General features: G+C 66.8%; 48 protein-coding genes (1 of these 48 only partly in view). 18 read left to right on the top strand and 30 right to left on the bottom strand.

Annotation, left to right across the window (positions count from 1 at the left end; translation table 11 throughout):
- The 3 genes from V7082_RS06160 to V7082_RS06150 all read right to left on the bottom strand — a co-directional run.
- A protein-coding gene (locus V7082_RS06160; protein WP_334146813.1) for a Dyp-type peroxidase crosses the window boundary here: on the bottom strand, window positions 1-940 show its 5' portion. It extends 29 nt beyond the left edge of the window; only the first 940 of its 969 coding nucleotides appear in the window; its start codon is at window positions 938-940; its stop codon lies beyond the left edge, outside the window.
- A gap of 126 nt (window positions 941-1,066) precedes the next feature.
- Window positions 1,067-4,297, bottom strand: coding sequence for an efflux RND transporter permease subunit (locus V7082_RS06155; RefSeq protein WP_334146811.1), 3,231 nt, complete (start codon window positions 4,295-4,297; stop codon window positions 1,067-1,069).
- Complete coding sequence (locus V7082_RS06150; RefSeq protein ID WP_334146809.1) at window positions 4,294-5,307, bottom strand: efflux RND transporter periplasmic adaptor subunit; 1,014 nt, start codon at window positions 5,305-5,307, stop codon at window positions 4,294-4,296. The genes V7082_RS06155 and V7082_RS06150 overlap by 4 nt, the downstream gene beginning before the upstream one ends.
- Before the next feature lie 76 nt (window positions 5,308-5,383).
- Here V7082_RS06150 and V7082_RS06145 point away from each other — a divergent pair, with 76 nt between their 5' ends.
- Both V7082_RS06145 and V7082_RS06140 read left to right on the top strand, forming a co-directional pair.
- Window positions 5,384-5,710 (top strand): ArsR/SmtB family transcription factor, encoded by a 327-nt coding sequence (locus tag V7082_RS06145; RefSeq protein WP_334146807.1) that lies wholly within the window; start codon window positions 5,384-5,386, stop codon window positions 5,708-5,710.
- A complete protein-coding gene (locus V7082_RS06140; RefSeq protein ID WP_334146805.1) occupies window positions 5,707-5,910 on the top strand; it encodes a YgaP family membrane protein in 204 nt (67 codons plus the stop codon). Before V7082_RS06145 ends, V7082_RS06140 begins: the two co-directional genes overlap by 4 nt.
- Before the next feature lie 146 nt (window positions 5,911-6,056).
- Here the strand turns inward: V7082_RS06140 and V7082_RS06135 are convergent, their stop codons facing one another.
- From V7082_RS06135 to V7082_RS06105, 7 genes are all read right to left on the bottom strand, one after another.
- Window positions 6,057-8,270 (bottom strand): TonB-dependent receptor plug domain-containing protein, encoded by a 2,214-nt coding sequence (locus V7082_RS06135; RefSeq protein WP_334146803.1) that lies wholly within the window; start codon window positions 8,268-8,270, stop codon window positions 6,057-6,059.
- A 91-nt stretch (window positions 8,271-8,361) separates the two neighbouring features.
- Window positions 8,362-8,688: a hypothetical protein gene (locus V7082_RS06130; RefSeq protein WP_334146802.1), complete on the bottom strand. Its 327-nt coding sequence runs from the start codon at window positions 8,686-8,688 to the stop codon at window positions 8,362-8,364.
- A 67-nt stretch (window positions 8,689-8,755) separates the two neighbouring features.
- Window positions 8,756-9,427 (bottom strand): SDR family oxidoreductase, encoded by a 672-nt coding sequence (locus V7082_RS06125; RefSeq protein ID WP_334146800.1) that lies wholly within the window; start codon window positions 9,425-9,427, stop codon window positions 8,756-8,758.
- Window position 9,428: 1 nt separating this feature from the next.
- Window positions 9,429-9,959, bottom strand: a complete 531-nt coding sequence (gene hutX, locus V7082_RS06120) for a heme utilization cystosolic carrier protein HutX (protein ID WP_334146798.1) — start codon at window positions 9,957-9,959, stop codon at window positions 9,429-9,431.
- Window positions 9,956-11,359 (bottom strand): heme anaerobic degradation radical SAM methyltransferase ChuW/HutW, encoded by a 1,404-nt coding sequence (hutW, locus tag V7082_RS06115; protein ID WP_334146797.1) that lies wholly within the window; start codon window positions 11,357-11,359, stop codon window positions 9,956-9,958. The genes hutX and hutW overlap by 4 nt, the downstream gene beginning before the upstream one ends.
- Window positions 11,360-11,676: 317 nt before the next feature.
- Window positions 11,677-12,567: an energy transducer TonB family protein gene (locus V7082_RS06110; protein ID WP_334146795.1), complete on the bottom strand. Its 891-nt coding sequence runs from the start codon at window positions 12,565-12,567 to the stop codon at window positions 11,677-11,679.
- A gap of 178 nt (window positions 12,568-12,745) precedes the next feature.
- A complete protein-coding gene (locus tag V7082_RS06105; RefSeq protein ID WP_334146793.1) occupies window positions 12,746-13,087 on the bottom strand; it encodes an antibiotic biosynthesis monooxygenase family protein in 342 nt (113 codons plus the stop codon).
- Between the two features lie 403 nt (window positions 13,088-13,490).
- On the opposite strand from V7082_RS06105, the gene V7082_RS06100 reads away from it, so the two are divergent.
- From V7082_RS06100 to V7082_RS06085, 4 genes are all read left to right on the top strand, one after another.
- Entirely contained in the window at window positions 13,491-14,420 is a 930-nt protein-coding gene (locus tag V7082_RS06100) for a heme/hemin ABC transporter substrate-binding protein (protein ID WP_334146791.1), read from the top strand.
- Window positions 14,417-15,514: a FecCD family ABC transporter permease gene (locus V7082_RS06095; protein WP_442909761.1), complete on the top strand. Its 1,098-nt coding sequence runs from the start codon at window positions 14,417-14,419 to the stop codon at window positions 15,512-15,514. Before V7082_RS06100 ends, V7082_RS06095 begins: the two co-directional genes overlap by 4 nt.
- Window positions 15,507-16,337, top strand: coding sequence for a heme ABC transporter ATP-binding protein (locus V7082_RS06090; protein ID WP_334146787.1), 831 nt, complete (start codon window positions 15,507-15,509; stop codon window positions 16,335-16,337). The genes V7082_RS06095 and V7082_RS06090 overlap by 8 nt, the downstream gene beginning before the upstream one ends.
- Window positions 16,338-16,448: 111 nt before the next feature.
- Entirely contained in the window at window positions 16,449-17,195 is a 747-nt protein-coding gene (locus tag V7082_RS06085) for an SDR family NAD(P)-dependent oxidoreductase (RefSeq protein ID WP_334146786.1), read from the top strand.
- A gap of 69 nt (window positions 17,196-17,264) precedes the next feature.
- Here the strand turns inward: V7082_RS06085 and V7082_RS06080 are convergent, their stop codons facing one another.
- The 5 genes from V7082_RS06080 to V7082_RS06060 all read right to left on the bottom strand — a co-directional run bounded on the left by V7082_RS06080 (window position 17,265) and on the right by V7082_RS06060 (window position 24,317).
- Entirely contained in the window at window positions 17,265-18,152 is an 888-nt protein-coding gene (locus V7082_RS06080; RefSeq protein WP_334146784.1) for a universal stress protein, read from the bottom strand.
- A 15-nt stretch (window positions 18,153-18,167) separates the two neighbouring features.
- Window positions 18,168-19,469: an ABC transporter ATP-binding protein gene (locus V7082_RS06075; protein ID WP_334146783.1), complete on the bottom strand. Its 1,302-nt coding sequence runs from the start codon at window positions 19,467-19,469 to the stop codon at window positions 18,168-18,170.
- A gap of 12 nt (window positions 19,470-19,481) precedes the next feature.
- The gene (locus tag V7082_RS06070; RefSeq protein ID WP_334146781.1) at window positions 19,482-21,218 is read right to left on the bottom strand and encodes an ABC transporter permease; all 1,737 of its coding nucleotides are present in this window, start codon (window positions 21,216-21,218) and stop codon (window positions 19,482-19,484) included.
- Window positions 21,219-21,553: 335 nt separating this feature from the next.
- Window positions 21,554-22,891 carry a ferredoxin reductase family protein gene (locus tag V7082_RS06065; protein ID WP_334146779.1) on the bottom strand — a complete coding sequence of 446 codons (1,338 nt, stop codon included), beginning with the start codon at window positions 22,889-22,891 and terminating at the stop codon, window positions 21,554-21,556.
- 121 nt (window positions 22,892-23,012) lie between these two features.
- Entirely contained in the window at window positions 23,013-24,317 is a 1,305-nt protein-coding gene (locus V7082_RS06060) for an NTP/NDP exchange transporter (protein ID WP_334146777.1), read from the bottom strand.
- 124 nt (window positions 24,318-24,441) lie between these two features.
- Here V7082_RS06060 and V7082_RS06055 point away from each other — a divergent pair, with 124 nt between their 5' ends.
- Window positions 24,442-25,764, top strand: coding sequence for an amino acid ABC transporter substrate-binding protein (locus tag V7082_RS06055; RefSeq protein ID WP_334146776.1), 1,323 nt, complete (start codon window positions 24,442-24,444; stop codon window positions 25,762-25,764).
- A gap of 14 nt (window positions 25,765-25,778) precedes the next feature.
- The gene (locus V7082_RS06050; RefSeq protein ID WP_334146775.1) at window positions 25,779-27,032 is read left to right on the top strand and encodes a L,D-transpeptidase family protein; all 1,254 of its coding nucleotides are present in this window, start codon (window positions 25,779-25,781) and stop codon (window positions 27,030-27,032) included.
- A 94-nt stretch (window positions 27,033-27,126) separates the two neighbouring features.
- On the opposite strand, the gene V7082_RS06045 is transcribed toward V7082_RS06050, so the two are convergent.
- The 4 genes from V7082_RS06045 to V7082_RS06030 all read right to left on the bottom strand — a co-directional run bounded on the left by V7082_RS06045 (window position 27,127) and on the right by V7082_RS06030 (window position 31,264).
- On the bottom strand, window positions 27,127-27,915 hold the full coding sequence (locus tag V7082_RS06045) for a cobalamin-binding protein (protein ID WP_334146773.1): 789 nt from the start codon (window positions 27,913-27,915) through the stop codon (window positions 27,127-27,129).
- A gap of 8 nt (window positions 27,916-27,923) precedes the next feature.
- Window positions 27,924-28,493, bottom strand: coding sequence for a hypothetical protein (locus V7082_RS06040; RefSeq protein ID WP_334146771.1), 570 nt, complete (start codon window positions 28,491-28,493; stop codon window positions 27,924-27,926).
- Window positions 28,494-28,631: 138 nt separating this feature from the next.
- Window positions 28,632-30,095, bottom strand: coding sequence for a DUF4332 domain-containing protein (locus tag V7082_RS06035; RefSeq protein ID WP_334146769.1), 1,464 nt, complete (start codon window positions 30,093-30,095; stop codon window positions 28,632-28,634).
- A gap of 290 nt (window positions 30,096-30,385) precedes the next feature.
- Window positions 30,386-31,264: an alpha/beta fold hydrolase gene (locus V7082_RS06030; RefSeq protein WP_334146767.1), complete on the bottom strand. Its 879-nt coding sequence runs from the start codon at window positions 31,262-31,264 to the stop codon at window positions 30,386-30,388.
- A 54-nt stretch (window positions 31,265-31,318) separates the two neighbouring features.
- Between V7082_RS06030 and V7082_RS06025 the strand changes: the two genes are divergently transcribed.
- The gene (locus V7082_RS06025) at window positions 31,319-32,167 is read left to right on the top strand and encodes a fumarylacetoacetate hydrolase family protein (RefSeq protein ID WP_334146765.1); all 849 of its coding nucleotides are present in this window, start codon (window positions 31,319-31,321) and stop codon (window positions 32,165-32,167) included.
- Window positions 32,168-32,332: 165 nt separating this feature from the next.
- Window positions 32,333-35,956 (top strand): mechanosensitive ion channel domain-containing protein, encoded by a 3,624-nt coding sequence (locus V7082_RS06020; protein WP_334146763.1) that lies wholly within the window; start codon window positions 32,333-32,335, stop codon window positions 35,954-35,956.
- A 40-nt stretch (window positions 35,957-35,996) separates the two neighbouring features.
- On the opposite strand, the gene V7082_RS06015 is transcribed toward V7082_RS06020, so the two are convergent.
- The 4 genes from V7082_RS06015 to V7082_RS06000 all read right to left on the bottom strand — a co-directional run bounded on the left by V7082_RS06015 (window position 35,997) and on the right by V7082_RS06000 (window position 38,483).
- Entirely contained in the window at window positions 35,997-36,677 is a 681-nt protein-coding gene (locus tag V7082_RS06015) for an energy transducer TonB family protein (RefSeq protein WP_334146761.1), read from the bottom strand.
- Window positions 36,678-36,863: 186 nt separating this feature from the next.
- Window positions 36,864-37,310 (bottom strand): ExbD/TolR family protein, encoded by a 447-nt coding sequence (locus V7082_RS06010; RefSeq protein WP_334146759.1) that lies wholly within the window; start codon window positions 37,308-37,310, stop codon window positions 36,864-36,866.
- Window positions 37,310-38,011, bottom strand: coding sequence for a MotA/TolQ/ExbB proton channel family protein (locus V7082_RS06005; RefSeq protein ID WP_334146757.1), 702 nt, complete (start codon window positions 38,009-38,011; stop codon window positions 37,310-37,312). The genes V7082_RS06010 and V7082_RS06005 overlap by 1 nt, the downstream gene beginning before the upstream one ends.
- A gap of 34 nt (window positions 38,012-38,045) precedes the next feature.
- Entirely contained in the window at window positions 38,046-38,483 is a 438-nt protein-coding gene (locus tag V7082_RS06000) for a hypothetical protein (RefSeq protein WP_334146756.1), read from the bottom strand.
- A gap of 680 nt (window positions 38,484-39,163) precedes the next feature.
- On the opposite strand from V7082_RS06000, the gene V7082_RS05995 reads away from it, so the two are divergent.
- Window positions 39,164-41,599: a TonB-dependent receptor gene (locus V7082_RS05995; RefSeq protein ID WP_334146754.1), complete on the top strand. Its 2,436-nt coding sequence runs from the start codon at window positions 39,164-39,166 to the stop codon at window positions 41,597-41,599.
- Between the two features lie 329 nt (window positions 41,600-41,928).
- Window positions 41,929-42,897 carry a 2-hydroxyacid dehydrogenase gene (locus tag V7082_RS05990; RefSeq protein WP_334146752.1) on the top strand — a complete coding sequence of 323 codons (969 nt, stop codon included), beginning with the start codon at window positions 41,929-41,931 and terminating at the stop codon, window positions 42,895-42,897.
- Between the two features lie 79 nt (window positions 42,898-42,976).
- On the opposite strand, the gene V7082_RS05985 is transcribed toward V7082_RS05990, so the two are convergent.
- Window positions 42,977-43,402, bottom strand: coding sequence for a hypothetical protein (locus tag V7082_RS05985; RefSeq protein ID WP_334146750.1), 426 nt, complete (start codon window positions 43,400-43,402; stop codon window positions 42,977-42,979).
- 172 nt (window positions 43,403-43,574) lie between these two features.
- On the opposite strand from V7082_RS05985, the gene V7082_RS05980 reads away from it, so the two are divergent.
- Window positions 43,575-44,486, top strand: coding sequence for a patatin-like phospholipase family protein (locus V7082_RS05980; RefSeq protein WP_334146840.1), 912 nt, complete (start codon window positions 43,575-43,577; stop codon window positions 44,484-44,486).
- On the opposite strand, the gene V7082_RS05975 is transcribed toward V7082_RS05980, so the two are convergent.
- A complete protein-coding gene (locus V7082_RS05975; protein ID WP_334146748.1) occupies window positions 44,483-44,947 on the bottom strand; it encodes a nucleoside deaminase in 465 nt (154 codons plus the stop codon). The genes V7082_RS05980 and V7082_RS05975 overlap by 4 nt on opposite strands.
- A gap of 45 nt (window positions 44,948-44,992) precedes the next feature.
- Here V7082_RS05975 and V7082_RS05970 point away from each other — a divergent pair, with 45 nt between their 5' ends.
- Both V7082_RS05970 and rsmD read left to right on the top strand, forming a co-directional pair.
- A complete protein-coding gene (locus V7082_RS05970; RefSeq protein ID WP_334146746.1) occupies window positions 44,993-46,222 on the top strand; it encodes a pseudouridine synthase in 1,230 nt (409 codons plus the stop codon).
- Window positions 46,222-46,779 (top strand): 16S rRNA (guanine(966)-N(2))-methyltransferase RsmD, encoded by a 558-nt coding sequence (gene rsmD, locus V7082_RS05965; RefSeq protein WP_334146745.1) that lies wholly within the window; start codon window positions 46,222-46,224, stop codon window positions 46,777-46,779. The genes V7082_RS05970 and rsmD overlap by 1 nt, the downstream gene beginning before the upstream one ends.
- 190 nt (window positions 46,780-46,969) lie before the next feature.
- On the opposite strand, the gene mutL is transcribed toward rsmD, so the two are convergent.
- The 3 genes from mutL to V7082_RS05950 form a co-directional block, all read right to left on the bottom strand.
- Window positions 46,970-48,760 (bottom strand): DNA mismatch repair endonuclease MutL, encoded by a 1,791-nt coding sequence (mutL, locus tag V7082_RS05960; protein WP_334146743.1) that lies wholly within the window; start codon window positions 48,758-48,760, stop codon window positions 46,970-46,972.
- Between the two features lie 226 nt (window positions 48,761-48,986).
- Entirely contained in the window at window positions 48,987-49,382 is a 396-nt protein-coding gene (locus tag V7082_RS05955; protein ID WP_334146741.1) for a hypothetical protein, read from the bottom strand.
- An 80-nt stretch (window positions 49,383-49,462) separates the two neighbouring features.
- The gene (locus tag V7082_RS05950; protein WP_334146739.1) at window positions 49,463-50,302 is read right to left on the bottom strand and encodes a hypothetical protein; all 840 of its coding nucleotides are present in this window, start codon (window positions 50,300-50,302) and stop codon (window positions 49,463-49,465) included.
- Window positions 50,303-50,402: 100 nt separating this feature from the next.
- On the opposite strand from V7082_RS05950, the gene V7082_RS05945 reads away from it, so the two are divergent.
- Complete coding sequence (locus tag V7082_RS05945) at window positions 50,403-51,788, top strand: FAD-binding oxidoreductase (protein ID WP_334146737.1); 1,386 nt, start codon at window positions 50,403-50,405, stop codon at window positions 51,786-51,788.
- A 284-nt stretch (window positions 51,789-52,072) separates the two neighbouring features.
- Here the strand turns inward: V7082_RS05945 and V7082_RS05940 are convergent, their stop codons facing one another.
- Window positions 52,073-53,476, bottom strand: a complete 1,404-nt coding sequence (locus V7082_RS05940) for a thermonuclease family protein (RefSeq protein WP_334146736.1) — start codon at window positions 53,474-53,476, stop codon at window positions 52,073-52,075.
- A 212-nt stretch (window positions 53,477-53,688) separates the two neighbouring features.
- Here V7082_RS05940 and V7082_RS05935 point away from each other — a divergent pair, with 212 nt between their 5' ends.
- Together V7082_RS05935 and V7082_RS05930 are read left to right on the top strand one after the other, a co-directional pair.
- On the top strand, window positions 53,689-54,225 hold the full coding sequence (locus tag V7082_RS05935; RefSeq protein ID WP_334146735.1) for a tetratricopeptide repeat protein: 537 nt from the start codon (window positions 53,689-53,691) through the stop codon (window positions 54,223-54,225).
- 13 nt (window positions 54,226-54,238) lie between these two features.
- Window positions 54,239-54,853, top strand: a complete 615-nt coding sequence (locus V7082_RS05930; protein ID WP_334146734.1) for a tetratricopeptide repeat protein — start codon at window positions 54,239-54,241, stop codon at window positions 54,851-54,853.
- An 88-nt stretch (window positions 54,854-54,941) separates the two neighbouring features.
- Here V7082_RS05930 and V7082_RS05925 read toward each other — a convergent pair.
- Window positions 54,942-56,655: WD40 repeat domain-containing protein (locus V7082_RS05925; protein WP_334146733.1), on the bottom strand; the 1,714-nt coding region annotated here is incomplete at its 5' end.

Genomic DNA, 56,655 nt, shown 5'->3' with positions numbered 1-56,655 from the left:
CCAGCGTTGATCGCGAGGGGGCGAAGAAGGTCGTGCCGGTTTGTGCCGTGGAGAAGTCGAGAAGCCTATCGTAGGCGCCTTCCGGTTCACCAACGAACATGCGCTCCAGCATTTTCTCGATTACCCAAAGCCGCCGGGAATATCCTATGAAATATGTTCCGAACTCACGCCGCCCCGGGCTGCCGAACGGCATATTGTCTCGCAAGATATCATGCTCGACCCCCTGTGGGTCGACGATGGTTGCTAAGCTCTTGTGCGACTTCTGGTGTTCCGTCTCGTCGTCGAGCTCAATGTTGTCCACTTTGGTGCGGCCGATGATCTTCTCCTGCCGGTCAGCGCCAATTGCCTTCCATGCAGACATATCGTGCAGATATTTCTGGACCACGACGTAGCTGCCGCCGGCGAACTCTGGATCCTCGTCTCCGACCAATGCGGAATCCGGAATGTCCTGACCCACCGGGTTCGCGGTTCCGTCGACAAAACCGAGAAGATCCCTCGCGTCGAAATAACGGAACCCCGAAGTCTCATCGACGACGCGCACCGCGTCACCGAGTGCATCAAGCAGCAGCTTTTCCAGCTCAAAGCACAGATCGGCCCGCTCAGCCCGGATGTGGAACAAGAGGTCGCCCGGTGTGGAGGGTGCTTTATGGGCAGGGCCGTCAATCGGAGAGAAGGGCTTGAGGTCAGCCGGCCGGCTGGACGACTCGAGCCTGTTCCATAGAGCAGACCCGATCGCCGCGATGCAGGACAACTTGCCTTCCAGATCGCGAAAGCCGACGGTTTTGATAAGGTCATCAAGCCCGTCGAGCGCCGCGCGGACGCTCGCAATCGCGTCATCGCCATCCGCGACCGCAACGACCAGAAAGATGGCGGCGCGCGAAAGCGGGGCCTCAATGCTCTGGGCGTCGATGGGCACCCGATCCCAAGTATGTCCGGTCACATCCACTCCGCCGTTGCGATGCGGCGGTCTATCGTGCCGTCCGCTTCAAACGTTTCTATACCGGGAAGTGGACGATCTCCAAGCCACTTCACGGCATTTCCGGGCGGCTCCTCCTGTGGCGCGCACCTAGGCGGCTCCCATGTCGTGCGATGGCGGGTCGTCGCGCAATACGACGTAGATCGCCGGGATGACGAGCACTGTCAGCAAGGTCGAAGAGACCAGCCCGAACAGGAGCGAAATGGCGAGCCCCTGGAAGATCGGATCGGCGAGAATGACGGCGGCGCCGATCATGGCGGCGAGTGCCGTGAGCAGGATCGGCTTGAAGCGGATGGCGCCGGCCTCGAGCAGCACCTGACGCAGCGGCGCTCCTCCGGTGCGGCGTTCCTGAATGAAGTCGACCAGCAAGATCGAGTTGCGGACGATGATGCCGGCGAGCGCGATGAAGCCGATCATCGATGTCGCCGTGAAGGGGGCGGCGAACAGCCAATGCCCGATCATGATGCCGATCAACGTCAATGGTACGGGCGTCAGGATGACGAGCGGGAGCGTGAACGAGCGGAACTGCGCCACGACCAGCACGTAAATGCCGAGCAGCGCCACGGCGAACGCGGCACCCATGTCACGGAAGGTCACGTAGGTCACCTCCCACTCGCCGTCCCAGAGCAGGACGGGTGCGGCTTCGCTTTCGGGCTGACCATGCAGACGCACCTCCGGCTTCGCCAGCGTGCCCCACTCCTTGGCATCGATCAGCTTCTGAACGGCCAGCATGCCGTAGATCGGGGCCTCGTAGTCTCCGGCAAGCTCCGCCATCACCAACTCGGCCGGACGGCCGTTGTGGCGGAAAATGGCGGGGGACGAGTCCTCGCGTCCGATTTTGACGAGCTCGCCGAGCTCGACGATGCCGCGCTCGCCGGGAAGCGCGTTGGCCGGGACCGGCGTCGAGAGCGTCGCCTCCGTTATGGCGAGATCGGTCTTGGGGAGCCCAACCGCGATCTCGACGGGATGACGGCCGCCGCCTTTGTGCGAATAGCCGACGGTCGTGCCGCCGAGATAGGCGGCTATGGTGTCGTAGACGTCGCGCTCCTCGACCTTGTGAAATTCGAGATTGTCCTGATCGATGGCGATGCGCAGCCGCGGCGCGCCTTCGCGGAAGCTCACGTCGACGTCAACGATGAACGGCACCGAGCGGAAGAGGGCGGCGACCTCGTGGGCCAACGCGCGGCGCTGGTCCGCATCGGGTCCGTAGACCTCGACGAGGAGCGTGGCGATGACGGGCGGGCCGGGCGGCACTTCGACCACTTTGACGACCGTTCCGTCGGGGGCCGGCAGGCCTTCGAGCAGCCGGCGCGCATGGAGCGCGATTTCGTGGCTTGTCCGCGTGCGCTCCCTCTTCGGTGCGAGGTTGACCTGCAGGTCTCCCTGGTGCGGCGCGCTGCGCAGGTAATAGTGGCGCACGAGGCCGTTGAAGTTGAAGGGTGCCGCCGTGCCCGCATAGGCCTGGATGGAGGACAGCTCGTCGAGCCCGGCGAGACGGCCGGCCGCCGCCGCAAGCACGCGGTCCGTGTCCTCGAGGCTGGCGCCGGGCGGCAGATCGATCACCACCTGCAGCTCGGACTTGTCGTCGAACGGCAAAAGCTTCACCGTTACGGACTTCGTCGCGAACAGCACGAGCGACAGGAGCGTCGCCGCGCCGACGAGGAGGAGAAAGACGAGTGCCCTACGCCGCGTGGCGATGACAGGTCGCGCGACCGCCTTATAGCCGCGTCCGAGCCAGCCGCCGCCGGCCGCCTCCGCGTGTCCGCCGCCCGTGCCCTTGCCGCTGAAACGGACCATCAGCCAGGGCGTCACGATCACCGCAACAAAGAACGAGAGCACCATGGCCGCCGAGGCGTTGGCGGGGATCGGGCTCATGTAGGGGCCCATGAGGCCCGACACGAACAGCATCGGAAGCAGCGCCGCGACCACGGTCAGCGTCGCGAAGATGGTCGGGTTGCCGACTTCGGCCACGGCGTCGACGGCCGCGGAGATGCGGCTCCTCCCGTCGTGCATGGCCCAGTGGCGCGCGATGTTCTCGATGACGACGATCGCATCGTCGACCAGGATGCCAATCGAGAAGATGAGCGCGAACAGGCTGACGCGGTTGATGGTGTAGCCGAGAAGCCATGAGGCGAACAGCGTCAGCAGGATCGTTACGGGAATGACGATGAGCACGACCCCGCCCTCGCGCCAGCCGACAGCGAGGCCGACGAGCAGCACGATCGAGAGCGTGGCGAGACCGAGGTGGAAGAGCAGCTCGTTCGCCTTCTCGTCTGCGGTTTCTCCGTAGTTGCGGGTGACGGTGATTTCCACGTCGTCGGGGATGAGATTGCCCTTGAGGGCGGCCACACGCTCGACGATGCGCTCGGAGATTACCACCGCGTTGGCTCCGGCGCGCTTCGCCAGCGCCAGGGTGACGGCGGGTGCGCGGTGGAGGCTGCTGCCATCGTCCGCTTTGGTGACGTGCCAGGCGCGATGCTCGAGCGGCTTGGCGCCGACGACGACGTTGGCAACGTCGCGCACGTAGACGGGACGGCCGTCGCGCGTGGTGAGCAGGAGGAGGCCGATGTCGGGCACGCCCTGGAGCGTCTGTCCCGCGGCGACGGCGAGGCTCTCGCCCCGTTCGCGCACGCGTCCGGCGAGAAACGAGCGGTTGGCCTCCTTCACCTTGCCGACAAGCTGGGCGAGCGTGACGCCGTAGAGCGCGAGGCGTTCCGGCAGGGGTTCGATGCGGATCTGGTCGGGGCGGCCGCCGATGATGTAGCTCATTCCCACGTCCTCGAGCTTGGCGAGCTCGACCTGCAGGGTCTCGGCAATGTGATAAAGCGCGTTGTCCTCGACGTGCGCGGCGCCGGGTTTCGGGGCCAGCGTCAGCGTCACGATCGCGACGTCGTCGATCCCGCGCCCGATGATCAACGGCTCGGGAATGCCAACGGGGATACGGTCGTAATTGGCGCGCACCTTCTCGTGCACGCGGAGGATGGCGTCGTCCTGGGGCGTGCCGACGAAGAAGCGCGCCGTGACGAGCACGCGGTCGTCCTCGGTGTTCGAATAGACGTGCTCGACGCCGTTGATGGCCTTGACGATCGTCTCGAGCGGCTCGGTGACGAGCTTCACCGCGTCCTCGGCCTTGAGCCCGTCGGCAGTGACGAAGATGTCCACCATGGGGACCGAGATCTGCGGCTCCTCCTCGCGCGGCAGTACCACGAGCGCAATGATCCCGAGCACGAGGCTGACGAGCAGGATGAGCGGCGTGAGCGGTGACTGGATAAAGGCGCGGGTCAGGAAGCCGGAGACCCCGAGGCGGGGATCGGACGTCATGGCTGCACCAGCCCGTCACCGGTTGCGACGCCAGCGAGGATTTCGATGCCCTGTCGCCCGTCCGGCCCTTCGACCGCGCGCCCGGTCTGAACGACGGCATCGGCATATCCGCCGCCTTCGCGCGCAAGCCGCACGTAGTCGATGCCGAAACGGCGGAAGACATACGATTTTGGCACCACATAGGACTGGCGCTTGCCGGCCGAGATCCAAACCAGCACGCGCTCGCCTACGAAATACGCACCGAGGTCCGCGACTTCGGCATCCGCGATCACGCGACCGTTGTCCAATTCCGGATAGACCTGCACGATCCGCCCCTCGGTCGCCGGGCCCTCGGAGAGGCCAAGGCCGCGCGCGCCGAGGCGCACCGCATCGCCGACCGTCATGAATCGCGCGTAGCGCTCCGGCAGCTCGAGACGCAGGAGATAGCCGCCCGCCGCGATGGTCGCGATGCTCTCGCCGGCAAGCACGACGCTGCCCTGCGTGACGGGAACCTTGAGCACGCGGCCGGCCGTCGGCGCCAGCACCTCCCCTTCCTGGATCTCGGTCTCGGCGACCGCGCGCTCGGCTTCTGCCGCCTTGAGGTCGTTGATGGCCACATCATAGGCCGTCTGCGCCTGATCGAGGCGCGACTGGGGTGAAACGCGTTGCTCAAGAAGGGTCCTGGCGCGATCGAGCTCGAGCTTCGCCGTGTCCATGCGCGAGGTCGCAGCGACGATCCGGGCGTCGATGGCCTTCATCTTGAGAGAGATTTTCGGATCGGCGACGAGGGCGAGCACCTGTCCTTCCTGGACGGCGTCGCCTTCGTCGACCTTCAGGGACTCCACCGTGCCCGGCGTTCGCACGCGGGCGTAGATCAGATCCCGGCTGCGCACCGTGGCGTAGACAGACTTGAGATCATCGATCTCGGTGGTCTCAACCTTGAATGTCTTCGGATCGTCGGCGCGCGCCGCGACACCCATCATGGGGGCCAGCATGCAGAGCAGCGCAACCGTTCCGGCGCGTCGTCTCATTCCGTGTTCCCTTCTTCCATCCCGCATCGGGATTGGCCGCTTGACGGCGATATCAGTATAATCTAATTTAGTAAACATGAATATTAAAGAGCTCGTTTCGAACAGCGAGGAAGCGGCCGACCTTCTCAAGGCGCTCGCCAACCAGCATCGCCTGATGATCCTGTGCGAACTGCACAAGGGGGAGCGGTCGGTATCGGCGCTGGAGGCTGTTGTGCCGCTCAGCCAGTCGGCCCTCTCGCAGCATCTCGCCAAGCTCAGGGAGGGTGGCTTCGTCGCGACGCGACGCGAATCCCAGACGATCTACTACAGCCTGGCGGACAGTCGCGTCGTCCGCCTCATCGGCGTGTTGCACGAGCTGTTCTGTGCTCCCGCCGGGTCCAAGCACCGGAGGACGTCGAAATGACGATCGATCGCGCCGTTCTGGCTTTCGCAGGCTGCATGATTCTGGCGAGCCTCGCGCTCAGCCAGGTTCATAGCCCCTACTGGCTGCTGCTCACGGCCTTCGTGGGAGTGAACATGCTGCAAGCCTCGGCCACGGGCTTCTGCCCGGTGGCGATTGTGCTCAAACGTCTCGGCGTGCGCCCGGGCGTCGCGTTCTCCTGAGGTCGGCCGGGAGCGGGCTGCGCTTGGCGGGGGCTCGTCTTTTCTGCCGACCCCTGCGCCGCCCGATGCCGGCCTATTCCAAACGCACGCCCGCCACGGCCGTGATCACGGCGTGACGGGCGAAGCATGCTCGTTCAGGCCAAGCGTCAGAACCTCATGCGGGCAGTCAATTCGACGCTGCGGCCCACGCCCGGAAGTTCGTCGAACGACGAGCGATACTCCTCGTTGGTGAGATTGTTGAGGCTGATCGCGAATGTCGTCGACTCGTCGCGCGTGAGCGCTCCGCCGAAGGCAAAGTTGAGCGTCGCCCAGCTCGGGAGCGAGTCGGTTTCGACGGAGGCGCTCGTGGTATTCCAGGAGGATAGCTTCACGCCGCTTGCAGCCCGTACAAAAAGATCGGCCCACAGGGGGAACCCTCCGATCACCGTTTCGTGGCGCACGCCGAAGCGGCCGGAAAATTCCGGCGTATTGCTGTTGTAGGTATCGAACTCGTTGAGCTCGAGCTCGCGTTTCATCCATGCGCCATTCACGTAAGGCGTGAACGCGGTGCCGGGGATGGTGTATTCGGCCATGAGCTCGATGCCATAGGTCGTCGCCGCGTTGACGTTGTCGTAAATGTACTCCGCCGCGGTCGCGGTGGCGGGACATGCCGCGCCCGTGCCGCAGTGGATGGTGGCGATGTAGTCATCTGCCGTCGTGTAGAAGCCCGTCAGGTCCACGGCGAGACCGCTTGCGTTATACCGGGCGCCGATCTCGTAGCTCCGCGACGTCTCGGGATCGAGATCGGGATTTCCATATGTGAGCGTGCCGCGGCCGGCCGACGAATCCGTGAAGAGCTGCAAGAGCGTCGGCATGATATAGCCTTCCGCGTAGTGGGCTCTGAGCGTCGTATCCTGGATGCCCGTGTAGACCAGGCTGGCGGAGGTGACGATGTGGCCGTCGCTGTCCGTCCCGAGCTCTTTGCTGGCGTTGGTCGTGTAATCGAGCTCGGTCTCGACATAGTAGTAGCGGGCGCCGGTCACGAGCTTGAAGTCCTTGGCGAAGGACCATTCGTTCTGGGCGAAGGCGGACGCCGTCCGGATGAACGCATTGTCGACGCCCTCTGAGTAAGTGGTGCTTACGATGGGGGAGAGAGGGGGGGGCCGTGATATCGTCGCGACCTGCGTCGAGGTCTTCGCGGCATCCAGGCCGTCCGACAGGTAGTGAATACCCATGATTGTGTAGTGATCGGGATGGAACTGGAAATCGGCCTGCGCCGTGCCGCCGAAGTTTTCGATCTGATCGTCGGATGTCGACGTCACCCCCACCGTTGTGCTGGCCGTAGGCCTCATCACGACTTCGTTCAGGAACAGGCGATCGATCGTCTGATAGTAGGCGTCGACATGCACGTTGCGCAGAACGGGGCCAAGATCCTTGCCGTCGTAGTAGAGACCGACCTTCTGGCGGTCGCGCTGGGGCAGCTCAATTCTGAAATCGGTAACCGGATACTCGAGGGTCGTCGGATCAGTCCAGCTTTCGGTCGACAACCGGTTCTGCTCCGCCTTGAAGGCGAGGTAGTGGTTCTTCGCGGCACCGAAGGTATAGCCGAGATGCAGATAGAGATTGTCGGTGTCGAACGATGTCCCATCGAGCCTCCCGGTCGACGTGTATCGCCCTTCCGGAACCTTGCGGTCGCCGTGATCCTCGAGGCCGCCTGAGATCCGATAGTCCATATTGTCTATCGTTCCCGAAAGGGCACCCCATCCCTGATATCCCCGGGTTGCGGAATAATAGCTGCCACCCAGCTCGACCTCGACGGGCTTCTCGGATCCCCGTTTCGTAATGATGTTGATGACGCCGCCGATCGCCTTGGCGCCGTAGAGGACCGACGCAGGGCCGCGCACGACATCGATGCGCTCCACGTTGCTCGGATCAATCAGGATCGGCGTGCCGTACGTGCTATGGTCGGTGATCTCCTGCCCGTCGACGAGGATGGTGACGCGCGCCGAGGATTCACCGCGGATACGCAGGCGCTTCATGCCGGCGGCGGACGCGTCGACGACCTCGACGCCCGGGACGTCACGCAACATCTCGGCGATGCTCTCGGGCGCCTTGCGCTCGAGCTGCTGCTGATCGATGACGGTGACGGACGCCGGATTGTTCTGCACGGAGACCTCGGTCCGCGTGCCGATCACGGTGACCTCGTCGAGCCAGACGGTGCTGTTCTGGGCTCGAGACGGCACAGAGGCGAGCGACGCTGCCGACAGCATCAGGCTCACTGCGATGCCCTTCGTCAGGGGCCGGCATGGGGAGCGGCGCGGAAGCGGGCCTCGCGGATGCGCCCCGCCTTCAGCCCTGAGGCCCAGCTTCATCGTCTTCATGGTCGTGTCCTTCCCTGAAATACGCCACAACAAGGCCGTCTGTGAAAACGCGTTGCCGCGCCACAGTGCAATCCGCCGGCTTTCTCAGCCGTCAGTTCTGTTCCGAAAGCAGCTTCTGCGCAGATGACACGCAGAATCGAACGGGTTCGGGTGGAGCTCGAGCCGAAGCGCCTTGGCCGTCACAGGCTGCATCGGCGGCGCGCGGCGTCACCCACGCCTCGCGCTCGTCGAACGTCACGATGTACCGGTACGCGCCGGCGTTTTCTCCGCTGTGCGAGAACGGTTCGAAAGTCGCCTCGGAGCGCCGGCAGACGAGATCCTTGATCGGCAATTTCTGGCCCGCCAGAATCGTGCTAACGGCCTTCGCGCGGCGCTCGCATTCGTCGAGAGAGTCCGTATTCACGAACGCTGCCGACATGTCTCCGCTCTCGAGCATCGTCAATATGATCATGAGAAAACTGAGTTTCATTCCCGGCCTCGCTCGCTCATGCTGCCAGAGGAAAAGGCGCGATCGGATTGACGCTTTTCGCCTGGTCGGCATCGACCGCGGCGAAGGCCCGTCCGGCCGTCGTTTCGTCTCGAAGCGCGCGCACAACAAGGTCCGCCATGTCTGCGCGGTTGATGAAGCCATGCATCGCGGGGTCCGTCGTCAGGATCCCACGCCCGGTGGCCGGCTCCGACCGCAGGCCTCCCGGCCGGATGATCGTGCCTGAGGGAATCGTGCGCTTCAGATGCTCCTCGGCGCGGGTTTTCGCGTCCACGGCGGCGCCGAACGCTGCGATAGCGCGCTCGGACCGATAGGGCGCCATCTCTCCGCAGCCGATCGATGTCACGAGGACGAAGCGGACGATCTTGTGCACTCGGGCGCAGTCAATGACGTTGATGTTTCCATCCTCATCAACGTAACGGCCGGACGCGCCCCGTCCGCCCAAGGTCGACACCACATCGAGCTCTGCCAGAGACAGAGCGAAGGCCTGCTCCACGTCCGCAAAGGAGAATGCGTCCCCGCCGACAACGTGGACGCCTTGTGCGTCAAGATCGGCGCGCTGAGCTCCCGGCCGAAGCATGGCGAAAACCGGAACGCCCTCCTTCCGCAACTGCTGCGCGAGAAGCAAACCGACACCTCGGCTCGCCCCGAAGATCAGTACCGGCCTCATGTCAATGCATGCTCCCGGCCGCCGGGAAGCGGCCTTCCAGCTGAGAGAACTTTTCAACCTGATCGGCTTTGAGGCGCTTTGTCTCGTCACGGCCGACGAAGATCTTGAACATGGCTTCCCCATCGGCGTTGAAGAACTGCACTGACGCCGTGTCCTTGCCCATGAACGGGCGCCGCAGGAACACGATTGCCTTGCAATTGTCGGCTCGCAGATGTCCGCTCAACGCGCTGCCGCCGGACAGATTGTAGAAGCCGTGGCCCATGCTTCCCGTCGGGAGCGGGCCTTCGAACTCCAGGATGGCGTCCCTGGTATGCGAGATGATCGTGACGCTTCCCCATTGGGAGATGTCCTGCATGACATCGATGAAATGGGCGCCCGATATCCGCTTCCACATGGCAGCCGGAAGGCATTCGACGGTGTCCTGCAGCGACAGGCCGTGCTGGGAGGCGGTGCTCTCCAGGATGCCGCCGGGGTTTTCCGCAAGCTCCTTGCGGACGAGATCGTGGGGTTCTGTCGAGCGAGAATTGGTCATGATGGCTGCGATGCTCTCTGATGAAGTTCCGGGATGTGGTTCGCATCGGCTGAAACGCCAGGAACGGCGCCAGGGTCGATTTCGGACAGGATTGAGTCGAAAGCCGAGATGAGATTGCTGTACCAGAAGCGTCCTGCCGTCGTGAGCGATACGACGTGACCTGCAACCAATACGAGGCCCGCGGCGCGCCACTGCTCGATGAGCGGGGCAACGCGGGCTGCAAGCGTGTCGCCATGGGGGAGGGCGATACGTTCGAGATCCAGGCGCCCGACCTCGAGGCCGGCCGTGATCGCATTGCGCGCGGGTTGCAATGAATTCGACACGCGCATTCCGTCGAGCGGCTTTTTTCCGGCCGTGACGGCGTCACGATAGGTGTCGAGGTCTGCCGCGACGGAATAACTGTATCGGCCGAGCGTGCCGCCGGCTCCCGAGCCATAGGCAAGGCAATCGGCACCCTCCTTGATGCGCAGATTGTAGACGTTGCGCTCGCGCGGCGTTCGCGCCCAGTGGCTGTTGCTGATCTGAGCCCAGCCCTTGGCGGCGAGGAATTCGACACCGGCCCGGTACATGGCGCCGATGTCCTTGAGCGTTGCGGCAGCAGGAAACTTGCCCGCCCCGATGGCTTGCTGCAGGGGCGTTCCGGGAATGAGGTTGAGGCCGTAGAGATCGACGCCGTCGGGCGCGATATCCGCGGCGATGCGCAGATCCTCGCTCCAGATCCGGTCGCTCTGGCCGGGAAGCCCGTAAAGGAGGTCGATAACCACGGCCGCGCGATTGCGATCGCGGATGGCGCCGACGAAGCCAATCGCCTCCTCCTTGCCCGCGCGCCGCCCCTGCCGCCGCCGGACGGCGGTATCGAAGCTCTGCACTCCGATGGAGATACGATTGACTCCGGCCTCGAGGCTGGCGTCGATCTTCTCGGGATCGAAATGGATGATGCGCCCCTCGAGCGTGATCTCGCAATCGGGGGCGAGGGGGAGTGAGCGTTTGACGGTGCGGAGAATTCGCGAGAGCTCTTTTGCGGAGAGAGCGCTCGGCGTACCGCCTCCGAGATAAACGGCCTCGATCTCCTGGTTCCCGGGCACCGGTGCGGCGGCCTCGTGCTCGATCTCCTCGACCAGAAGATCCACGTAGGACGCGGCGCTGCCCGGCGTGTAGGCGTTGCGGTAAAAGCCGCAGAACAGGCAGTGGTTGGCGCAAAACGGCACGTGGATATAGACGAGCCGCTTATTGGGCGAGCGATGGCTGCTCATAAGGCGAGCCCATGTGGCGGGCACCGCGTCCTCGGCGAGCGGCCGCTTGTGCCGCCACGGCAGGACGGCACGGCGCGCCGTGAACGCGTCGCGGAGCGGGTCGTCTCCGATCCGAGCGAAATACGGAGCAAGATCCGCCGCTGTCATCTCAGAGCTCAACGCACCAACGCTCCCTTCCTTACGGGCGTGTCATGGGACACCGATTGCACGCCCGATCGTCTCGTCCGATCCGCACGAGTGATCCATGAGCGCGGAGGCGAACATAAGCGGGAAGGGGAGGCTCAAACTTGTCGTCGAGCAATTAGTTGATATTTTAAGTATAGATTTCGACGGAACATCGCGTGCGTGTGGCGATTTGCACACAGGCTGCGCGCCGTTCGTCGGAACGCGGCCGCGGCTCAAGCGTTCCTTATGCTGTCTATCAGTATACACTCTATAAGCAGAAAGCCCAAACAAGACGGTCTTCATCGAGCGAAACGAACCGGCACGCTCAAGTTGACGGTCCCGCGGCCGATACCGGCGGGCGGGGCGGGAACGGGGCTCGCGCGGCGAGCAAGTGCGACGGCTTCGCGATCGAGAATGGCGCTGCCGGAAGAGCGGATGAGGCGTGCCGACAGCACGCGGCCTGAACGATCGATGGTGAAGGAGACCGATGCCGTACCGCCCGCGGCTCCGCCTGGATGGCGCTTGCGCCGGTTGAGGTGCGCCATGACCTGGCCGCGCCAAGTCGCCATCGACATCGATGAGCCCGTGCTCGACGTTGGTGCGGCGGTGCTTTTCACGCGTGCCGCTGCCGAAGGCTTTGGCGCGGAGGCCTGCTGCGCCACGGATTTTTTCTTGGGCTTGGCCTTCTCATCCGTCTCTTTCTTGGTTTCACGCGTTTTCGGCTCCGCAGGCGCCTTTTCCTTGGCCGGTCTCGCAGCCTGGACCTCCAGAACCGCCTCAGCCTCCGCGATCGCCGGCAGGTCCGGCATCTCGAGCATGGCGGAGACCGTATCGTCCCGTGTCGCGTGCAGAGTTTCGGACGGCATCTCGGCAGCGAGCGGCTCCGGCTCCGTCGGCGTGTCGTCGAGAGGCTCCGTCTTCGTCTCGACCGGTTTCGCCTCCTCGGAGGCTTGCTGGAGGAGGCCCGCCTCAACCTCCTGCGGCGCGGCTTCGGGTGCGGACGGCAGCGGCGCGAGCTCGATCAGCATGGCGGCCGGCGGCTCGTCCGCGGAACTCTCCGGCGATGGCCAGTGCGCGACGGCCAGCGCAACGCCGCTATGCACGGCCATGGCGAACAGGGCGGCCAGCGTCCAGCGCGCCAGGGTCTGGCGCTTCGTCTCGGCGCTAGCACGACACGCGACCGGGCTCACGGTGCCTCCGGTGGAACGAGGCGCGATCGCCTCGGAAGATCAGGCCAGAGGCAGCGCCTCTAGGCTGGCAAGACGGATACGGAAAGAGGGGCGTGTTGACGCCTAAGGCGCGTTCGATCGGATTGCAGAGCCGACAGGGCGAACGGCCGGGCGCCATGGGGCTCTTGCGGCTTACGGTTCATTCTGCGGCGACGCTGCGGGTTCCGTCTTGGGCCACCGTCTGAAGCACGCTAAACCCCTCGAACTCGGGATGGCCGAGATAGAGCGGCTTGGCCGATCCCGCGCTGGCGTGAACTTTGCGGAACTGCTCCGATTTGGTCCAGGCTTCGAAGTCGGCCTTGGAACGCCAGATCGTGTGGGAGGCATAAAGAACATGATCCTCGCGCTCCGGCCCCTTGAGCAGGTGAAATTCGATGAAGCCGGAAAATTCGTCGAGGTGGGTTTTGCGCGAGCTCCAGACCTTCTCGAAGTCGGCCTCCGCACCTTTCACGACCTTGAAGCGATTCATGGCGATGAACATCATCTTCTCTTTCTTGATCTAGGCCTCAGCCTTCGGACGATCTGCGATGGAGTTCGGTGACAGCGCCGCTTGCTTGATCTTGATCAAACAAGCGGCGCTGTCACCCGGAAGCCCAGGCAGTGCGGGAGAAATTACTGGACCCCGAAACAGTCCGTCTCGCACTCTGTCCGCTTGCGGAACGATCTTCGCAAAACCCGCATCTACCGGCCCCCCGGCGTCGGTGCGATGCTCTGCAGAGAGCAGGACCTCGGGACCGCGTGTGTTCCGCGAGACGCACTTTACGCGAGACCGTATTATTCAATACTTTACGCGTCAACAAATAATCGACACAATCGAGACGGACCCGAGCTCGCGTCACCTGATCGTGTCGCGGGCGGGTTCAATCTCATCAAGCGGGTGCTCCATGCTTTCTCTGCTGAAGTGTATTAGCCGCCTTCTCTGGGTGGCGGGACTTGCCGCGGCGATCATTCCCGCGGGCCGGCAATCTGCGATGGCCGACGCATTTTCTGAAGATCAGCTGCAACGCATCGTGTCGGTCGGAGGCGATGTCACCGAGATCATTTTTGCGCTCGGTCTCGGTGATCGCGTCGTCGCCGTCGACACGACGAGCCAATATCCGCCCGATGCGGTCAAGGAGAAGAAGAGCGTCGGCTATATGCGCGCTCTGTCGACCGAGGGCGTGCTTTCGGTGGCTCCGACGCTCATCGTTGCGTCGGCCGAAGCCGGGCCGCCGGAGGTCGTGGCGGCGCTCAAAGGCTCCACTGTTCCCTTCGTCGCGGTCAAAGGCGAAGGCACTCCGGAGGGCGTCGTGCACAAGATCAAGGCCATCGCCACGGCGCTCGGCGTCGCCGGCGAGGGGGAAAAGCTCGCGAGCCGCATCGAAGCGGAGTTTGCAGAAGCGGCCGCGCAGAAGGCCAAGGTCACGAAACCCGTGCGCGCCCTTTTCGTTCTTGCGCAACAGGAAGGGCGGACCGTCGTCGGCGGGGCGCATACGGCGGCCGGGGACATGTTCTCGCTGGCTGGCGCCGTCAACGCCGTGACGGGCTTCGACGGATACAAGCCCTTGAGCGACGAAGCCGCGATCACGGCCGCGCCGGACGTCATCGTCGTCATGACGCGCAACGGCGGTGTCGGTGCCGACAACTTCGCGCAGGCCATCGGCTCCATGCGGGGCCTTGCCAGCACGCCCGCCGCCAAGTCCGGCCGCATCATCGAGGTCGATGGCAGCTACATGCTGCAGTTCGGCCCGCGGGCGGCCTCGGCGGCGCTCGACCTCATGCACCGGTTCTATCCCGAGCTCGGCCCCGCGTCCCGAGAGACGGCAGGAAAATGATGTCCAGCTCGTCGGCTTCAATCGCCGATCCGTCCGAGAGGATATTCCAAGGACCGGACCGCTTGCGCCAGCGCCTTTTCGTGCTGATGCTGGCGGGCGCGATGCTGGTCCTTGCCGCCGTCCTGTCGCTCTCCGTCGGGGCGACAGGCCTGTCGCTCGAATCCGTACCGGACGCCGTCGCCGGGCTCTTCGGAAGCACCGATGCCGTGAGCACGCGCGCGGCACTGGTCCTGGTCGAGATCCGTCTTCCGCGCACGGTGCTTGCCGCCATGGTGGGCGCTTCGCTCGCGGTCGCCGGAGCGATGATGCAAGGGCTCTTTCGCAACCCGCTTGCCGATCCCGGCCTCGTCGGCGTTTCGTCGGGAGCGGCTCTCGCCGCCGTGTCGGTGATCGTGCTCGGGCACGGCATTGCGGCGCCCATCGTGGGGCCGCTCGGGCCGCACGCCCTTCCTGTCGCGGCCTTCGCGGGCGGGCTCGCCATTACCGGCGCGCTCGTGCTGCTGGCCGGAGGCCGGCGCTCCGTATCCATCGCCGCGCTCCTCCTTGCCGGTCTCGTGATCGGCGCGCTAGCCCAGGCGCTGATGGGCCTCATCGCCTACGTGAGCGACGATCGGGAGTTGCGCGATATCACGCTCTGGACGCTCGGAAGCCTCGCGGGCGCAAGCTGGACCAAGGTGATCGGCGTCGCGCCATTCGTGCTGATCAATATGGCGTTGCTGCCGCGTCTCGTGCGCGCGCTGAACGGCCTCCTTCTCGGCGAGGCCGAGGCGTTCCATCTCGGCATCGACGTCGAGCGCGCCAAGCGCGGAATCATCCTGGCGACCGCGGCCTCGGTTGCCGCTGCCGTTGCCGCCGCCGGCATCATCGGTTTCGTCGGCATCATCATCCCGCATATCGTGCGCCTTCTCGCGGGGCCGGACAACGGCGTCGTGCTGCCGGCGAGCGCCATGCTCGGCGCCGGTCTCGTGCTCGCGGCAGACGTCATCGCGCGCATCATCATCGCCCCGGCCGAGCTGCCTCTCGGAATCATCGTGGCCTTGATCGGCGCACCGGTCTTCCTCCACCTCGTACTGCGGCGGGGGGCCTATGTCTGAGCGCGCGTGCTGCCTCATTGCCGACGGCGTCGGCTACGAGATCCGCGGCCGGGCTCTCGTTGCGAACGCGAGCCTCACCATCTCGAGCGGCGAGATCGTCGCCGTGCTGGGACCCAACGGCGCGGGAAAATCAACGCTGCTTCGCCTGCTCGCAGGCGAGCTCACGCCCGCGGCAGGCAGGATCGTTCTGGCCGACCGCGACATGAGCACGCTCAGGGCCCCTGATCTTGCACGCCTGCGTGCCGTGGTCGCCCAGGCGAGCAACCTCAACTTTCCGTTCACCGTGCAAGAGGTCGTGCGGCTGGGGGTGTCCGTGCCCGGGCTGACCCGCGGCTCGCCTCGCATCGAGGCCACCGTGGCCGATGTGATCGCCCGGGTGGGGTTGACGGCTTTTTCCGGGCGGCTTTTTACCGAGCTTTCGGGCGGCGAGCGCCAGCGCGTGCACATCGCGCGGGCGCTGTGTCAGCTGGCGGTCGCGCGCGAGGCGTGCGCGGGCGGACGGCTGCTTCTGCTCGATGAGCCCACCTCGAGCCTGGACATCGGCCACCAGCGGCTCGTGCTCAACGCCGTCCGGCGGGAAGCCGAGACGGGGGTCGGCGTGCTCGCCATCATGCACGACCTCAACCTTGCGGCGGCTTTCGCCGACCGCGTCATCATCATGAGCCGCGCTCATGTCGTCGCCGTCGGAACGCCTCGCGAAACCATGACGAGCACGATCCTCGAGCGCGCGTACGAATGCCCTATCGCCGTCGCGTATATCGATGACGCCCCAGTCGTTCTGCCGACAGAGGCGATGGACGATCGGTTCAAGGCACGTGTTTGATTTCGGTCAAGCCTCGCCGGCGGCGCCTCCCTCTAAGGTGGATCCGTCGCCTGTCGCCGGACGCTCGTGCCGCGCGTCAGGCACCCGGGACAGGTCTCGATGGGAGCAGACATGACCACAGAGCGTAAGGTTGCCGTCGTCACGGGAGCCAGCAGCGGAATCGGCCGCGCGATTGCAGACAAGTTTCTTTCCGACGGATACCGGCTCGTTGTCATGGCCCGCTCGGAGCCGGAATTGCTGGAGATCAAGCAGCGCGCGCCGGAGGATGTCCTGGTCGTCACGGGGGACGTGACGAAGGCAGCGGATCTCGACCGCCTGGTGGCCGATGCCGTCAGCACCTATGGGACGGTGGACGTCGTCATTCCGAATGCCGGCGCCGCAAAGGTCGTGCCGTTTGCGGAGAGCGACCCCGCCGCCATCGCCGAGCAGTTCAATCTCAACTTCGTCGCCGCGACGGAGACGGTGCGCAAGCTCCTGCCCCACATCAAGTCCGGCGGCAGTGTGATCTTCATCACCACGTTCCTGACGACCGTCGGCTTTCCGGGGCTCGCCATCTACAATTCGAGCAAGGCGGCATTGAAGTCGTTCGCGCAGACGCTCGCGGCCGAGCTGGCCCCTCGCGGCATCCGCGTCAACTCTCTCGCGCCGGGCCCGATCGCCACGCCGCTCTGGGGCAAAGCCGGGCTTCCCGAAGACGTGCTCGCGAGCGTCGCGGAGACGTTGAACAAACGTCTCATGACGGGCGGTTTCGGGGAGCCGAACGACATTGCCGAGACCGCTCTGTTCCTCGCGTCTCCCGGCGCGAAGAACATTTATGGCCAGGAGATCGTGGTGGACGGCGGCTATACGATCGGTTGATCGGCGTAAGCCGATGCGTTCTGGGAGCAGGATCGATCGTGGCTGCGGCGCAACGGCCGGCTGCCACGATCAGTCCGGGACAGATGCGACGAGGACGTCACAGGCCGCCTCCCTCAGCACGCGCTGCGTGACACTGCCGAGAAGCGTCCGAAGAATGACGCCGCGGCCGTTCGGGCCTAACGCCAGGAGATCGATGTCGCCGCTCCTGGCGAGGCGGAGCAGGGACGGAGCCGGTTCGCCGTCAAGAATATGCGTGCCGACCGTCTCGGTGCCGAAGACCTCGCGCACGAACCGGGAAAGTCTTTTGTGGGCGCTCGCCCTCTTGGCCGAGCGATAGGCTTGCATGTCGGTCTCCGAGGTGCCTGCGCGCAGCATGGCCTGCTCGAAGGTGAGCGGAATGGAAAAGGCATGCACGAGCTCAAACCGCGCCGCGGGAACGAGCAGCAGAGCGCTTTTGGCGGCCGCGGCGGACTGCGGTGAGAAATCGACGGCGGTTGCCACCCGCCGATAACGGGCGGCCGAGCGATCCCGCACCACGAGAACCGGCACGGGCGACGTTCTGACCACCCTGTCGGCCGTGGAGCCCAGGACTTTCTCGCCGAGCGAATGGTATTGGCCGGGCCCGATCACGACGAGATCCGCGCCCCGCGTGCCGGCGACGTCCGTGATGACGGCATGCGGCGCGCCGAAGCCGACCTCCACATCGGCGGACACCGATCCGCCTTCGGCCAGCAGAGCCGAGATCGCCGCTTGGGCCTGATGGGTGAGGCGCGCCTCGAGGTCGGTCTCGTGCCGCTCCGGCGGGGACGGCGCCAGCGCCAGCGACGACGCTTCGACGACGTGAACCACGACGAGCCGGGCACCGTGCTCCGTCGCCAACTGAACGGCCCGCGCCAACACGGCGTCGCTGCCGGCCTCGAGGTCCAGAGCCGCTACGATCGTCTTCACGGTCTCCATACCGGGCCTCTTTCCTCAAGGATTGTCCAGGCTGAACGCATGCGTGTGGTCATCGTAGGCAAAGACTTCGGCGTAGCGGCCGAGGTCGATGACGGCGCGCAACGTCTGTTCCGCGGCGTCCGGCGACATGTAGTCCTCGAGCTCGTCCGCAAACCGGCTCCAGGGCGCGCGATGGCTCGGCCGTTCGTCGAGCACGCGCCGGATGTGGGCTGCGAGCGCAACGTAGGTTACGAGGTGCTGTGCAAAGAGGCGCTTGCGGTGGTCGGTGTCGACGCCTGCGAACTGGCGCCCCTCGGACGTCAGGCGGATGTCGCCGCCCATCACCTCGGCGAACCGCAGCATCTGCAGCGTTTCGGCCACCGGAAACAGGTCGTCGATCTCCATGTGCAGGGATGCGGCGATGACCGGCAGGTCGGCCTCGCCGTCATAGGGCGGCCCGGCAACGGCTTCGAGGAGGCCCGCGAGAAGGTTCGATGAGACCGGGGGGAGGATCGTGCCGATGCCCGCGCCGGGGAACCGCTCGACCCGCTTGCCGGCATGCTCGGCCGCAGAGCGGATCGTCATCTCCACGTAGATGCGCTCGACGAGGTCGCGGAAGCCGGGATCGAGACGGGCGCGCGGGTGCGGCAGCTCGACCGTGATCTCCTTAAGGATCCGGCCCGGGTTGCTGCCGAAGACGAGGATACGGTCGCACATGAGCACCGCTTCCTCGATGTTGTGGGTGACCAGGATCACGCCCTTGATCGGCAACTGGCCCTCCGACCACAGGTCGAGGAAGTCGGTGCGCAGCGTCTCGGCCGTCAGTACGTCGAGCGCCGAGAACGGCTCGTCCATGAGAAGAATGTTGGGGTGGACCACGAGCGCGCGCGCAAAGCCCACGCGCTGGCGCATGCCGCCCGATAGCTCGCGCGGATAGGCGGACTCGAAGCCATCGAGCCCGATCAGGTCGATGGCCTCGATCGCGCGGCGGCGGATCTCGCCGGGCTCGAGGCCGAGCGCCTCGAGGCCGAGCTCGACGTTCTCGAGCACGGTGAGCCAGGGAAACAGTGCGAAGCTCTGGAACACCATGGCGATGCCGGGCGGCGGCGCGGTCACGGCCTCACCGAGGTAGCTGATCGATCCCGCCGCCGGCGCGGAGAGGCCGGCGATGAGTCTCAGCAGTGTCGATTTGCCGGAGCCCGAGCGTCCGAGCAGGCCGACGATCTCGCCTTCCCGCAGTACGAGGTCTATGCCGTCGAGCACGAGCAGCTCGCCGCCGTCCGGCTTGCGGAACGACTTGCGGATGCCATGAATGTCCAACAGCGAGGCGGTGTCCATGGTGCTCTTCCTTCAATCGAGGCGGAACTTGCGCTCGGCGAGCGCGTAGAGCGGTCGCCAGAAGGTGCGGTTGATGATCACGACGAACGCACTCATCACGGCGATGCCGAGCACGATGCGATGAAAGTCGCCCGCTTCCGTCGCCGCGGCGATGTACGCACCGAGGCCATGGGCCTTGAGCGTCGTATCACCCCAGCTCGCCATCTCGGCGACGATGCTGGCGTTCCACGATCCGCCCGAGGCCGTGATCGCGCCGGTCATGTAGAAAGGAAACACCGCCGGCAGTGCGATCCGCCGCCACCACAGCCAGCCACGGACATGGAGATTGCTGCCGATGTCGCGCAGCTCGCTCGGGATCGCCGAGGCCCCGGCGATGACGTTGAACAGGATATACCATTGGGTGCCGAGGATCATGAGCGGGCTCAGCCAGATATCCGGATCGAGCCGCAGCGCCACGATCGCCGAGACGGCGAGCGGAAACAGAAGGTTCGCAGGGAAGGCGGCCAGGAACTGGGCGATCGGCTGGGCGAAGCGGGCGGCCCCGGGGCGGAGCCCGAGCCAGACCCCGGCCGGCACCCAGATGAGGCTCGCAAGCGCGATCAGCACGAAGACGCGTGCCATGGTGGCGAAGCCGAGCAGCACGGCGGTGCCCACTTCGCCCGGCGCGACGCCGGCCAGCACAAAGGTCGCGATCTTCCACCCCGCGCCGAGGCAGGCGGCCGCGATCGCGGCCCACCAGAGGTGATCGAGCCACGTCTGCCGCGCGCCCGCCGCGTCCGGATCCGGCGATGCCTTGGCCGGCCGGGCCGGCACGCGATAGGTCCATCGCCATGCCGTTGCGACCGGCTGAACCGCACGCGACACGAGACGCGACCGGCGGAGCATGGTCAGAACCCAGGAGCGGGGCGGCGGCTCCGCACCGGCCTCCTGCGCGAAGCGGAAGCGGTCGGCCCAAGCGACGAGCGGCCGGAACAGGAGTTGGTCGTAAACGAGGATGACGACCAGCATGGCGGCGATGGCCCAGCCGATGGCTCCAAGGTCTCGTTGCTGGATGGCGAGCGCGATGTAGGAGCCGATGCCCGGCAGCGCGACAGTCGTGTCGCCGACGCTGATGGCCTCGGATGCGACGACGAAGAACCAACCGCCCGACATCGACATCATCATGTTCCAGACCAGCGCCGGCATGGCGAACGGCGCCTCGAGCTTCCAGAACCGCATCCAGGGACTGAGCCGGAACGAGCGCGACGCCTCGGCGAGTTCCTTCGGCACCGTCCGCAGCGACTGATAGAAGCTGAACGTCATGTTCCAGGCCTGGCTGGTGAAGATGGCGAAGACGGCGGCCAGCTCGGCGCCGAGCACTTTTCCGGGCGCGAGGGACATGAAAAACACCACGGTCACCGAGATGAAGCCGAGGATCGGCACCGACTGGAGAATGTCGAGCAGCGGGATCAGCACCCGCTCCGCGCGCCGGCTTTTGGCGGCCCAGGTCGCATAGGTGAAGGTGAAGACGAGCGACAGCACCATCGCCGCCAGCATGCGCAGAGACGTGCGCATGGCGTATTCCGGCAAGGCGGACGGATCGAGGCGGATGGCGCCCATGCCGGGCTCGGGCAGGGGCTGCATGACGGCGCGGCTCGCCTCTGCGAGCAGAACGAGGGCGCCGAGACTGAGAAGGACGGCGACCAGATCCCAAAGCGTCAATGCCGCCAGACGAGAGGCCATGCGGCCGGACTGGAGCGACGCCCTCATGCGCAGGGCTCCACCGACTGCGGTGCCAAGAGCGATCGGATAATTTGAGAGACGCCTTGCAGAGCGCCGCGTGGTGAAGCGATGACATACAGGATCACGTCCGGTCACTCCCTGGTTGCGGCAGGAAGCGCCGGGCCGGGTCTCAGCCTAGGCCCGGATCGGTTCCCGCATGCTCAAAGGTCGACTGTCGTCGCTCATGGCTGATCCTCGCCGGCAGCCCGATGTGGCAGGCTGCGCGTGCCGGCATCGGATAGCACCGCTGGCATCCAAAGTCACGCCGGACGCCGACGACGCGCGACGCACACGATCTGCGATGGCGCTTGGCGAGCGCTGCCTCAGCGCATCGCGAACAGCTCCTGATGGAAATCGGCCGCGGCGAAGCCATGGGCGGCGAAGTCCTTGCGCAGGGCCTGTCCGAACTGGGACGGACCGCAGAACCAGATGCTCGCCTCTTTCCAATGCGGAACGGCGGCCCGGATGCGATCCCCGTTGAGCAATCCGTCCTTCGCATCGACGAGGACATTGAGGCGCACGTTGGCGGCCTCGGCGTTGGCCGTGAGCTTGTCGATCGCGGCCTGGTCGAAATCGGTGGTCGGGTGAAAGAGGACGATCTCCTGCGCGGCCGGCGAGCGGGCCAGTTGCTTCATGCGGGCGATGAAGGGGGTGATGCCGATCCCGGCGCCGATCCAGATCTGGCGCGGTCGCTCATCGCGGAAGTCGAAGCAACCGTAAGGTCCTTCGAGGGTGACCGGCATGCCGGCGCGCAACGTGTCGGGAAGCCGGCCGGTGTGGTCTCCGAGCTCCTTGGTGACAAAGACAATGCGGTGCTCCTCGGGATCCCAGGCGGATGCGATGGTGTAAGGGTGCGCCCCCTCCTTCCGGCATGAGGTCACGAAGGCGAATTGACCGGCGTGATGGCCTTTCCACTTATCGTCCGTGATCCGGATGGTGGTCTCGAGCACGCGCAGCTCCGGATAATGAAACGTCCCCTCGATCACGCCCGAGGCCGTGCGGCCGGCGCCGATCCGGCGCGAGAGCGCGATCAGGGCGGCCAGTGTTCCGACGAGCAGCAACGCGCCGATGACCCAGCCAATGGGCTGCGCCCAATATCTGAACCTGATGAGGATCACGGCGTGATAGACGAGCATCAGGTAGGCGACCGCGATCCACCTGTGCGTCTTGGCAAACAGATGGTAGGGAAACCGCTTCCAGAGCGCGAGACCGATCAGCACCACGGCGGCGTAGAACGCCCATTCGCCGGCGAACTCGGCCAAGCCGCGCTGGCTTCTCAGCCAGCCCTCGATCGGACCGAGGGCCTGCCCGCCTCCGGGCCTACGATCGGGCCGCGTCAGCCAGCCCCATCCGACCATCCATCCGGTGCCCTTGGCCCACCACCAGTGGACGATACCGAAGACGAGCGCGGTGATGCCGAGCCACTTGTGCAGCCGGTACATTTTGTCGAGCCCGCCGAGATAGGGCTCGATCCGACGCGGGCGGATCGCGAGCAGCGTGGCGAGGCTCATGGCGCCGATGGCGACGAGCCCCGTGTACTGGAGCAGCACGATGCGGAAGGAGAAATACGTGAGCGGCTCGGGGAAAAACGTATCGGCGAGAAGCCACAGAACGGTGAGGATGGCGATGAAGCCAACGAACGCAATCCTGATCTTGTTCATGTAAACCCCAATGCGCGCAACGGTGCTCTGAATCCGGGAGCGCCCGGAGCTTCGAAGCACGGGATAGTATTGAACCTGCTCTCAAGGTCGACTTGATTTCGGACAACTGCTCGTCGCCGCGTCAACGCTCCGTAAGGCGCTGATCGAGCGCTTTGTCGAAGCGGGAGGCCATGGCGAGCCACAGGCCGGCGATCGGAATCGAGAGCAGGGCCACGGCCGAGAGGGGCCAACCCATGGCCTTTGTCAGGCCGTTGAACACGGCGCCCGACAGCGCATCGCCGCCGCGATAGACCACCGTGTCGATGAAGGTCTGCGCCTTGTAGCGCTCGTCGAGGTCGACGGCCGTGTACAGCACCTTGGTGGATGGATTCGACAGGGCGAAGGCTGCGACCCGCTCGGCGACCATGATGGCCGCGACGACGTGCAGACTGGGCATGGCGGCGTAGAGAGCAAGGCCCGCGATGGTGACCGCAGGAAGCACGGAGGCCGCGACGCCGATCCCGAACCTGGCCATGATGCGGCCGGCGAGGACGATCTGCACCAGCACCGTCCCAACGCTCGTGATCAGATCGCGTGCGGCGAAGAACTGGACGCGCTCGGTTGCGTCCTTGATGGTTTCGCCCGCGAGCCGTGCCTGCTCGAGATAGAAGAATGTCGAGATGAGGTTGGCGATCAGGATATAGGCGGCGATGCGCAAGAGATAGCTGTCGCGCCACACGCGCTCGGCACCGGAGAGGAGCGTCCGCAGCGTCGGCGGCGCGTCGATGACGGTGTCGTTGTGTGCCGCGGCCGGTGCCGCCGTCCTGAGCCAGACCGACAGCGCCGCCGCGATCACGAACACCGTGGCGGCAATCAGCAGCAGGTTGCGGCCGCCGACGACCGGCACCAGCGCGTTGGCGGCAAGAGGCCCCAGCACGGCGCCCATCGTGCCGCCGGCGGCGATGAAACCATAGAGGCGCTTCGCCTGTCCGCTGTCGTAGATGTCCGACATCAAGATCCAGAACAACGAGACGACGAACAGATTGAAGACGCTCGCGAATACAAAGAAGGCGCCGCCGAGCGCGCCAGTGCCGGCGCGCTCGCCTCCGAGCGCGAGCCAGAAGCCGATCATCACGGCGACGAACAGGCCGTAGATGGCGGGGAGCACGGCGCGACGGGAGACGTGCGCCACGATCCAGCCGAACAGCGGAACGGCCGCCAGCATGACGACGAAGACGAGCAGGAACCAGAGCTGACGTTGATCGGCGGTCGCTTCGGCGCTGATATTCTCGCGCACGGGGCGGATCAGGTAGTAGCCGCCGAGCACGAGCGCGAACGTTGCGAACGAGCCCACCGCGGCGGCCGTCTCGGCGGGTTCGATATCGACGGCCCGATGCAGAATACCTGTGGAGGAAGAGGCTCCGTTCGCTTCCGTTCGCTCTCTCATCGGCTTTATTTCCCCCCTGTGCCGCCCGCGTGGTACGGTCGCACGGCCCGGAGCAAAGCGGTAGGCTGGCGCGGCCCGCCGACGCCGGGTGGGGGTTTTTGTCGTCTGACGGGGGAATCCAGGAATGATCAGAAGCGGAACGGCCTTGGGCGTCGGCGCGGCGGTGATCCTTTCAGCGATGAGCGTGGCGTCGGGCCCCTCGGAGGCTGCCTATCGCCTGTGCGCGCTTCGGGACGGGCCAAGCGGTCCGTGCACGTGCAAGAGCGATGGCGACAGCGCGGGACAGTTCACCGTGGTCTCCAAGAGCCGCTGCCGGATTGCTGCTGCGGCCCCCGCCAAAGCGGAAAAAGGCACGGAAGCGGCCTCCACACCGGAGGCGACGGCCGCTCAACCGAACGCGACAGCCGGCACCGAGGCGCCGTCCGCGTCTCCGCAAGCGGCGGCAGCGCCTCGGGACGGGAGTGGTCCGATCACAACAGGCGCGCTCCCCTCGACGACGGGCACGCGGCTCGATCAGGTGCGTCAGCGCGGCAAGCTGCGGTGCGGCGTCAATACGGGCCTGCTCGGCTTCTCCGCACAGACCGAGTCCGGTGTCTGGGCCGGGCTCGATGTCGATTTCTGCCGCGCGCTCGCGGCTGCGGCGCTGGGAGACGGCGAGAAAGTCGAGTTCGTGCCGCTTGAGACGAGTGAGCGGTTCGATGCGCTCAAGGACGGCCGCATCGACGTGCTCGCGCGCAACGCCACCTGGACCATGAACCGGGAGGTCGATCTCGGCCTGCGGTTCGCCGGCGTCCTCTACTTCGACGGCCAGGGGTTCATGACCAGCGACGATCGCGGCTTCGTCTCCGCCCAGCAGCTTTCGGGATCCAAGGTCTGCGTGGAGGCCGGAACGACGAGCGAGAAGAACATGGACTTCTTCTTCAAGTCGGTCGGCATCGAGGCGCAGGCGATGGTGTTTCCGACCCGTGAGGAGATGCTCAAAGCCTACACGAACGGGAATTGCGATACCTACACGGGAGACCGTTCGGCGCTCTTCTCGAGCCGCGCGTCGTTCCCCGAGCCCGCCAGGCACGCGATTCTTCCGGAGGTGATCTCCAAGGAGCCGCTGGGACCCGCCGTGCTCAAGGACGACGGCGAATGGACGGAGATCGTGACCTGGACGCTCGCCGCGCTGATCAACGCGGAGGAGGTCGGGCTCGACAAGCGCCTCGCGGGGTCGGCGGATCCGCTGAGCGACGAGCAGCAGCGGCTCATCGACGGGGCGGGTGAAAGCGGCGAGAAACTGCACCTCGACAAGGCGTGGGTGCGTACGGTGGTCGCGGCGGTCGGCAACTACGGCGAGATGTTCGAGGCGAATGTCGGCAAGGGGAGCCCGCTCGGCATGGAGCGGGGCCTCAATGCGCTCTGGAAGCGCGGCGGCATTCTGACAGCGCCGCCGATGTGGTGAGGCCGAGGCCGATGATGATCCTGAAATCCGTGTCGGGCCCGATGGCAGATCGCGTCTCGAAAGCGTTCCGGCTCGCCGTCGCGGCGATCGCCCTCGCTGTTCTCTCCGTGACGCCGGCGGGCGCGCAGAGACAGCGCATCCCGCCGCCGGCGCCTAGCGTCGAGCCCTGGGTCAGCCCGTCTCAGATCGGCAACCTGCAGCAGGCGATCGCCCTCTATCAACGCATCGTTGCGGCGGGCGGCTGGCCGAAGCTGCCGGATCGCATCACGCTGAGGCCGGGCGACAGCGACGCCAACGTCGCCATCCTGCGCAAGCGGCTCGAGATGAGCGGCGACGTGCGTCCCGGCGGCGACCCCTATACGTTCGACACCGCGCTCGAAGCGGCCGTCAAGGGCTATCAGCTTCGCAACGGGCTCGAGCCGACCGGCATCGTCTACGGCATTACGCAGCGATCGCTCAACGTTCCGGCCGACGTGCGGCTGAGGCAACTGCAACTGAATCTCGCACGCATGCAGGAGCTGCTGCCGAAGCTCGCTGCACCGCGCTACATCCTCATGAACGCGGCGAGCTTCGAGCTTCAGGGGATCGCGGGCGGGCGCGTCCAGGTGACGAGCCGCACCATCGCGGGCAAGCGCGCGACGCCGACGCCGGTCGTCAGTGCGTCCGTGCAGGCGATCAACCTGCTGCCCTACTGGCACGTGCCGGGCACCATCGCCAAGGCCGCGCTGATTCCGGCGGTGCGGAAGGATCCGTCGTATCTCTACAAGGAGCGCATCCGGGTTTTCTCCTCATTCGGCGGCGAGGAAATCGATCCGGCGCTCGTCAACTGGTGGGGTCCGGAAGCCGAGCGTTACGTCTTCCGGCAGGACCCGGGGCCGCAGAATGCGCTCGGCGTGCTCCGCTTCGACATGCCGAACAAGAATATCGTTTACCTGCACGACACGCCGATGAAGAACCTGTTCGGCTATTTCGAGCGGGCCTACAGCGCCGGGTGCGTGAGGGCTGAGAACTACCTCGAGGTGGCGGAGTGGGTGCTGGCCGGCCAGGGCGGATGGACGCGGGATCAGCTTGCCTCGGCGATCGCCGCCGGGCAGCGCACGACGATCAAGCTCGCCCAGCCGGTGCCGGTGCACTTCATCTACCTTACGGCGTGGACGGAGAACGGCGGCGTGCAGTTCCGCAACGATCTCTACAACCGCGATACGCAAGCGTTTGACGGCGGCGAGGACGTGGCCGCGCGCCCGATGACGCTCTCGGTCGCGCCTTAGGCAAACGCTTTCCCACCTTTGATAGTATCGGAAGCAAGGCCGCCATTCATGCGAAGTGGACTCTACGTCGCGTGAAGGCGTTCTGGCCGTGAGGTCATGGGGTTCGGTGCAGCGCGGCGCGGATGGCGTCGAGGCCGTCGGTCAGGGCCGCGGGGCCGGGCTGGAGGATGAGCGGGGATTTGATCTCGACGATGCGGCCCGACGCGACGGCGGGGATGGCGCTCCATCCTTCGCGCGCCCGGATGCTCTCGATCCTGACCTTCTTTCCGCACCAGGAGGCGAGCACGAGATCTGGGCGGTGGGCGATGACCTCCTCCGACGTCACGATGCGCTCGCTCGCCGTGGGCTTCATGGCACGGTCGGCAAAGATGTCGGTGCCGCCCGCAATGGCGATCAATTCCGAAACCCAGCCGATGCCCGAGATCATCGGGTCGTTCCATTCCTCGAAGTAGATGCGCGGGCGGTTCACGTGGCCCCGCGTTTCGGCGGCGATGTCCGTGATGCGGGTTTCGAGCTTGCGGGCCAGCGCGTCCGCCTTCGCGGGCTCGCCGATGAGGGCGCCCAAGGTGCGGATCATGGCGAAGATGCCGGCGAGGTCACGCTGGTTGAACAGGTGGACGGAGAAGCCGGCGCGGGCGAGATCGGGGATGATCGGGCCCTGGATGTCGGAGAACGCGAGCACCAGATCCGGTTTCAGCGCGGCGATCTTCCCGACGTCCGCCGATGTGAAGGACGAGATGCGCGGTTTTTCGCGACGCACCTCGGGCGGGCGGACGGCATAGCCCGAGACGCCGACGATGCGGTCCTGCTCGCCGAGGAGGTAGAGGGTTTCTACGGTCTCCTCGGTCAGGCAGACGATGCGTTCGGCCGGGTAGCGCCGCAAGCCCCTGATCAGGCCGAGGCGGTCGTGGCGGCCGGCTGGGCCGGCTTCACCAGCGCGAGAGCGACGGCGACGCGGTGGATGAGGAGGAAGCCGGCATAAGCCACCGCGTTGATGCCCAGAACTTCGCCGACGACGGAGAGCGAGAACGAGTCGCCCGCATAGCCGGTGGCGACGCCGAAGGCGTAGAGCGCGAGCTGGTAGACGGCAAAGGCAGCAGCAAAGGCGACGAGCACGGCGGCAAGCCGCGACGTGACGACGGGGGTCACGGCAACGGCGGCGCCATAGCCGAGCACGGCAGCGACGCCGATGGCAGCGCCCCAGGCGTAGGTGTCCGCCGTATGAGGATAGCTCAGGAGCACAAAGCCGACGGCCTGGTTGACGATCCAGGCGATGAGGACGAGCAGCAGTCCCTCCGTCCGGCGCAGCGTCAGAGCGGCCAGCGCGGCCACGGCCGCCAGCGGGGCCACGCAGGCCAGGCCGTAGCTGCCGACAACGGTCAGACCGGCGATGAGCGCGATCCAGAGGTTGGTGCCGGAGGTCTCGGAGGCGGCGCCCGTCGCTGCTGTGCCCGTGGTCATGGTCGATCCCCTTGTCGTTGCGTCGGCGCGCGACGCGCGGCCGTATCCTGCCTTACGGATAGTGCGCCCGCAGGGCGTGTCAATCGGGAAAGGGAGCGCGCGGGGTGCGTGGCCCGGTGGACCGGCCCGAAACCGGCGTCAGGCGGCCTCCTGGGTCCGGGCGGCCGCGAGCCAGCCCTTGATTTTCTCGATATCGGGTGGCGCGCCCTGGCGCAGGATGCGCTGTCCGGCCGACGATGCGGCAAAGGCGAGCACATCGGCGCAGAGCTTGGCCTCCTCGGCGGCGGCGAGGCTGTCGGCAGACCGGTAGCCGGCGCCGGCAAGCAGCTCCGCGTGCCCGCCGCGCAGGCCCGGCACCTCCAGCATCAGGCGGCACTGATCCTGCCACAAGAGGATCGTATCGGCCTTCACCGAGCGCAGGCGCAGGGTGTCGGCCGTGAGATAGGCGGAGGCGGCGAGAAAGTCGGCCACCGTCCTGATGCCGAGGGGGGCGAGGCGCTTGGCCGTGCGGGGGCCGATCGAGGGAGCGCGCTCGATGTCGTCGGCGAGCGCGAGATAGGGCCTCGGGCGCTCGACGGCGGGCTTCAAGGCCGCAACTGGCGCCGGCTCGGGTGCCGCGCGCGCGGCGACGGGCGCGGCTGCCGCGTGTCCCGATACGGCCGCGGCCCGCGCGGCGGCTTGGGCGTCCCGGCGCGGGGCCTCGATCTCCTGCTCGTAGAGATCGCGGACGGTGCGGTCGTCCTCGGGCAGGGTCGTTTCCACGCGGCCGGTGGTGACAAGCTCGTCGTACATGGCGGCGACGATGCGGCGATCCTCCGCGTCGGCGAGGCGCTTGGCGAGGGTCTTGGCCGGGATCCGCACGGCGGCCATGACGGTGTCGAGCGCGAGATCGACCTCGGGCGGCGCGATGCCCGCCTCCTCGAATGCGCGGTCGAGCACGGCGGCGAAGGACGCGGCGGCATGGACCAGGAGCTCGCCGAGAATCTTGCGGCTCACGAGATCGAGGCCGGCCGGCGGATCGCTCACGCCCTTGGTGAGGTCGTAGTGGGCGATCAACGTCTCGTAGTGGGCATTGGCTTTCTCGGCGCCGCTGATGATCAGCTCGCGCAGCCATGCGTCTCCTTCACCTGTCGTCAGGGTGACGTGACCGTGCGCGGCGAGACCTTCCGCCCGGAGCGAATCGTAGGATCGCGAGATCGACCATTCGGCCGCCCGATGGATGCTGTTCTCGGCGTCCGACTGGCCGGTGTGGAAGGGCTGGATGGGATCGGTGACATAGTGCGAGAGCACGCCCGCGCTCCAGACGGCCTCCGGCCAGTCCCCTCGGACGATGGCCGCGCACAGCATGCCGTACCATTGCTCGGCCTTGCCGAGCGCGCCGCCCCAATATCCATCGCGCACGTGAAGAACGTGATTCTTGAAGTCCTTGAACGTGTTGTCCGGGGCCTTCGCGCCCTCCATGTAGCGCTCGGCATGCTTTAGGAAGAGGCGCTGCCAGTACTCGTACTCGGGGCAGGCGAGATGGCGCAGCGCGTCGAGCGCGAGTTTATGGTGCGTGCCGGTCGCGTGGGCCGCATAGACGATCCGGAACAGCAGCGACATGCAGTCTTCCCCTGGCGGGCGATTTTTCTCGAATCGAGTTTGGGCCGAGTCGGGGTGTGGCGAGAAGATGATCGCACCGCATGTCTGTGGAGCACTGCGGCTCTATAGTCCTTATGTAGGAGCCAGGCGGTGACAGCCGGTGACGTGTCTGGATGCCGGCCTCCGCCGGCATGACGTTTGAGATTGGGGCTATCCGATTGCCACGAACGATCCGTCACTCCGGCGAAGGCCGGAGTCCAGACACGTCAAAATTGGGCTTTGTCGTGCTCGAATCTCAGTCGGAACGAGCCCTAGAAGAAGTCGAGCAGGGCCTGCAAGGTAGCCTCGGGAGCCTCCTCGGGCAGGAAATGACCGCAGTCGATGGCGCGACCTTCGACCGATCCCTCGGATTTCGCGCGCCAGCTCCCGAGCACGTCGAACATCCGGCCGATCGTGCCGCGGCTTCCCCATAGCGCCAGCAACGGCGCCGTCAGTTGAATGCCCGCGGCGTCGCTCTCCGCGTCGTGGGCGAGGTCGATGGTGGCGGCGGCCCGGTAGTCCTCGCAGGCGGCGTGGATGGCGGCGGGATCGAAGTACGCCTCGACGTAGTGGCGCATGGCCGCCTCGTCGAAGGCGCCGTCCGTCCTGCACCAGGAGGCGATGGTCCGGCGGATGTAATCATGCGTGTTGTTGGCGATCATGCGCTCGGGAAAATCCGCCGGCTGGATCAGGAAGAACCAGTGATAGTAAGCGGTGGCGAAGTCCTTGTCGGTCGCGGCATACATGGTTGCAGTGGGGCAGATGTCGAGCACGGCGAGGCGCTTCACCACCTCCGGGTGATCAAGCGCCAGGCGGTGAGCCACACGCGCGCCGCGGTCGTGCCCCACGAGGCGGAAGCGGCCGAAGCCGAAGGCGCGCATGAGGGCGACCTGATCGGCGGCCATCGCGCGCTTCGAGTACATGGCGTGATCGCCGCCGCCGGGGGGCTTGCTCGAGGCGCCGTAGCCGCGCAGGTCGGCGGCGACGACCGTGAAGCGTTTCGCCAGGGCGGGCGCGATCTTGCACCAGCAGGCGTGGGTCTGCGGGTAGCCGTGCAGCAGGAGCAGGGGCGGTCCGTCGCCGCCCACCACGGCTGCGATCTCTATGTCGTTGCCGACCGCAACGGTGTGTGATGTAAAGCCTTCGAACATCCGGCGGGCCCTCCGCCCGACCATAGGCGAAGCATCAGACCGGGGAAAGTTTTCATGAAGCTCGTGCGCTTTGGACCCAAGGGCTCGGAGAAGCCCGGCCTCGTGGATCAGGACGGCAAGATCCGCGATCTTTCCGGGCACGTTGCCGATATCTCCGGCGAGACGCTCGCGCCCGAGAGCCTTCGGAGGCTGGGCGCCATCGATCCGGCGTCGCTGCCGCTGGCGCCCGAAGGGGTGCGGCTCGGCCAGCCCGTCGCGCGGCCGTGGAGCTTCATCGCCATCGGCCTCAACTATGCCGACCACGCGAAGGAAGCAGGGCTCGAGGTGCCGTCGGAGCCCGTCATCTTCAACAAGCTCGGCAACACCGTCTCGGGGCCGTTCGACGACGTGATCTATCCCAAGAACTCCGACCGCATGGACTGGGAGATCGAGCTCGCTTTCGTGATCGGCAAGCGCGCGCGCTATGTCGAGGAGAAGGACGCCATGGACTATGTGGCGGGCTACGCGATCTGCAACGACGTCTCGGAGCGGCGCTTCCAGATGAAGCGCAACGGCCAGTGGTTCAAGGGCAAGGCGGCGGAGACGTTCGGGCCGCTCGGCCCCTGGCTCGTGACCACCGACGAGATCCCCGATCCCTCGAATCTCGCGATGTCGCTCACGGTCAACGGCGAGACCAAGCAGAAGGGATCGACGGCGACCATGATCTTCTCGATCCCCTACCTCGTCGCCTACATCACGCAGTTCTGCGTGCTCGAGCCGGGCGACGTGGTGACGACGGGGACGCCGCCGGGCGTCGGCTCGGTGATGAAGCCGCCGCAGTACCTCAAAGCCGGCGACGTGATGGAGCTCACGATTGCCGGGCTCGGCACTCAGCGCCAGACGGTGGTGCCGTTCCCGGGCTAAGGCGCCGCGTTTCGGCCTTTTCCCGGCTCATGCCGCACAATTGCCAGAAAGAGGACCTGTAGGTCATGACCTCATAATGAGTTCATGACCTAGCCTCTCTGCGTGCGCGCGGATGCAGTCCGGCGCTTTCAGGTCGATCGACGCAACCCTCAGCCAGTCCGGGCCATGATCACATTCTCCCGCTTGAGCTTCGTCCGCGGCGCGATCCTTGTCGCGGCTCTGGCGCTGCCGGTTTCGACGCAGGCACAGGCGCCGGTCGCGCCGGCACCTCAGACGGCGCCTGCGGCCCAGGCGCAGCCGTCGCTGAAGGTCGCGCCACCTGCTGGCGCGCACCAGCCCGCGCCGGCAACCGCCCCTGCTCCTGCACCCGGATCGGCGCCTGCGACTGCTACCCCGACGCAGCCGTCCCAGGCACAGCCGTCGCCGAAGGTTGCGCCACCCGCCGCCGCGAGCCAGCCCGCGCCGGCGCCGGGGGCAGCTCCCGCTGCACCTCAGACGTCCGAGCAGGCCCCGGCCGCGGCAGCGGAGGAGGGAGCCGCCGAGGCGCAGACCTCCTCGGAACGCACGCTCGAGCGTGCCAAGGCACGCATGCGCGAGCTCGAAGCCCGCACGGACGTGGCGCCTGCCATACGGGACGAGGCGCTGACGCTGTTGCGCACGGCGCTGGGTCAGCTCGAAGCCGCGGCCGCGAGCGCCGCGGCGGCCACGCGCTTCCAGGAGGCGAGCCAGCGATCGGCGGAGCGCGTCGCGGAGGCGAAGCAGCAGCTCGAAGCCCTGCAGACGGAGCCCACCAACGACGAGTTCGCCAAGCGCATCGCGCAGCTTCCGCTCATCGAGGCGCAGCAGGCGCTTGACGCGGCCAATAGCGAAGCCGCCACCATCAAGACGGATCTCGGCCAGCTCGAAACGCGTCTCAGGGACATGAGCACGCGGGCCACCGGCGCGCGCGAGGAGCAGTCGGGCGAGAAACAGGCCCTCGATGCGCTGGAAAGCCCCGATGCGGCTCCGGCCGCCGACCAGGATCCGGTGCTTGTCGAAGCGCGCCGGGCTGCCGTCTCCGCGGAGCGGCGCGCCCGCACGGCCAAGCTCAACATGCTCGAGCAGGAGCTGATCAGCCTCCCGGCACGGCAGGCCTCCGCGACGGCGCGGCGCGACCTCGCCGCGGCCAGGCTCGACAGGCTCACAAAGCGCATCCCGATCATCGAAGCACACCTCAACACGCTCAAGGATGCGGAGGCGGCGAAGAAACAGGCCGAGACCGAGCGGGAGGCGCGCAAGCTCTCCGCGCAACACCCGGTGCTCGAAGCCTACGTCAAGGACACGGAGGTGCTTCGGCAACGCGGCGCCGAGGCAACGAAGCAGGTCGATGCCGGGAAATCGAAGCTTGCCGATATCCAGGCCGATATCGTCCGCGTGCGCGACAGCAAGGTCGCAGCGCAGCAGGTCATCGAGATCGGCAGCATCGGAAGCGAGTTCAGCGAGCTGTTGCGCGCCATGCGGGCCCAGCTCCCCGTAACGTCGCAGCTCAATCGCAGCATCTGGGATCGCGATCAGGCGATCGTCGATGCGCGATTGCGGCGGCTGCAGGTGGAAGAGGCGCGCCGCGCGCTGTCGGATGCCGGCGGCATGGCGGAGCGGCTGCTCGCCAGTGCGGCCAAGGGCGAGATGCCGATGCCGGCGGCGACGCCGGAGGTTCGCGCCGCGCTCGAAAAGCTCGTTGTCCAGCGACGCGAGCTCTACGCGCAGCTCCACGATGCGCTCGTGGCACGTATCTCGCAGCTTGCGGAGCTCAATGCCGCCGAACGCGATCTCCTCAACCAGACGACCCAGCTCCGGGGGCTGCTCAACAGCCGCCTGCTGTGGCTTCCGACGTCGGATCCGGTTGGCGCGGGCTGGCTCAACCAGGTCAGGGCAAGCTTCGGCTGGATCGCAGATCCCGGGGCCTGGGCGGCGGCTGCAAGGACGCTTTGGGACCGTGCGATCGACCGGCCGCTTCTCAGCGGCCTCGTCCTCGTCGTCTTTGCCGCGCTTATGCTGCTGTCGCGCCGCCTCTTCGCGCGTCTCGCGAGGATCGCCGAGGCCATCGGCCGCTATTCGACCGACAATTCCTGGCGTACGCCGGAGGCGCTGGTCATTTCGACGCTGCTCGCCATCCGCTCGCCGATCCTGTTCGGATATGCTGGCTGGCTCCTCGTGCAGCTTCCGCAGGCGTCGGAGTTCACGACCGGCGTCGGAATGGGGCTGCTGGCCGTCGCGTCGATCGTCGCGTTTCTGCGCTTCGTTCAGTGTGCGTCCGTCGAGCACGGGCTCCTCTCGGCCCATTTCGGGTGGCTCGAGCGGGCGCGCCAGACGCTGCTGCGTAACGTCGTCTGGTTCAAGTACGCGATCGTTCCGGTGGCGTTCCTGCTTGGCATGATCAACGCCAGCAGCTCGCAGAACCTCCGCGACGGACTCGGACGGTTCGCCTTCCTCGCGGGCGGGATCCTGGCTTCGCTGTTCCTCGCGCGCGTCCTGGCTCCGCGCCGCGGCGTTTTCTCGGACCGCCTGGTCCCCGGCCAGCTCCTGTGGGGCACGCGGTTCGTCTGGTATCCGCTGCTTTCGGCGGTCCCGCTCGCGATCGCGGGTCTCGCCCTTTGGGGGTACTACGACGGTGCCTCGCAGATCCAGTCCGGGCTGACGCTGTCGGTCGTCATCGTGATCGGCGCGTTCCTCGCCTACAACGTCATCATGCGTCAGGTCCTGGTCGCGCGCCGGCGGCTCGAGATCCGGCGCGCCAAGGAACGCCGCGAGAAGGCGCGTCAGCAGGCCGCCGCGCAGGCGGAAGCTCACATCGACGGGGCCGCTCCGGTCGCGATCGAGGAGCCCGAGGTCGACATCGCCTCCATCAGCGAGCAGACGCGCAAGCTCGTGCGGCTCGCCGTCTTCCTGGTGCTGGGTGCTGCCCTCTACTTCTTCTGGCGCGAGGCGCTGCCGTCGCTCGCGCTGCTCGACGTTCCGTTGTGGCAGCAGTCGGTGACGGTGGACGGGGCGACGCGCAGCGTGCCGGTCGCGGTCTCGAACGTGCTCGTCGCCGCCGCGATCGCCGTCATCACGTTCATTGCCGCGCGCAATCTGCCGGGGCTGCTCGAGATCACGGCGCTGCACCGGCTGCGCATCGAAGCCGGCACGCGTTATGCGGTGAGCGCCGTCAGCCGCTACCTGATCGCGATCGTCGGCATCATCTTCGCGTTCCGCAGCATCGGCTTCGACTGGGGGCAGGTGCAGTGGATCGTCGCGGCGCTCGGCGTCGGCGTCGGCTTCGGCCTGCAGGAGATCGTCGCCAACTTCATCTCCGGCCTCATCATCCTTTTCGAACGGCCGGTGCGTGTGGGAGACACCGTGACGATCGGCAACCTCACGGGCACCGTGTCGCGCATCCACATCCGCGCCACCAGCATGACGGACGGCGAGAACCGCGAGATCATCATCCCAAACAAGTCTCTGATCACGGAAAAGGTCATCAACTGGACGCTGACGGACAGCATCACGCGCGTCACCCTCAAGGTCGCCGTGCGCTACGGCACCGACGCGCTGCGCGCGCAGCTGGCCATTCTGGAGGCGGTCAAGGAGACGCCGCAGGTGCTCGATACGCCGGCCCCGAGCGTGTTCTTCATCGGCTTCGGCGCGTCCGCGGTCGAGTTCGAGGTGCGGGCGTTCGTGCTGCAACTCGCACACCGCTCGACGGTGATCAACGACCTCAACCTGGCGATCGAGCGTGCGCTGCGCGAGCAGGAGATCGCGATGTCGTGAGGCGTCCGCCGCCGTGACGCCCCGTCGGGGTGGCGGCGCGTCAGCGGACCGAGAACTTGAACGGGACGGAGACGATCATCGGCTCGTCTCCGACGTCGGCCGGCATGGCCGGGAACGGCGCGGCGCGGTCGATGGAGGCCACGGCCGCGTCGTCGAGCACCTTCGAGCCTGAGCTCGAGCTGATCTCGCGCGAGATCAGCTCGCCTTGCGGCCCGATCGTGAAACGGACCACCGCGGTGCCGGCGAACTTCGAGCGCGGGTTCACCTTCTTCTTCGAGATGTGCGAGAAGAGCTTGCCGCGATAGGCGGAAATGGCCGTCGTGTCGCCGCCCGTCCTCGCGATAATTTCCTTCGCCTTCTGCTCTTCGACGGCGAGCTCGGTCTGCTGCACGGCGGCCACCTGCTCCTTCGGCGGCTCCTTGACGACCTCCTCGATTTCCTCGACCACTTTCTCCTGGTCGGGGCCGTGCTCGGACGAGATGACGGCTTGAGCGTCCTCCTCGATGGGTTTCACCTCCTGGACGGGAGGCGCGGAGGCGAGGGCCGGGGGCGGGGCCTCCACGGCTGCGATGTACTCCTGGTAGGCTCCCTGCTCGACGATGAAGGCATCCTCGCCGGATCCTTCCTCGAGCGACGCCCCGCCGGGCGTGACCAGAAAGAACGCTACGACGCCGAGGTGCAGCGCGAACGAGGTCAGCCAGGCGGCAGTACGAAGCGGCATGTTACGCGACGGACTCCCTAGTGTCCCGATTCTGAAGTTCGATTGAGTTTGCGGCTAGGTCCCATAGCGAACTTCGGACTCATAAGGGACGCTAGACTCATGGACTTGCTCGTGTGATTCAGATCGAGAAATTCGCTCGGGAGCAGGCCGCTTGATAGGGCGAATTTCGCGATCATCACACCAGGCTCACTGCGGCTTGGGCTTCGGCTGCGACAGCAGCGAGACGCGGCCGTATCCGCTTTCGCCGACGCGGCCCAGAACGTCCATGACGTCGCCGTAGCTGCTCTTCTTGTCGGCGCGCACATAGACAACCGTGTCGCCCTCCGCGGCGCGCAGCTCACGCAGCCGCGGCACGAGGCCGTCCGAGGATACCTGCTCCTCGCGGATGTAGAGCGCGCCGTCGCCGGCAAGAGACACGACCATCGCCTTCTTCGACTGGCTGACGCGGGCGGCGGACGTGTTCGGAAGCTCGAGCGGCACCCCCGCCACCATCAGGGGCGCGGCGACCATGAAGATGATGAGCAGCACGAGCATCACATCCACCATCGGCGTGATGTTGATTTCGGCCATCGGCCGATAGCCGCCGTCGTCCTCGTCGCCTTGCGGTGCGCCGTTGCCGACCGCCATCGCCATCAGGACGCCTTTCCTGCCCGCAGCGGCTCGGCTCCGCCCGGCCGCAAGAACCCTTCAGACTGGGGGCGCGAGAGACGCTTGGCCAGCTCGATGATCGTCGTGCCGGCGCGGTTCGAGCCGCGTCCGAGGGAGACCGAGATCATGTTGTAGGCCATGACTGCGGGAATCGCCGCGGCGAGGCCAAGGGCGGTCGCGAACAGGGCCTCGGCGATGCCGGGCGCGACGACCGCAAGGGAGGTGTCCTTCTGCTGCGCGATGGAGGTGAAGCTGTTCATGATGCCCCAGACCGTGCCGAACAGTCCGACGAAGGGCGCCGCCGAGCCGACGGTCGCCAGGAACGGCAGGCCGACCTCGAGCCTCTGCAACTCACCCTTGAGGGAAGAGCGCATGGCCCGTTCGAGGCGGGCGCGCAGCTCGGCGCGGGACTCGTTCCGTCCGCCGTCCTCCGCCTCGTGATGGGCGGATGCGAGAAGCGTGCGGACCAGGCCGCGCGGGGCGGCGGTCGTCGGCGTGTCGCTGACCGTGCGCTCGAGACGCTTCAGGTCACGGCCCAACCTCCAGAGGCGAATGGTCTTTTCCAGGATGATCGCCCAACAGGCGACGGAGGCCAGCACCAGCAGCAGCATGACGGCCTTCACGACCGGGTCAGCTTGCAGAACGAGGCTGTAGAATGAGAAATCGTGAGCGGCTGCGGACGTCATCTGCTCCACGGCGGATACCCTTTACTACTTCCCACTACTTCATGAGCTGCACGCCCGTGAGCGATTTGACTGTTATTCCGGCCAGACAATTCTCGACCGGGCCGGCGTCCGACTTGCATTCGACGACATCGTTGATCAGGAAGCTGCCGATCTTGTCGCACGAGATATTGTCGAGATCGAAGAGCTTCACGGTGCGCTTCTGGGCTTTCAGCGGTGCCAGATCCATGGCGAAGCGCCGGCCGATGACGCCATCCTGCTGAAACAGGACCAGATCGAGCTTGAGCGTGGCGTAGGCCGTCGAGTCGTCGTTCTGGACGACCATGTAGGCGCGGCAGCCGGCCCCCTGCGGCTCGAGCTTGTTCAGCTCCACGGTCAGGGCCTTGGGCTCGGCGAGCGCCGGCAAAGCACCGATGGACAGACATGCGGCGGCAATGCCGAGGGCTTTGCCTCTGGCGCAGATGTGGCGGCTCAAGAGCTTCCTCCTAAACTTTGGATTCGCGGGCTGGCCGGATGCGCGCCGTCGGCGACGGCTTCGCGGCGGCTCACCGATTTAACGTTTTATTATAACCTGACATGAGCCCGCCGTCCCTTCCTCACTTGCGGCCCTGGAAGTCATCTCCAGGGCTCGCTCCGCTTGGCGTAACGGACGCATGTTCGTTCGTTCGGGCACCGCCTGCATAGGTCAATATCGCGAAATCGAGCCTGGAATCAACCGATCACGCGGGTGACGTTGCATGGATTTTTTCCAGAGCTTCCCGCGCCGAATGATCAAAGGGCCGCTCTTCGGACGTTCACGACTGCCGCGATTCGGGAGGCCATCGGATGCGCGCAGGTCTCCATGCTCGATTGCCTCCAAATACACCTAGGTATAGGTGCCGAAATGCCCCAGCAACACAAGGAACAACTCCCGAAAATCAGTCCTTTTTCCCGTTAAGGATCGTTTCACGTAGAAATCGGGAAATATTCCCGATGCGCATTCGTCACATAACCCGGGAAATCGCGCCAACATAGGGCGTGTGCGCCGTTCCAATGTTGACCCTTTTGTGGCGCGCCCTCATCGTCGCCCACAGTAATGGCCCGGACGGGACATCACGGGGGAGACAGCGGGTACGCGTCAATGGCGTCGCGCACTTACTGACGGGGAGGCAGGGAATGAAATTCAAAAGAGTGGCCATCTTTGCAGGGGCGCTTGTCGTGGGACCGCAGATGGCCGGCGCTCAGGAGGCTGCCGATCTTCCGGCGGTCGACGTCGTGCAGGGAACACCGGCTCAGAACGCGGCGCGCGCCCGAAAGCAAGCACCCGCGGTGACGCCGCTCGCCACTGCACCGGCGACCGTTGCATCGGAAGGACTTGGCGCCGGTGGAGCGCAAGGTGCGGCCGGCGGCGGGTTGCCCGCGCCGATCACGGTTCCGAGCGCGGTGACGAACATCACGGACGCGGATATCGCGCGCGAGGGCACGGGGCAGGTCCAGGAGGTCCTTCAGCAGAGGGTGCCGGGCATCATCATCTCCGACGCCGCCGGCAACCCGATCCGTTCGGAAGTGAATTTCCGCGGCTTCACGGTCTCGTCGGTCAGCGGGCGCGCGCAAGGTCTGGCCGTCTATCAGAACGGTGTGCGCATCAACGAAGCCTTCGGCGACGTCGTGCAATGGGACTTCCTGCCAAGCAACGCGATCGACTCCATGTCGGTGGTCAGCAACAACCCGTCGTTCGGCTTGAACGCGCTCGGGGGCGCGATCAGCATCCAGATGAAGGACGGCTTCAGCTACCAGGGCGGCGAGATCGACGTCATGGCCGGCTCGTTCGGCCGGCGCCAGGTCGGCGTGCAGGCGGGCGGAACGAGCGGCAATGCCAGCGCCTATGTGGCGGCCGAGGGGATCTGGGACGACAGCTTCCGCCATCACTCGGACAGCGAGATCAAGCGCTTCTACGGCGATCTCGGTTTCAAGGGCACGTTCGCGGAGGTTCACTTCAGCCTGTCGGCGGCGAAGAACGAAATCGGAGCGTCTGCGGCTGCGCCCGTCGAATTGCTTGAAGAGAGCTGGAGCAATACGTTCACGACTCCGCAGGAGTCGACTCCCGAAATGATCATGCCGACGTTGTCGGCGAAGATCAAAGCCACCGATACGCTGACGTTCTCGGGCGTGGGCTATTACCGTCATTACAAGAACAGCGTGATCGACGGCAACGTGACGGAGATCGAGGAGTGCTCCGGCAGCCCTTATCTATGTCTGATTGAAGAGGACGAGGACGGAAACGAAGTCGAGGAGATCGTCACCGGCCCCGGCGGGCCGATCCTTGCCGACGATGACCTCGATCCTTTGGGCTCAGTCGACCGCCTCCGCACGAAAAGCGATAGCTGGGGCGGCGTTTTGGAAGGACAAGAGAAGACGCCGCTGTTCGGGCGACCGAACCTGTTCATCGCGGGCGTGTCCTACGACCACGGCACGTCCAATTACCGTACGTCGAGCGAGCTCGCCACCATCAGGCCAGGCTACGTTGCCGAAGGCGCGGGAATCATCGTCACCGGGCCCGACGAGCTGGCACCGCGTGATCTCGATACCGAGAATACCTATTGGGGCGTCTACTTCTCGAATGCCATGGAGGTTACGGATCAGCTCACCGTAACGGTCGGTGGTCGCTACAATCACGCCACCATCAAGATGGAAGACAATACGGGCGAATTCGACGAGCTCAACGCAACCAACAAGTACGATCGCTTCAACCCGATGGCGGGCGCCAATTACAAGCTGCTCCCCGGTTTGTCGGTCTATGGCGGCTACTCGGAGTCGAACCGTGCGCCGACGCCGGCTGAGCTCGGCTGCGCCGAGCCCGAGGTTCCGTGCCTCATCGAGAGCTTCCTCACCGACGATCCGCCGCTGGATCAGGTGGTCGGGCGGACGGGCGAGATCGGTCTCAGGGGGCAAGGGTTCTACAACGGCGGGCGCTATACCTGGGGTGCCGGCCTGTTCCGTACGATGTCGGAAGATGACATCCTTCCCATCATCAATGACACCGGACGCATCTACTTCGTGAACGCCGGCGATACGCTGCGGCAGGGTGTCGAGCTGACGGCGACCTACGAGACGCGCACGTGGAATGTTTATGCCAACTACGCCTTCGTCGATGCCACGCTCGATAAGTGCACCAATCCGGGCGAAGAGGGCGATTGTGCCTTCCTCGAATCCGGAGACCGCCTGCCCGGCATTCCGCGTCACATCTTCAAGGCCGGCTTCGACTACTGGCTGACACACAAATGGAAGGTCGGCGCCGATCTCGTGGCGGCCAGCAATCAGCCGCTGTACCCCAACGAGGAAAAGGAAGAAGCGGACGAGGACGGCATTTCATCCATGCTCGGGGGGTATACGCGCGTCGATCTTCACACGTCGTATGACATCACCGACAATATCCAGGTCTATGGCCTTATCAAGAATCTTTTCGACCAGAAATACGGTCTCTATGGCACGTACTTCGAAGCTGATGACGCGCCTGATCTGAGGCCTGGCGGAACTGGCTTTGAAAATCCGCGCACCATCTCGCCGGCCCAGCCGTTCGCAGCCTACGGCGGCGTGAAGGTCAGGTTCTAGGTTCTTACTCCCAAATCTGCGAAACCGGGCGCGGGGCAACGAAAAGGGCGCCGCGGTAGAGTAATAAAAAGAGCGAAGGGGGCCGGGCCGGCCCGGGGGGAGGGGGTGGCCGACATCGCCCAGGCGGCGGGGGGCATAGTGGGCAACCCGGTTAGCGCGGGCGGCTGCGGATGCTCCGAACTGGGATCGCCGCACGCAATTTTTCGCACTGCGGCGAGGGTTAGCCGAGCGAAATTACGCCGCGGGAGACTTGTCACAGGCCGTTTCATGCGGCATGGATCGCGGCCAGCCTCACATCAAAATCCGATCCAGGGGAGGAAACGCGACCCATGGCTAAAAAGAAGATCCTGATCACGTGGCCCCTGCCGGAGGCCGTCATGGCGCGGGCGCGGGAGACCTACGACGTCATCGCGCACGGCGACGACCCGAAGATCACCATCGACGAGATGATCGAGACGGCGAAGTCGGTCGATGCCCTTTTGCTGACGCTCAACGAAAAGTGCCCGAAGGCGGTCATCGACCGCATCCCCGAGAATATCAAGTGCATCTCGACGTTCTCGATCGGCTTCGACCATCTCGACCTCGAAGCCTGCAGGGCGCGCGGTATCAAGGTCGGCAATGCGCCGCACGGTGTCACGGTGGCGACGGCCGAGATCGCCATGCTGCTCCTGCTCGGGGCGGCGCGGCGCGCGCCGGAAGGCGAGCGCATGATCCGTACGCGCTCGTGGCCGGGCTGGCAGCCGTTGCAGCTCGTTGGCCAGCGCCTCGACAACAAGAAGCTCGGCATCTACGGCTTCGGCAAGATCGGCCAGGCGTTGGCGCAGCGTGCGCGCGGCTTCGACATGGAGATCCACTATTTCGACGTCTACCGGGCCAAGCCCGAGGTCGAGGCGAAGTACAACGCGACCTACCACGACAGCCTGGACAGTCTGCTCGCCGTCTCGCAGTTCTTCTCCATCAATGCGCCCTCGACGCCGGAGACACGCTATTTCTTCAACAAGGACGTGATCGAGAAGCTGCCCAAGGGCGCTATCGTCGTCAACACGGCGCGCGGCGATCTCGTCAACGACGCGGACATGATCGCGGCGCTGAAGTCGGGCCGCCTCGCCTATGCCGGCCTTGATGTGTTCGCGGGTGAGCCCAAGATCAACGACGGTTATTATGACCTGCCGAACACGTTCCTTTTCCCGCATCTCGGCTCGGCGGCCGTCGAAGCCCGCAACCAGATGGGTTTCGAAGCGCTCGACAACATCGATGCGTTCTTTGCGGGCCACGAGATGCCGTTCAAGCTCGCCTGAGGCGATGCCGGCCGGATAGTGAAACGGGGCAGGCCGCGGATCCGCGACCTGCCCCGTTTGTCTGTTTCCGAGGGGGCGCCTAAGGTTTTACCTCGGCGCGCTGCTTCCGCTCGGCTTGCGTTGCGCGCACACGCTCGAGCACGCTCTTGGCCATGTCGCGGGCCGCAGCGTCGCAGGCGTCCGGGTTGCTGTAGATCTTGTTGTAGTCGCGCGCGAGCTGCGGGAAGACCATCTCGCTCAGGCGCTGGTTCGCCTTGCTCTCCAGCATGAAGGCGGTCTGGCGCTCGTCGATGAAGGTGTCGAGCTCGGCGATCTCCGCCTGCGTCAGCGCCGTCGGCAACATCGGGCGGTTGCATTTCACCGCGATGATGCGCGCGGCGATGGCGTTGCCGATCGATGCCGGCATGTCCGATGTCTGCTCTCCGGTGGCGCCGGAGGCGGCCGAGGCGGCGAGCGAAAGGCCGAGCATCAAGGTCGCGGCGCGGATGGCCCTGAGGGGTGTCATGATCGTCTCCGTCGTTGAATGACAGGCGAGCAGGTGTTTGTTATCTGGCCTTGCTTTGGGCCAGGCCCGGTGCGCTCACCGGACGTCGTCGGCGGTCAATTGTTCCGTCGTGCCGGCTGGTCCGGCCGGAGCCGCCCGGGGTGGGCAGAGAAAGGATCTCCGAGGCTTGATCATGGCAGACGCGCCGTTTTTGTGCAGTGCGGCAAAACGCGACCGAGACGGGCCGGCCGGCCCGCCTTCAATCGGCCTCGTTCTCGGCGGCGGGGGTGCGCGGGGGCTCGCGCACGTCCTGATGCTGGAGGTGCTCGACGAGCTTGGACTCAAACCGAAAATCATCGCCGGGACGTCGATCGGGGCGCTTTTCGGGGTGGCCTATGCGGCGGGGCTTTCGGCCCGCGAGATCCGCAGTCACACCGAGGAGATGCTGACCAAGCGCATCGGGCTCGTGCGCGACCTTTTCGCGGCCCGCGTGCAGGGAAACGGGTTCCTGGATTTCCTATCGGCGCGGTCGGCATTCCTTGCGCCGAGCGCGCTGCTCGACCTCGTGCTGCCGTCCGGCGTGCCGGAGACGTTCGAGGAGCTTGCGATCCCGTTGCGCGTCGTGGCGAGCGATTTCTACGCGCTCGAAACCGCGGTGTTCGCCGCCGGCCCGGTCCGCCCGGCGGTCGCGGCGAGCTTAGCGCTGCCGGTGGTGTTCGAGCCGGTGCTGATCGACGGGCGCACGTTTATCGACGGCGGCTTCACCAATCCGCTGCCGTTCGATCTCATCGCTGAGGAGGCCGACATCCTGGTTGCGATCGACGTGTCGGGAACGACGGTGCCGTCGCCGTCACGGCCCCGGCCGACGGCGCTCGAGGCGCTGTTTCAGTCGTCGTTTCTCTTCGAGCGCTCGATTGTGCGCGAGAAGCTCAAGGTCCGCCGGCCCGACATCTACATCGACGCGGGAACGGGACGTTACCAGGCGCTCGAGTTCCTGAAGGTGCGGGAGATCCTCGCCGCCGCCGAGCCCGCAAAGGCCGAGCTCCGCGCGGCGCTCGAGCGGGTGCTGGCCGGGCACCGGGCCGGCATCGCGCCGTCCGATTAGTCAGGCCGCCGCGCGGCGAAGAAGGTTTTGAGCAGGGCTGCCGCCTCGGTTTCGCCGAGGCCGGGATAGAGCTCCGGGCGATGGTGGCAGGTGGCGTGACTGAGCACGCGGGGGCCATGCTCGACACCGCCGCCTTTCGCATCGGGGGCGCCGTAGTAGAGGCGGCGGATGCGGGCGAAGGAGATCACGGCCGCGCACATCGGGCAGGGCTCGAGCGTGACGTAGAGGTCATGGCCGGTGAGCCGCTCCCTGCCGAGCCTGGCCGTGCCCTCGCGGATGACCAGCATCTCCGCGTGCGCGGAGGGGTCCGACAGCTCGCGCGTGCGGTTGCCGGCTGTGGCGATGACCTCGCCGGCCGGGCTCACGAGAACGGCGCCGACCGGAACCTCGCCGCGGGCCGCGGCGGCGCGTGCTTCCCGTAGCGCCAGTTCCATGTGGCCGAGGCGGGCCGGCGATGTCATAAGGGCGTCGTCCTTGTCTTCTCGTGCGTCGCGAGCCAGAACCCCATGCGCAAGTCATCCTTCCGACATCGCCCGCCGCGGGGCAAGCCGCAAGCGCATCGGCGCGGCGATCGGCCGGGCGGCGGCCGGTCGCAGAGCACGGGCGACGCGCGCGAGCATCAATCTCCCTCGCGCACGCGCTACCTGCTGCGCAAGGCGCGTGTGGAGGGGGCGGATGCGACGCGGGGCGACGAGCCTTCGCCCCGGGCCGGCCGGCTTCGCCGGCGACCCGGTGGGGGCGAGCGGCTGCTTTCCCATGCCGACAAGCCCGGCCGCGACGGCGGAGACGGCCGGCGGCGTGATGGCAGCAAAAAAGAGGGCATGCGTGTCCGGCCCTGGTCCGCTGGGGTCAAACGGACCGGTGCAGCAAAACGGGGCGGTGCGGCCAAACACGGGTCAGGGCACGCGCCTTCCGTCGCCGAGCCGATGCGGATTGCCAGGGCCATGGCGCGCGCCGGTCTCTGCTCGCGGCGCGACGCCGAGCGGTGGATCGCGGACGGGCGCGTCAGTGTCAACGGAAAGGTTCTGACAACGCCGGGTGTCGAGATCGGGCCGGGTGCGCGCGTGCTCGTCGACGGGCAGCCGCTGCCGGTCGTGGAGCCGTCGCAGCTCTGGCGCTACAACAAGCCGAAAGGGCTTGTCACGACGCACAACGATCCCCAGGGGCGGCCGACCGTGTTCGACAGCCTGCCGCCGGGACTGCCGCGCGTGATCTCCGTCGGGCGCCTCGACGTCAACACCGAGGGCCTCATCCTGCTCACCAACGACGGCGCGCTGGCACGGCATCTCGAGCTGCCGGCGACGGGCTGGCTCAGGCGCTATCGCGTGCGCGCCAAGGGGCGCGTGAGTGAGAGCGATCTCGACACGCTCAAGGCGGGCGTCGAGATCGACGGCGTGCGGTACGGGCCGGTGGAGGCCGCGATCGATACGGTGCAGGGCGCGAACATGTGGCTCACGGTCGGCATCCGCGAGGGCAAGAACCGCGAGGTGCGCAAGGTGCTGTCGCACCTCGGCCTCGACGTGAACCGGCTGATCCGCATTTCGTTCGGCCCGTTCCAGCTCCTCGACCTCAAGCCGGGCGAGGCGGAGGTGGTCCGGCGGCGCGTGCTCGCCGATCAGCTTGGGCCCGAGCTTGCCGCCCGGTTCGGGCTTGTCGATACGGGCGACCCTGCGTCCGGCCGGAGAAAGCCCGCCCGTCCGGCGAAAAACAAAGCCCGCACCCGCGAGGGCGGTTGATGCGCATCGTCGGGGGACGGTTCCGCGGGCGCGCCCTGGCCGCGCCCCAGCATGACGGTGTGCGGCCGACGTCGGATCGGGTACGGGAAGCGATGTTCAACATCCTGCTGCACGGGGTTGACGGTTTCTCGCTCGAAGGCGCGCGGGCGATCGATCTCTTCGCGGGGACGGGAGCGCTCGGCCTCGAGGCGCTGTCGCGCGGCGCGGGCTACTGCCTGTTCGTCGAGGAGGCGCCGGAGGCGCGTGCGCTGATCCGCACCAACATCGAGGCGATGGGGCTCACGGGCATCACGCGCATCTTTCGCCGCGATGCCGCCGATCTCGGTCCGGCCGGCAACATGAGGCCGTACGACCTCGCCTTCCTCGATCCGCCCTACGGACGGGCGCTCGGCGAAAAGGCGCTCATTGAGCTCCGTGACGGCGCGTGGCTCGCGCCGGGTGCGGTGATCGTGCTCGAGGAGCGCGCGAGCGCGGAGGTGGCGCTGCCGGACGGCTTCGAGGAGATCGACCGGCGGAGCTGGGGCGATACGCAGGCGGTGTTCGGGCGGCTCAGATAGGCGCGGCGTGCGCGTTTTGCTGAAACGTGTCTGGACACCGGCCTCAGCCGGTGTGACGGAGAGTTGGGGCGAGCGGTTTCCACATATACAAACCTCATCCCGGCATCATGGCGAAGCCATGCTTCGCATGGACGGGCGAAGCCATGTTCCGCATGGCGGCCGGGATCCAGACACGTCTGTTGGAGCGCGCCTACTTGCGGCCGAAGAGGCGCTCGATGTCGGAAAGCTTGAGCTCCACATAAGTCGGGCGGCCGTGGTTGCACTGGCCGGAGAAGGGTGTCGCCTCCATCTCGCGTAGCAGCGCGTTCATCTCGGGCGCGGTCAGGCGGCGTCCGGCGCGGACGCTGCCGTGGCAGGCCATGCGCGAAGCCACCGCTTCGAGACGGTCGCGTAGCAGCGCCGCGGTCCCCTCTGCCAGCAACCCGGCAGCGAGATCGCGGACGAGGCCGTCGACATCGGCGTGGCCGAGCAGCGCCGGCGTCTCGCGCACGGCCACCGCGGCCGGGCCGAAGCGCTCGAGCACGAGGCCGAGCTCGGCGAGCTCTGCCTTCTTCTCGTCGAGCACGAGCGCCTCTTCGTCGCCGACCTCGACGATGGCCGGGATGAGGAGCGCCTGGCGGGCGACGCCGCCACTGGCGAGGGCCTTCTTCAAGCGCTCGTAGACGAGGCGCTCGTGGGCGGCGTGCTGATCGACGATGACGACGGAGGTGTCCGTCTGCGCGACGATGTAGGTCTCATGCAGCTGGGCGCGGGCGGCGCCGAGCGGGCGTTTTTCGTTCTCCCCGGCGAGAGGCTCCTCGTGCGCCGTTGCGTCAGCGGCCGGGAGATCGAGCGCTGCGAACGGCGCCTGGCATTCTTCCGCAAAGCCGCCCGCGGACGCGTATCCGCCGTTCCCGAATGCGGGACGCTGGGCGCCCGGATCGGACGAGGCGGTGCGCGCCAGCATTTCGAGCGTGCGGGTGGCGCCTTCGGCGGTGGCGCGGAAGCCCGCGCTCTCGAGCGCGTGGCGTAGCGCGCCGATCAAGAGGCCGCGCACGGCGCCGGTGTCGCGGAAGCGGACCTCGACCTTGGCCGGATGCACGTTGACGTCGACCTCGGCCGGCGGCAGCTCGACGAACAGGGCGAGGAGCGGATGACGGCCCTTCGGCACGGTGTCGCCGTAGGCCGCGCGCACGGCGCCGACGACGAGCTTGTCGCGCACCGGGCGGCCGTTGACGAACAGGAACTGATAGGCCGCGTCGGGGCGGTGAAGGGTCGGTAGGCCCGCAAAACCCCTGACGGCGATGCCGTCGCGCTCGCCTCTGACGGGCACGGCATCGACCATGAACTCACGGCCCATGATGCGGCCGAGCCGTTCGAGCATGCCGTCCGCGTCCGGCGCGCAGCGCGGCAGGCGCAGACCCGTGCGCTCGCCCATGGTGAGCGAGAAGCCGACGTCAGGGTGCGCCATGGCCAGGCGCTTCACCGCTTCCGATACGGCGAGGTTCTCCGCGCGCTCGGACTTGAGGAACTTGAGGCGCGCCGGCGTCGCCGAGAAGAGATCGCGCACCTCGACGCGCGTGCCGGGGTTCAGAGCGGCGGGCTTCGCGGGCTCTCTCGTGCCGCGGTCGACGGTGATCTCGAGGGTGTCGTGCGCGCCCTGCGGACGCGAGGCGATGGCGAGATGGGCGATGGCGCCGATGGAGGGCAGCGCCTCGCCGCGAAAGCCCAGCGTATGGATGGCGAGCAGGTCGTCGCCGTCGAGCTTCGAGGTGGCGTGACGCTCGACGGAGAGCGCGAGATCGGTGGCGTCCATGCCGCAGCCGTTATCGGTGACGCGGATCAGCGACAGACCGCCGGCCACGGTGACGACCTCGATCTCGGTCGCGCCCGCGTCGAGCGCATTCTCGACCAGCTCCTTGACGACGCTCGCGGGACGCTCGACCACCTCGCCGGCAGCGATGCGGTTGACGGTTTCCGGGCTGAGCTGGCGGATAGGCATGGGTGCGCGCGGGGGTCCGAATCTCTTTGGCGGAGGGTACCCCGTCGCGGCGGAGGTCGGGAAGGGCAGCCGTCTGTGCCCCTTGTTTTCCGGGGGTTTGCCTTTCCGACCTAGATCGAAACAGTGCAGTGCCCCTCACCCGCGCAGCGTCATGGCGAAGCCATGCTTCGCCTGGACGATCGCTTCCGGGTGAGGGGGAGAGACGATCCATCTGAAACGGAAAAACCTAGCGCTTCACTTTGCCGATGAGTTGGATGGCGGTTTCGCCGGCTTGCAGGCCTGGGCGTTTGGTGACGAACACTTTGCTGACCGGGCGGCGGGAATCGACCGGGATCGGCTGGCTTTGGTGCCCCGGCGGCAAAGTCTCCTGCAGAAGAGCGCGATGCTGCGTGCCGTCCGCGAATTCGATCTCGATGCCGGCGAGTGTCACGGCAAGGCTGCCGGAGCGGATGCGCAGCTCGGACACGCGCGCCTGGTGCGTGGGGATGCGGAAGGTCAGGCTCTCGGTGCGATTGTTGGTTCGAGCCGTCGCGAGCACTTCCAAGGATTGCGCGCCGGCGTGGGCGAGGGGTGCGAGTGCGGCGAGGACGAGCGCGAGCAGGAGTGGAAATTTCGCTGCCATTGCGTTGGGAGTCCCTCCACCCCTGGCCCCTTCCCACGTCGTGGCGGAGCCGCGCCTTCGGCGCGAGGGGGAGGGGAAATTCAATGCTGACCCCAGATCTGGACAACGGCGGGGCGGCCGTTCAAGGCGCTTTTCAGGCCCTTGCGGAGATCGAACCGTGACCGGTAGGTGGCCACGATCGACGTGATCGGCGCCTTGCCACCCTTGAACTCCAGGGGGCCATAGGGCTTGCCGGGATCGACGCGTGCGCGCATGGCGAAAACCTCGTCGGGGCCGCTCGCGAACTTGACGCGGATCTCCTTCAGCGTGATGGCGCGGTCCACGGCCTCGATGCGCAGGCGCGAGAAACCGCCTTCGTTCGCGCCCACGCGGATGATGTCGCGGTCGAAGCCCGTGAAGCCTGCCGTCTGGGCGCCGAGAAGCATCCAGCCCTGGTGATAGGTGCGCCCTTCTCCGGCCGCCGCGAGCCAGCCTTTGGCGTACTCCCCGGTCACCTCGACGCGCGTGCCGCCCCGGGCACCGGGCTCGGGGCGATAAGCGAGCTCTATGGCGCGGATGAACCGCCCCTCGTCGATGTCGAACCAGTCCGAGTGCGCGTTGGCCTCGATGTCGGCTGCGACGGGAATGTGGCGCTGTGTGCCGTCATCGAATTGGATGCGCAGCGCGTGGACGTGGATGGCGTTGCCGATCGCCCTGAGGCGGATGCGGTCGAACTTGCCGATGTCGCGGCCGACCTCGATCACAGCGTGGTCGAGCCCCGTGCCGATGTCCTGGTGGCCGAACATCACGTCGCGGTCGCCGGCAGCCTCGGTGGCGGTGTCGGGTTCCGCGGCCGCGCCGGCGCGGACCTCGCCCATGCCGGCCTGCCATGCCCAGGCGGCGATCAGGGCACAGAGCGCCAATCGCGCGGTGCGAAGCATGATTTACTCCCGTGAGCGGATGTGCGAAGCCGGCAGGTGCGCCAGTCTTACGTCAACTCATGCTCAAAAAGAAGCCGCCGGCCGCGGGAGGTTCTGAGGGATGCGCGAGGCGCCGGGCGTTTCGCAGGCGATTGCCGAGCTCAAGGCGTTGCTCGGGTCTCGGGTCGAGACCGGGGAAGCGGTGCGCGCCGCGCATGCCAATACACTCACCTGGATCGAGGCCGCGCCGCCGGATGCGGTGGTGTGGCCGTTGGCGACGGACGAGGTGGCAGCGATCGTCGAAATTGCGGGCCGCCATCGCGTGCCGCTGATCGCCTTCGGCGCGGGCACGTCGCTCGAGGGGCAGGTGAATGCGCCGCTCGGCGGGATCTCGGTCGATCTCAGCCGCATGACGCGCATTCTCGCCGTGTCGGCGCGCGATCTCGATTGCACGGTCGAAGCTGGCGTCACGCGGCCGGCCCTCAATGCGCACGTGCGCGACCTCGGGCTTTTCTTCGCTGTCGATCCCGGCGCCGACGGCGCCACGCTCGGAGGCATGGCGGCGACGCGCGCGTCCGGGACGAATGCGATGCGCTACGGGACGATGCGCGATACCGTGCTCTCGCTCAAGGCGGTGATGGCGAACGGCGCCGTGATGACGACCGGCGGGCGGGCCCGCAAATCTGCCGCGGGACTCGATCTGACGCGGTTGCTCGTCGGCTCGGAGGGCACGCTCGGCATCATCACGGAGCTGACGCTCAAGCTCCATCCCGTTCCGGAACGCATCGTCGCGGCGGCCTGTCCGTTCGAGACCGTTGCTGCCGCCTGCGAGGCGACCATGGACGCCACGGCATCGGGGCTTCAGCTGGCGCGCGTCGAGCTGCTCGATGCGCTGCAGGTCTCAGCCGTCAATGCGCATTCGAAGCTGGCGTTGCCCGAGCGGCCGCATCTCTTCGTCGAGATCGCGGGCGGGGCGGCCGCGACCGAGGAAGAGCTCACCCAATTCCGCGAGATCGCGCTTGCCAACGGTGCGCTCGCGTTCGCGTGGGCGGCGGATGAAACCGAGCGGCGCCGGCTCTGGCGGGCGCGGCACGACGCATTCTGGTCGGTCAGGACGACATGGCCCGGCCGGTCCCTCGTGGTCAGCGATGTCGCGGTGCCGATCTCGGCCCTCGCCACGTGCGTCGCGGAGACGGAGGCCGACATCGCGGCCAGCGGTCTCGTCGCGCCCATTGTCGGACACGTCGGCGACGGCAATTTCCACGTGATCGTAGTCTTCGATGCCGGCGGGCGGGACGAGGGCGGGCGCGTGCGGGCCTTCCTGGACCGGCTCGTGGCGCGCGCGCTGGCAATGGGGGGGACGTCTACCGGCGAGCATGGGGTCGGCCAGGGCAAGGCGGGCCATATGGCACGGGAGTTCGGAGGCCCCGCGCTCGAGGCCATGCGGGCCATCAAGGGAGCGCTCGATCCGCTCGGGATCCTCAATCCGGGAAAGATGCTGCCCTAATATCGAAAAGTATCTGTCATATTGTATCTCTTAAGGGATTCTTTCGAAGCCTCTCGCGTACCGTTTTTCTTGATTGCGAGCCTAAATCTTAAGCAACTTCGACAATTCGCCTCTCGAAACTCTTGCAATGGCGGGTCGTTTGGGGTTCTATGGGTTGCGAACGTGGCGCCGTCCCACCTATCCCCCCTAGGGGCGTCACAGTTCTTCAGCCCGCGACCTGCCCCCCCGGTCGCGGGCTTTCCATTTTCAGGCGGCAAATCCGACTTCGGACGGCGATCCGAATGTCAGGAGCGTGCGGCACGGGTCCAACCGGCCTCCTCGGCTTCGCGCTCGCTGCAGAACCAGCGCTCGCCGCGCGATGCTCTGACGCGGATGCTGTTGTAGCTCGGGGCCCACGGCAGCACATAGACGCGGGCCCCCGAGCGGACCGGTCCCTTGATCGGACATCCTTCGGGGGCCGACTTCTTGGCTTCCTCCCACCGCTTGTCGCGGAAGTCCTGCGGGCGGTCCGCCTCGCCCGCCCAGAGCCCGACCCGCTCGGTCTCGGCCTCGTCTTCGACCCCTGCGTAGCTGCCCCAGAAGCCGCCCGCGGCAAAGACGTGGCCCTTGCGCACGAGCCTTTCGGCGATGTCGTCTCCGGCGGTGTCACAGCGGGCGCGCATCGCGTCAGTGTCCGCGTCCTCGCCGAGGATCTCGCACGTGATGCGCCGGCCGCGCAGGAGCGCCGCAAGGGCCTCCTTGGCGGCCGTGCCGCACGGCCATGAGCGGGTTCCGCGCCGGCATGATTGCGTCGTCTCCGGTGCTTCGATGCCGTCGAGCCGGACGGTCTTTCCGGCGATGCGCAGCGTGTCGCCGGTGACGGCTGCGGCGCGCCCTTCGAGCTTCCACGGATCGGTGGATTGGGGCAGCGCGCCGGTGGTGACCGGCGTAGAGGCGAGGGAGGCCACGGAGGCCGGCGGTCCGTGGCGGACGAGGACGACCGCCGACGTTCCGGCCGCAACGACCGCGATCAGGGCCAGAGCGGCCCCGGCGGAGAGGCGCCTTCCGCCGGGAAGGACGAACGCGTGGCTGCGAAGGCGGACCAACAGGCCGTCCCGCGCGCCCAGCCGGCGCGTCCGGTCGGGATCGGGAGCAGCGGTGAGAGCGGCGAGGACGATCAGGCCGCCCGAGAGCGCGAAGATCGCCGTCGCGATGGCGGAATCGGCGTCGAAGCCAAATGCCCACGTGCGGTAGGCCGCGCCGAGGCCCGCGAGCGCCGCGATGACCTTGAGGGCGATGCTCGCTCTCGGCCTGCGGGCCCAATCAAGGATGGGGTCGAGAACGGGGCCGAGCGGAGCGCCGATGCGGCGGGCGAGCGCGGATGCGCCAAGCCAGAGGCCGCCTGCGGCGATGGCCCCTCCGATGCCAAGGGCGCGCCCGGCCTTCCTGCCCCACAGGCCGAGGAGGGCCGCGCCGCTCCAGGCTGCGCTTCCGAGCCGTCGGAAGCCGGAGACGGTGCCGGCGCCCGCGCTACGGGCCCCGGCGAGACCCGCATCGAGGCCGCGCCGGCCGGCGTCCTTGACCTGGTGAGCGGCGGCCTCCTTCACGTCCTTCAGGCGCTGGCGGCGCTGCTCGCGACGCACGAGGATCGTCGTGCGCACGTAGTCCCGCCACTCGAAGCCTTCATTGCGTTTGCGCCACCAGAGCACGTGTCCTCCGTCGCATGTCCCCGCGATGTCGCGGCCGTGCGCCGCGCCGCCCGGAAGCCCATTGCCGAGCGTTGTGCTCGAAAGATGGCATGGCTTTGGCCGAGCGGGATAAAAGCCGGGAAATCCCCAGCCCCGGCCGCATGGACATCGCAGCCGTCGGGGCGTAGATTTGCCCCCTCATGTGGCGCTGGGCGCACCTCAAGGAGGGTTTCATGGCACAGATCGGTTCACGGCTTGCGAGACCTCTCGTTTCCGCTTTCGCCGCGGCGGCCCTGCTCGCGGGGGCCGCGCCCGCGCTCGCCGACGATGACGGTCCGGCCAAGCCCCGCATCGATTGCACCAAGGCCAAGAACAAGAACAAGCCGGCCTGCAAGCCGCATCACGGCGTTTCCGACGACGAGATCGTCAACGGCGCCTACTGGCTTGCTCATGCCGGCAAGCATAGCGATGCGCTGGCCCTGCTCGCGACCGTCAAGGACAAGGACAATCCGCGCGCCCTCAACGCGATGGGCTATGCGACGCGCAAGCTCGGCGACGTAGACGGCGCGCTTCCCTATTACGCGCGTGCGCTCGCCATCAAACCCGATTATGTTCAGGCCCGCGAATACCTGGGTGAGGCCTTCCTGGCCAAGGGCGATGTCGTCCGTGCGCGCGCCGAGCTCGACGAGATCGAGCGGCGGGCGGGGGCGGGCTCGGTCTCGTTCGCGAACCTCAAGCGCGAGATCGTCGCGTTCGAGGCGCGAAGCTGAGGACGGCTCATCCATGGGTGCGATCGCATCCAATTCCGGCGGCATCGCGCCGCCCCAAAGGGGATCACTGATGACGACCTTCGTATCCAGGACGGCAGGACTTCTCGTTGCTTCGGGACTGGCGGCGGCCCTTGCGAGCGCGCCTTCGATGGCCGAGGCGCTGATCGCCAAGGATACGGGCCCGGCGAGCACAGTCTGCGACGCGCATGACAAGGCGTCCGCGGCCTGGACGGCCTGTGTCGGGGCGGCGAGCGCCAGGATGGCGGACGAGGAGCTCTTCTATGCCGGCTACTGGCTGGCGAAGAACGGCCAGTACGAGACGGCGCTCGGCTATCTGATGCTCGCGCAGAAGAAGGACGAGCGCGTGCTCACCTACATCGGCTATGCGACGCGCAAGCTCGGGCACGTCGAGGAGGCGCTGCCGCTCTACCGGCAGGCGCTCGCGGTGAACCCCAACTACGTCGTGGCGCGGGCGTACATGGGCGAAGCGTTTCTCACCAAGGGTGAGCCCGACAAGGCGCATGCAGAGCTCGACGAGATCGCGCAGCGGTGCGGCACCGGGTGCCCCGCCTACGTGGATCTCAAGGGCCACATCGGCGACTATGAGGCCGCGCGCGCGAAGGGCTGAGGGCGGTTGCGAAAACGATCTGTCTCGTCGTGGCCGGGCTTCGACCCGGCCATTTTCTTTTTCGCGGTCAGTTGGTAGCCGCGTGCGCTCAGTTCAGGGTCGCGTGCGCGGCGGGGTTGGCCCAGATACGCACGATGCCGTCATCGCCCGCGGAGGCGAGGCGCTCGCCGTCGGGCGCGAAGCTCACCGCGTTCACGGGGCCGCCGTGGCCGGTCATGGTGCGTAGCGTCCGGCCGCGCGCGACATCCCAGATGCGGAGCTGTCCGTCGGCACCGCTCGAAGCCAGCGTCTTGCCGTCGGGTGAGAACGAGAGGCCGCCGACGCGTCCGCGATGGCCGTAGAGGCGGCGCAGGGTGCGGCCCGAGCCCGTCGACCAGATGCGAATGTTGCCGTCGCGGCTCGCGGAGGCGAGGAGTGCTCCGTCGGGCGAGAACGCCAGCGCGGAGACGGCGTCCCGATGTCCGCGATAGGTGCGGATGCGGTCGAGCGTATCGAGATTCCAGAGCTTCACGATCTTGTCGGCCCCGCCGGACGCCAGGCGCGGGCCTTTCGCCGTGGTGACGTAGGCGAGGGCTTCAGCGGCGTTCTCGTGCGCGTCGATGACCTGCAGCGGGGCGGAGGGGGCCGTGCTGTCCCACAACGTGACCTTCCAGTCGTCGCTCGCGGCAGCGATCCGGTCGGAGCGCCCGGCGAAGGCCAGCGACGCGATCCCGGCATCATTGCGCCGGAAGGCGGCGATCTTCTCGGCGCGCTGCCAATCCCACAGCACGATGTCGCCCGACGCGTGGCCGGTGAGCGCGTTGGCGCCGAAGACGGCGAGCGCCGTCGCGGGGCCGTTGTCGAGCTCGATGGTGCGCACGAGCGCGCCCGAGCTCGCGCTCCAGATCTTGAGGCGGGCATCGGCGCCGACGGTGGCGATCGACGCGCCGTCGATCGTAAAGGCTGCGGCCGTGACCGGGCCGACGTGGCCCGAGAGCTCGGCCATTGGGCGGATGACCGGCACCTCCTGGAGAGAGGCGGTGCGGATCGCGGAGGCGGTCCCGGCCGAGGTTTCGCTGCTGCCGTGGCTCTGGATTCGCGGAAAGCGCTCCTGGATGGAGACGGCCGCACTGGCGACGCCGACGCCGACCAGAAGCTTGAAGAGGATCGGACGCCAGCCGATAGCCCGCTTGGGGCGGATCGGGCGCGGCCGTGCCGCCGGCGTGGGCTTCCCCTTGCCTTTCGCTTCGGCCTTCGCGGGAACCACGATCAGCTCCTTGCCGGGCTCCTTCTTGCGAAGGGCGCGCGGCAGCTTGATCGGCGCCGGAGGCTTGCTGACCTTCTCCGTTCCGGCAGGCCGGCGCGCGGGAGCGGCCGGCGCTTTTGCGGCCTCGCCGGGTGCGGGGTTGGCCGCTTCGCTCGGCGCGGCGGGCGCGGCGGCGGGCTTCTTCTTCAGCCCGTCGAGGAAGTCGAGCATGCCGCCCTTGGGGCCTGGGGCGTCGGGCGGCGGCGGGCTCGCCTCTTGAGCAGCGCGCTTTCCGGCGGCCTTCGCCTGGGGCGGGTCCGCTTCGGCCGGAGCGTCGGTGGGCTTCTGGGGCGGCGATTTCGCGAACCAGCCGGGCTTGGCGGGATCGGGGGCGAGCAGCGCGCCGCGCCAGGCGGCGATGGACTGGGGGCGCGCCTCGACCTGAAGGGTGAGCGCATGGTCGATGGCCTTGAGGAAGCCTGTGCGATACGCGGAGAGCGCCGCATCGCGGGCCGGCACCAGCTCGTCCTTGACCATGCGCGACGGGCTGTCGGCCGGGCGCTTTCCGGTGACGGCA

It is taken from the genome of Hyphomicrobium sp. (assembly GCF_036833075.1).
GTDB lineage: Bacteria > Pseudomonadota > Alphaproteobacteria > Rhizobiales > Hyphomicrobiaceae > Hyphomicrobium_C.
This window is presented reverse-complemented; position numbering and strand designations above follow the sequence as displayed.

What these genes read in the sequence shown, in the direction of transcription:
- V7082_RS05955 (WP_334146741.1), bottom strand. Translation starts at nt 49,382, where the DNA reads ATGGCAGCGAAATTTCCACTCCTGCTCGCGCTCGTCCTCGCCGCACTC.
- V7082_RS06055 (WP_334146776.1), top strand. Translation starts at nt 24,442, where the DNA reads ATGATCAGAAGCGGAACGGCCTTGGGCGTCGGCGCGGCGGTGATCCTT.
- hutX (WP_334146798.1), bottom strand. Translation starts at nt 9,959, where the DNA reads ATGACCAATTCTCGCTCGACAGAACCCCACGATCTCGTCCGCAAGGAG.
- V7082_RS05930 (WP_334146734.1), top strand. Translation starts at nt 54,239, where the DNA reads ATGGGTGCGATCGCATCCAATTCCGGCGGCATCGCGCCGCCCCAAAGG.
- V7082_RS06145 (WP_334146807.1), top strand. Translation starts at nt 5,384, where the DNA reads ATGAATATTAAAGAGCTCGTTTCGAACAGCGAGGAAGCGGCCGACCTT.
- V7082_RS06035 (WP_334146769.1), bottom strand. Translation starts at nt 30,095, where the DNA reads ATGTCGCTGCTGTTCCGGATCGTCTATGCGGCCCACGCGACCGGCACG.
- V7082_RS05980 (WP_334146840.1), top strand. Translation starts at nt 43,575, where the DNA reads ATGGCAGACGCGCCGTTTTTGTGCAGTGCGGCAAAACGCGACCGAGAC.
- V7082_RS06155 (WP_334146811.1), bottom strand. Translation starts at nt 4,297, where the DNA reads ATGACGTCCGATCCCCGCCTCGGGGTCTCCGGCTTCCTGACCCGCGCC.
- V7082_RS05950 (WP_334146739.1), bottom strand. Translation starts at nt 50,302, where the DNA reads ATGCTTCGCACCGCGCGATTGGCGCTCTGTGCCCTGATCGCCGCCTGG.
- V7082_RS06060 (WP_334146777.1), bottom strand. Translation starts at nt 24,317, where the DNA reads ATGAGAGAGCGAACGGAAGCGAACGGAGCCTCTTCCTCCACAGGTATT.
- V7082_RS05995 (WP_334146754.1), top strand. Translation starts at nt 39,164, where the DNA reads ATGAAATTCAAAAGAGTGGCCATCTTTGCAGGGGCGCTTGTCGTGGGA.
- V7082_RS06100 (WP_334146791.1), top strand. Translation starts at nt 13,491, where the DNA reads ATGCTTTCTCTGCTGAAGTGTATTAGCCGCCTTCTCTGGGTGGCGGGA.
- V7082_RS06025 (WP_334146765.1), top strand. Translation starts at nt 31,319, where the DNA reads ATGAAGCTCGTGCGCTTTGGACCCAAGGGCTCGGAGAAGCCCGGCCTC.
- V7082_RS06015 (WP_334146761.1), bottom strand. Translation starts at nt 36,677, where the DNA reads ATGCCGCTTCGTACTGCCGCCTGGCTGACCTCGTTCGCGCTGCACCTC.
- V7082_RS06070 (WP_334146781.1), bottom strand. Translation starts at nt 21,218, where the DNA reads ATGAGGGCGTCGCTCCAGTCCGGCCGCATGGCCTCTCGTCTGGCGGCA.
- V7082_RS06050 (WP_334146775.1), top strand. Translation starts at nt 25,779, where the DNA reads ATGATCCTGAAATCCGTGTCGGGCCCGATGGCAGATCGCGTCTCGAAA.
- V7082_RS05945 (WP_334146737.1), top strand. Translation starts at nt 50,403, where the DNA reads ATGCGCGAGGCGCCGGGCGTTTCGCAGGCGATTGCCGAGCTCAAGGCG.
- V7082_RS06020 (WP_334146763.1), top strand. Translation starts at nt 32,333, where the DNA reads ATGATCACATTCTCCCGCTTGAGCTTCGTCCGCGGCGCGATCCTTGTC.
- V7082_RS06150 (WP_334146809.1), bottom strand. Translation starts at nt 5,307, where the DNA reads ATGAGACGACGCGCCGGAACGGTTGCGCTGCTCTGCATGCTGGCCCCC.
- V7082_RS06085 (WP_334146786.1), top strand. Translation starts at nt 16,449, where the DNA reads ATGACCACAGAGCGTAAGGTTGCCGTCGTCACGGGAGCCAGCAGCGGA.
- V7082_RS06030 (WP_334146767.1), bottom strand. Translation starts at nt 31,264, where the DNA reads ATGTTCGAAGGCTTTACATCACACACCGTTGCGGTCGGCAACGACATA.
- V7082_RS06135 (WP_334146803.1), bottom strand. Translation starts at nt 8,270, where the DNA reads ATGAAGACGATGAAGCTGGGCCTCAGGGCTGAAGGCGGGGCGCATCCG.
- rsmD (WP_334146745.1), top strand. Translation starts at nt 46,222, where the DNA reads ATGCGCATCGTCGGGGGACGGTTCCGCGGGCGCGCCCTGGCCGCGCCC.
- mutL (WP_334146743.1), bottom strand. Translation starts at nt 48,760, where the DNA reads ATGCCTATCCGCCAGCTCAGCCCGGAAACCGTCAACCGCATCGCTGCC.
- V7082_RS06005 (WP_334146757.1), bottom strand. Translation starts at nt 38,011, where the DNA reads ATGACGTCCGCAGCCGCTCACGATTTCTCATTCTACAGCCTCGTTCTG.
- V7082_RS06080 (WP_334146784.1), bottom strand. Translation starts at nt 18,152, where the DNA reads ATGGAGACCGTGAAGACGATCGTAGCGGCTCTGGACCTCGAGGCCGGC.
- V7082_RS06090 (WP_334146787.1), top strand. Translation starts at nt 15,507, where the DNA reads ATGTCTGAGCGCGCGTGCTGCCTCATTGCCGACGGCGTCGGCTACGAG.
- V7082_RS05990 (WP_334146752.1), top strand. Translation starts at nt 41,929, where the DNA reads ATGGCTAAAAAGAAGATCCTGATCACGTGGCCCCTGCCGGAGGCCGTC.
- V7082_RS06125 (WP_334146800.1), bottom strand. Translation starts at nt 9,427, where the DNA reads ATGAGGCCGGTACTGATCTTCGGGGCGAGCCGAGGTGTCGGTTTGCTT.
- V7082_RS06130 (WP_334146802.1), bottom strand. Translation starts at nt 8,688, where the DNA reads ATGTCGGCAGCGTTCGTGAATACGGACTCTCTCGACGAATGCGAGCGC.
- V7082_RS06140 (WP_334146805.1), top strand. Translation starts at nt 5,707, where the DNA reads ATGACGATCGATCGCGCCGTTCTGGCTTTCGCAGGCTGCATGATTCTG.
- V7082_RS06075 (WP_334146783.1), bottom strand. Translation starts at nt 19,469, where the DNA reads ATGGACACCGCCTCGCTGTTGGACATTCATGGCATCCGCAAGTCGTTC.
- V7082_RS06010 (WP_334146759.1), bottom strand. Translation starts at nt 37,310, where the DNA reads ATGGCGATGGCGGTCGGCAACGGCGCACCGCAAGGCGACGAGGACGAC.
- V7082_RS05935 (WP_334146735.1), top strand. Translation starts at nt 53,689, where the DNA reads ATGGCACAGATCGGTTCACGGCTTGCGAGACCTCTCGTTTCCGCTTTC.
- hutW (WP_334146797.1), bottom strand. Translation starts at nt 11,359, where the DNA reads ATGACAGCGGCGGATCTTGCTCCGTATTTCGCTCGGATCGGAGACGAC.
- V7082_RS05970 (WP_334146746.1), top strand. Translation starts at nt 44,993, where the DNA reads ATGCGCAAGTCATCCTTCCGACATCGCCCGCCGCGGGGCAAGCCGCAA.
- V7082_RS06065 (WP_334146779.1), bottom strand. Translation starts at nt 22,891, where the DNA reads ATGAACAAGATCAGGATTGCGTTCGTTGGCTTCATCGCCATCCTCACC.
- V7082_RS06095 (WP_442909761.1), top strand. Translation starts at nt 14,417, where the DNA reads ATGATGTCCAGCTCGTCGGCTTCAATCGCCGATCCGTCCGAGAGGATA.
- V7082_RS06105 (WP_334146793.1), bottom strand. Translation starts at nt 13,087, where the DNA reads ATGTTCATCGCCATGAATCGCTTCAAGGTCGTGAAAGGTGCGGAGGCC.
- V7082_RS05985 (WP_334146750.1), bottom strand. Translation starts at nt 43,402, where the DNA reads ATGACACCCCTCAGGGCCATCCGCGCCGCGACCTTGATGCTCGGCCTT.
- V7082_RS05975 (WP_334146748.1), bottom strand. Translation starts at nt 44,947, where the DNA reads ATGACATCGCCGGCCCGCCTCGGCCACATGGAACTGGCGCTACGGGAA.
- V7082_RS06040 (WP_334146771.1), bottom strand. Translation starts at nt 28,493, where the DNA reads ATGACCACGGGCACAGCAGCGACGGGCGCCGCCTCCGAGACCTCCGGC.